Here is a 49863-nt window from a genome sequence, read left to right as displayed (position 1 = left end):
GCCGATGAATACGCCGATCTTCTACGAGCTATTCCGCAACCACCCGCTGCATGCCCCGTCCGCCCGGACCCTGGCGAGCATGCTGGCCCTCGGCCTGGCGCTGGCCGGGGTATGGGCCCTGCTGCTGGGCTGGGGCATCGGCCTGGGCATCGACAACTTCGCCATGTACTTCGGCTGGACCGCCCTGCTCATGACCATCCTCCTGGTCGCGCTGTTCCTCGGCGCCACGCTGTTGCGCATGGAGGCCATCTGGCTGGCTTTCCTGCTAGCCCTGCCCCTGCTGACCAGCCTGACCGGCTGCCTGGCCCTGGTCGGCGCCGGCCCCGAGTGACCGCGTTTCAGACCATGGTCGAAGACCGATTGCAGTAATTCCCCTTCCCGCAGGGTCTATCCTTGGGTAAGAGGAGGACGAACCATGACTCCCGAATCCTTCGTCACATTGCTGATCGTCGCCTGGCTGGGCCTCGCCGGCGTCACCCTGTGGGCCTTCCTGCGCGTGCCACGTCGGCGCGCACGCCTGCAACGCAAGGCACGGCAAGCCGAAAACCGGCATCCCGCGCGACCGCCACAGCCTCTTCCACAACGCAGCTGAAGCCGCCACGCCGACCGGTCACGGCAGGAAGGCGTGCTGGGAAACCCCCAGCAACAGATAGGCTGCCAGCACGGTGAACGCGAGAAAACCCACGACGTAACGCAGCATCCCGACTCCTGTCAGTCATTTCATCCCTGATGCTGACCCGAACGACCTTGCATCGTTCTGCGCCAGCCCGCCGAAGCGCCGAACGGGCAGGCCAGCCCTGGCCTTCCCTTCCGACACGAGCGGGGGCCGGTCGATCCTCGCCCAGCCCCCTCGAAGCTTCACTCTAGCACTCTCGCCCGCCCTGCCGGAGGCCTCCGCCAGGATTCCGGACGAACCGTTCAGCCCGCCATGTAGCTCGGCAGGCCGCGCTCCTGCAAACGACGCAGGGTGCCGACTACATCCACCGGCAGGCTCCCCGCCTCCAGGGCCAGGTCGCGGCGCACGGCGTTGATGAACCAGTACATGCGCTTCTCGTCGGCCAACTGAGCGGCGGACACCACGCGACGGGTCACGATCTCTTCGCCGTTGCGCAGGGTCAGCAGGGCGCCGCCGTCCGGACGCATCTGGGTGGATACGGCAAAGGTGGCCTGGAAGGCATCGAACAGCATCTTGATGGACTTTTCCATGATCGTTTATCCCCTCTTGCATGAAAACCGACCGCGAACTTCAGCGCAGCCGCAACACGGGGAAAGGTGGCAGCTTTCATGCCAGCCACATGGAAAATTAAAAGCATTTAAAATCAATAAGTTGTGAAAATACTCAGCGAAGCGGCCCGTGCAAACTGCAAGATCGTGCGAAATGCACCATGCGATTTGCCAGCAGGCTCAGTCGGAAAACAGCGGCCGGCCCCGCGCATCGAAGCCGCGCACCCGGTACAGCGCCGCTTCCGCCAGCGACAGCGCGGCCGCCGCACTCTCGCATGGCGGCTGGCCCGGCAGCACCAGCCATTCGGTGCGTCCGTCGTCGATGCTGGTTATCTCGATCTCGGCCAGATAGCCGCTGTCCTCGCGCAACCAGGTGGCGCGCAGTTCGAACTCGCCAAAACGCCTGCCGGACACCCGCCAGCCTCCCTTCGGAAAAGTCGTCGCAGTGTAACCAGGCCGGGCGTCGATCAGCCAGCCAGGTCGGCCAGCGCCTCGCGCTCCTCGTCGCGCAGGGTCAGGACCCGGCAACCCCGCTCGGTGACCAGCACGGTGTGCTCGTACTGGGCCGACAGACGGCGGTCGCGGGTGGTCACGGTCCAGCCGTCCTTGTGCAGCTTCACCGCGTGGCCGCCCTGGTTGATCATCGGTTCGATGGTGAAGGTCATCCCGGCCTTCAGCCGCGCACCCGCGCCAGCGCGACCGAAGTGCAGGACCTGCGGCGCCTCGTGCATCTTGCGGCCGATGCCATGCCCGCAGTATTCGCGGACCACCGAATAACCGTTGGCTTCGGCGTGACTCTGGATGGCATGCCCGATATCGCCGAGGGTGGCGTCCGGGCGCACCACGCGGATCGCCCGGTACAGGCATTCGCGGGTGACGTCGAGCAGCTTCTGCGCCTTGCGGTCGATGGCGCCGACCCGGTACATCTTGCTGCTGTCGCCGAAATAGCCGTCCTTGATCACCGTGACGTCGACGTTGACGATATCGCCGTCGCGGAGGAACTGCTGTGCTGACGGCCAGCCATGACAGACCACCTCGTTGACCGAGGTGTTCACCGTGAACGGATAGCCGTACTGCCCCTTGCTGCCGGGAATCGCCGCGAGGGTGTCGACGATGTAGCGCTCGCAGAAGCGGTCGATCTCTGCCGTGCTGATGCCTGGCCGCACCACCTCGTCGAGGGCTTCGAGGACTTTCGCGGTGAGCGCGCCGGCCACGCTCATGCGCTGGATTTCCTCCGCGCTCTTGATCATCCCGAGATCCTCGCCGCGCCCTGCTCGCGGCGGTCGCTTTCGCGCGCTTCGTCCATCAATTGGCGTAGCACCTGCGCATAGGTCAGGCCGGGATTGGCTTCGATCAGCATGCCGATGCGCATCCAGTGCTCGGCCTGGGCATTGATCGAGCGCGACATGGCCTTGCAGGCGATGCGCGCCTCTTCGTGCAATTGCTCGGAAATCTTCACCAGGCCCACACTACACCTCGACTACAAAACATATACGGAACGCATACTAACCATCGCATGGACGCGGCGCAAACGGGAAGGTCCGCCCCTCGCCTGGCCATGGACTGGCCACGATTGGCATCTCCTGCAAAATCAGTAACATGCGGATTTTTTTGGAAGTTGCCGCATGCTTTCCCGTTTGTTTGTAGGCCTTTTCGCCCTCCTCCTCGCCAGCGCCGGCCAGGCCAACGCCCCGCGCACGTTCTCCGAAGCGAAGAAAATCGGCTGGAAGCTCTACGCCCGGCAATCCGTGGAGTTCTACTGCGGCTGTCGCTACTCGGGAAATCGTGTCGACCTCGCCAGTTGCGGCTACAAGCCGAGGAAGAACGCCAACCGCGCGCGGCGCATCGAGTGGGAACACATCGTTCCGGCCTGGGTGATCGGTCACCAGCGACGCTGCTGGCAGAACGGCGGGCGGAGCAACTGCGCGAGGCACGACAGCACCTACCAGCGCGCCGAGGCCGACCTGCACAACCTGGTGCCGAGCATCGGCGAGGTCAACGGCGACCGCAGCAACTTCGGCTTCGGCTGGCTGCCGCAGAAACCCCAGCAATACGGCGCCTGCCCGATGGTGGTGGACTTCAAGGCGCGCAAGGCGATGCCACGCCCGCAGATTCGCGGGATGATCGCCCGCACCTACTTCTACATGAGCGACCGCTACGGCCTGCGCCTGTCGAAGCAGGATCGCCAGCTCTACAACGCCTGGCACAAGCAGTACCCGCCACAGACCTGGGAGCGCCAGCGCAACCACATGGTCGGCTGCGTGATGGGCTGGGGCAATCCCTATGTCGGCCCGGTGGACCTGGCAACCTGCAGCAACCTATCCTCGCGTCGACGCTGACCTCCGCCGGAGTAGCCCATGATCTTCCGCACCCTCGCCCTGCTGCCGCTCTGCGCCGCCCTGGCGTTCGCCGCCGACGCCGGGGAGCGCCGCTTCGACTGCACGGTGGTGGCGATACACGACGACGCCAGCCTGGGCTGCCGCCTGCCCGGCGCGAACAAGGCACTGCGCATCCAGCTCAACGCCGTCGAGCTACCGGCCGCCGAGCCCTGGCGTCGGCGCGCCCGGGAAGCCCTGAAAGACATGCTGCTCGGCAAATCGGCGACCATCCGCGAGCAAGGCCGCGACGCGCGCTTCCGCATCCTCGGCGCGGCCTGGGTCACCCCGGCCGACTGCCCCACCTGCGGACATACCCTGGATGCCGGGCTGGCCCTGCTGACCATTGGCCTGGCCAGTTGGCGCGACGCGCCGGACAGCGGCCAGACGGCCGAGGCGCGCGGCCAGTACCGGTTCGCCGAGGAAGAAGCGCGGGCGCGCAAGGCTGGCCAGTGGGGTCCGCGCGACGCCGCTCCTACAGATGGATCTCCGCGAACTTGATGCCCAGCCCGCGCAGCTCCTTGACCGCGTCGTCGAGCCGGCGGAACGACATCACCTCGTCGCTCTCGTCGACCAGGAAATAACTGCGCCCGCCGTCCTTCTTGAAGAACACGATCCATTCCCTGGCCAGGGTGGGATTGGCGATGATGTGGGTCGCCGAGATCTTCCCTGCCGCCTGCCTGTCCCGAACCTTCTCGCGCTTCATTGCCTTCCCGTCAGCTGTGTGGAAAGGCGGAATTATCGCATCATCGGTTCCCGCGGCGAAAAAACTCAGCGTGCCGCCATCGCCATTTCCATGCCCGGCACGGCCAGTTCCCGGCGGATGCTGCGGATCAGCCATTCGGTCTCCGGCGGCGCGCTGAGCTGCGGCGAGGGTATGGTGCGAGCCACGTAGCGGCCGTCGGCGGCCTGCAACTGCAACAACAGCGCGCCGTCGTGGCGGCTCTTGCTGGACAACTGGAACTCGGGAAAGGCAGCGGCGATTTTCTTCAGGTCGACAGACATGGTGCGCTCCATTTCTGAGAAGTTGGACGGAGGCCCGCCGCGCGGCGGGCAGGCGCAGTCTGGCTAACGGATGCGACCGAATGATGACGCCGGCGACGAACCAATTCGCCCGCCGTGGCGTCCCAGAAAGGACGCGACGAATTTCACCCAACGGAAAATGCCTGGCGGCAAGCGGCCATCGGTGGTCGATCGTCATCGGCACGCACACAGCAAGGAGATGGAATGTTCCGTACGGCTTATCGGGAAATAGGCCTGTTCGGCCTGGTCAAGCGCACAGTGAATGAGTTCCTCGAGGACGACATGCCGACCTACGCCTCGGCCCTCGCCTATCAGATGCTGTTCTCGCTGTTTCCGTTCCTGCTGGTGCTGATCACCCTCGTAGGCTACCTGCACCTACCGGAGTTCTTCGCCTGGCTGCGCGAGCAGGCGGCGTTGCTGCTGCCGCCCGAGGCGATGGATCAGGTCAACCCGGTGATCGACCAGTTGCAGCAGCAGAAAGGCGGCCTGCTGTCGATCGGTATCGCGGTGGCGCTGTGGACCTCCTCGGCGGGCATCCGCTCGATGATGATCGCGCTCAACGCCGCCTACGACGTGAAGGAGAGCCGCCCGGTATGGAAGCGCTTCTCCCTGTCGATCCTCTACACCCTCGGCATCGCCCTGTTGTTGCTGGTGGCGGCCGGCCTGATGGTCACCGGGCCGCAGGTGATCGCCTGGATCGCCGGCCTGGTCGGTCTGGAACAGTACCTGGTGACGCTCTGGACCTGGCTGCGCTGGCCTCTTGCGGTGTTCCTGCTGATGCTCGCGGTGGCGCTGTTCTACTACCTGGTGCCGGATGTCGAGCAGCGTTTCCGCTTCATCACTCCCGGCTCGGTGCTCTCGGTGATCGCCTGGATCGCCGCGTCCCTCGCCTACGGCTTCTACGTGAAGAACTTCGCCAACTACAACGCCATGTACGGCAGCATCGGGGCGATCATCATCCTCCTGCTGTACTTCTACCTGTCGGCGGCAGTGGTGCTGTTCGGCGCCGAGCTGAACGCGGTGATCGAGCACCATTCGGAAGACGGCAAGGATCCTGGCGAGCGCGAACTTCCGGACAACGACGACCCCGAACTCAAGGCTTGAGCAGGGCGTCGGCCTCGCTGACGCTGGCCTTGCCGGTGGCGCGCCGGTACAGACACAGCTCGCGGCCCTGGCGGCCCTGCATGTGCGGCTGCGGATCGCGGCCCTGCAGGAGCAGCGCCGAATAGCCCACCTCATCGTCGAAGGGCAGTACCTGCCCCACCGCGCGTACCTGGCGCAAGCCGCTGGCTTTCAGGCAGGCGGCACGCACCATGGCGTCGTGCGCCTGCCACGCCTCGGCCGTGGAAGCCCAGGCCGGCGCCGAACCGAGCAGCAGGCAGACCAGCGATCCCGCAACCACCCTCGTCATTGCGCACCTCGCGTCGCCGGAAACAGGCAAAAGAGAAGCCCCCGGGACCACAGCGGCAACTAAAGGCCCCGGGGGCGATGAGGCGGCAGTTACACCTCGCAGCAATGGACATTGCCCCGCGAAAAATAGTTCTACGCTCGCCGACGAAGCGCTCAGCCGGCCCAGCCCAGCACCAGCGCAGCCAGGGCCAGGTAGCGGAGCGTCTTGGCCAGGCCGACGATCAGCAGGAAACTCCAGCAGGGCTCACGCATGATGCCGGCCACCAGCGTCAGCGGATCGCCGATGACCGGCACCCAACTGAGCAGCAGGGTCCAGCGGCCGTAGCGGCGATAGTGTCGCTGCGCCCTGAGCAACTGCGCCTCGCCCACGGGAAACCAGCGGCGACCGCGGAAATGCTCGAGGTAGCGACCCAGCCACCAGTTGACCCAGGAACCCAGTACATTGCCGACGATGGCCAACGCCAGCAGCCACGCGACCGACTGGCCGCCGCGCAGCAGCAAGGCGGCCAGCACGGTTTCCGACTGCAACGGCAGCAGGGTCGCCGAACCGAACGCCGAGAGGAACAGCCCGGCGTACGCGGCCCAGTCAGTCAACACCCGAACGCTCCCAGCGCCATTCGCATCCCCACTCCAATCCGGAAAAAACTGACCTGGGACAGCCGTCCCGAGGCCGGCGAAGCATACCCTGGCAGGCAAGGGCATTTCCCCGGTTATCCGAAAAGGAGGCAGGCCATGTTCATTCCCGGCCATCTGCATCTCGCCTCGGCCAGCGAAGTCGACCGCCAGGCATTCGATATCCACCTGCGCTACCGGGTCCTGGAGGCCGAGGCCCGCCCGGTGGCCGTACACTTCGACATGGAGGGCCGGATCGACGGCCAGCCTTTCAGCGAAAGCTTCGAACTGCCGCGCGACGCCGCCGTGCATTTCGCCAGCCGTGCCAGTCGCCTGGCCCGGCGCCACGGCCTGCGCTTGCGGCAGGGACCGATCGTGCGCCAGCGCCGCGAGTACGACGCTATGTTCGACGACCTGCGCCGACGCCTGAAACTCAAGAGCGGCGAAGCGATCGACCTCGACCGCTACCTGCGCGGCGAGGCCGGGGCATCCTGAAACGGCTCTCCCGCATGCTACGGAAGCCCCCGACGCAGGCCATGCCGTGCAACTTTCAGCGAAGCGGGCGACTCCATACCTAGGTAACCATCCTCGTCAAGGAGACCGACATGACTCTGAAAACCCGCTCCGCTCGCGCCAAGCAGGCTATCCAGGACCAGGCCATGGCCGAACTGCAGGACCTGATCGCCGAGGTGGACCAGTTGATGAGCGGCACCGGCAGCCTGGCCGGCAAGGAGGGCGCGAACCTGCGTGAACAGATCAATTCCGTGCTGCATCGTGGTCGCGACGCCATCGAGCGCACCCGCCGCGGCGTGGTGCAACGCAGCCAGGCGGCCGCCGAAGCGACCGAGGAATACGTCGAGGACCACCCCTGGCAGACCATCGCCGTCTCGGCCGGCGCCGGCTTCCTCCTCGGCTTGCTGGTGGGCCGCCGCTAGGGCGTTTCCGCAGGCAACAGAAAGCCCACGCTCGGCGGGCTTTTCGGCAAGGCAAGGGCCTTGGCTCAGGCGGAGATCGCCGCCTCCAGCGGCCAACTCAGTTCCCAGGTTCCCTTCAAGGCTTCCGCCTCGTCACGGCTGGTGAAGGGGCCGGCCCACATGGCGCCGTCCACCATCAGGATCCAACAGGCCAGCAATCCCTTGCTGCGCAGCGATTCGGGAACGGACGTCCCCACCAGCACGGCGACTTCGATTCTGGACATAGGCTGACTCCGGTTATCATTAGCTTGCTAATAATAAGCGCCCGCCCCTTCGCCATGAAGCACGCCGCGCACAACAGTCTTTTTCATCTGCGACAAAATTACCCACCCCCGGCTCCCACGGCGGCCCTGCCGTCCCGCCGGCTATAGTGGAAAAACAGCGAATCCAGGAGGAACCGTCATGGACACCAGCCCGCACACCTTTTCCAACCTGTTCCGCCAGTTGGGGCTCCCCGCTGGGCGGGACGACATCGTCGCCTTTCTCGCCCGGCACCACCTCGAGGAGGGCACGGCGCTGCCCGATGCGCCATTCTGGAACCCTGCCCAGGCCAGCTTCCTGCGCGAGGCCCTGGCCGAGGACTCCGACTGGGCCGAACAGGTCGATGAACTGGCCTTGCAACTGACTCGCTGAAAAAAACGCAAACTGATGCGCTGACGGCTCTATCGTGCGGAACTTGCTATGAGTTGGCGGGGAATTTCAAGTCACCGGCATCGATAGCCACTATCAGCCCAAAGCATTTTTCCCCAGCGGAGCGGCGTGAGATCGTAGCGGCGTCGGGAGAACCCCAAGTCCCCGACGCTCCTTTGAAGACCATCGCCCTCCCCCCGCAGATGGTCTTTTTTTTTGCCCGCGATTCGGCCGTGCCCCGACCGGCTGGCCCAGGACATGGAACATTCCGTTACGTCCCCACTGAACTTTTCACCCGTGCCTCGGTGTCTTACCCTGCTCGCGTTACCACGTAAGGAGAACCTCAAGGACATGAAAGCACTACTGATCGCCGCCGGCGTTGCCGCTCTTTCCAGCACCGCCATGGCCGCCAAACTGGATGAAAAGGTTCCCTACCCGAAGGCAGATGCCGGCTTCACCCGCCAGGTCATCCACCTGCCGAAACAGGACGCGGAAGACGCATTCAAGGTCGAGATCATCGCCGGCAAGACCCTCGAGGCCGACTGCAACCAGCAGCGCCTGGGCGGCGAGCTGGAAGAACACACCCTGGAAGGCTGGGGCTACTCCTACTACCGCCTGGACAAGGTCAGCGGGCCGATGAGCACGATGATGGCCTGCCCCGGCCAGAAGAAGGAGCAGCGCTTCATCCCGGTGGTCGGCGAAGGCTTCCTGCTGCGCTACAACAGCAAGCTGCCGATCGTGGTCTATGCGCCGAAGGACGTGGAGGTCCGCTATCGGATCTGGTCAGCGTCCGAAAAGGTCGAGAAAGCGGTCAGCGAATAAACGCCGCGCATGAAAAAGCCGCCCACGGGCGGCTTTTTCGTTGCGCCGGCGTCAGCCCGGCACCAGGCCGATGTTCAGGCCGGAGTCCACGGTAATCCGGTAATGCGTGGTCTGCCCGTTCTGCACATGCACCACCTGCTTGGGCGCCTCGCCGCGGCAGATCCCATCGCCCTGCACGGATACCACCCGCAGCCCCGCCGGAAGACGGAAACGCGCGCTCTCGCCGGCCTGGATCTCAGCGGCCAGGCGGCTATCGATGATCAAGCGGGTATTGCAGACGCTGCCGAGGAACTCGCGGTCCCGGGAAACCACCAGGAAGGCGTCGCCGTCGTCACGGAACTGGTAGTTGTACAAACGCTCCTTCGGTACCTGGTCCGTCTCGTCGAGCGAGGGCGTCGATGTCGAACAACCCGCCAGCAAGACGGCCCCCAGTAGCATCCCCAAAATCCGCATAGTGACCCCAATCCGTTCATCGAAATGCCGCACCCCATCCTCGCCGGGGCAGACCTTCATGGCTTGCGGTCGTACTTCCTCCCTGAACCGGCACCACAGCGCACGTCCGTCTAAGGTAGGCGATTTGCCCCGGCCAAGGCGAGCGCGAATGGCGCTGAAGAAAAAAAATCCTCAGACGGAGGCCGCCTCGCCGGCCGGCAACGCGGAAGTCGGGAGGCCGAACAGGCGATCGAAGGCCCAGTTGAAGAGGAAGGTGTAGCACGGGATCAGGACGATCAGCGCCAGGTCCAGCCAGAACGCCTCCAGCAGGGAAATCCCCATCCACCAGGCGATCAGCGGGATCAGGTAGACCACCAGGGTCAGCTGGAAGCCGATGGCGTGCGCCACCCGCCGCGCAATGCTGCGTCCGCGCACGGCCTGGCGCCGCTCCCAGAACTCGAACAGGCAGTTGTAGATGAAGTTCCAGGTCACCGCGACGGTGGTGATCACCACCGCCAGGGGGCCGGTGGTAGTGGGCGTGGAACCGGCGAGCAGGGCCAGCCCCAGGGTCGAGATACTCATCCCGATCAATTCGTAGGCGGTCACGTAGACCAATTTGCGCTTGATGCCTTGCACGTGGACCTCTCGGGCGTGATAGCGGAAAGGCGGGCAAGGTTGGATCAATTTTCTTGACAGAAAAAGTCAGCAGCTTTCAGATCTGCTGATAGGAGAATTGCCATGAACTTTTCCAGCGATACCATCGAGCTGTTCCTCGCCGTCCTCGACCGCGGCTCCTTTTCCGGCGCCGCCCGTGCCTTGGGTCGAGTGCCTTCGGCGGTGAGCATGGGCATCGCCAACCTGGAGGCGGAGCTGGGTTTCGCCCTTTTCGAGCGAACCCACCGCGAAGCCCGTCCTACGGCGCTGGCCAGGGCCCTGGCACCGCAAGCGCGGATGATCGCCGAGCAGCTCGCCCAGTTGCAGGTGCATGCGCTGGAACTCTCCCAGGGATTGGAAAGCCGCCTGTCGCTCGGCGTGGTTGCGGACATCGACAGCGGGCGGCTGTTCGGCGCCCTCCGCACCCTTTCCGAGCGCTACCCGCTGCTCAATGTCGAGGTGCTCAGCGCGGCGCAGGACGATGCCCTCGCCCTGCTCCATGGCGGCCGCATCAGCCTGTGCTTCGGATTCGCCGGCATCAGCGTGAACCCGCAGGAGCGCTTCCAGTATGTCGGCGCGGAATCGCTGGTCGCGACCATCTCGCAGCGCCATCCCGCCCTGCAGAAGCCGGGGCAGGCGCTGTACCTGGAAGAGCTGGTGAACGTGCGGCAGATCCTGGTCGCCAGTTGCGACCTACCGTTGGCCGACACCCGTCCGCTGATTGCCGGCGCCTGCTGGCGCACCGACAGCCTGGGCACGGCGCTGGAAATGGTCGAGGCGGGGATCGGCTGGGGCAATTTCCCGTTGTCCCGGGTCGCGCCGCTGCTGGCAACGGGAAGGCTGGTACGCCTGGACTTCAGGAATACCAAGAACGAGCTGAAACTGCCTGTCCACGCTATCTGGCTGAAAAACCAGCCATTGCGCAAGGCCGCCCAGGAACTGGTTGGCATGCTGGCCACCCGTCCCGATTGAAGCGTTATGCAATGCACTTCACAGAAAAAACGAGACCCGTCACGCGAATCGCCGCACACGCCGGCTCCCCGGCCTCCAGTACTTGATCTCGATCAAGCGCAGCGCCGGCCATAGGCAGATGATCGTTCTGCGGCCATCCTCCGTTTGCGGCCGTAGAGCTCCGGACACTTCATGCTAGGGGGGCCGGAGCTCTTCCCTCTTCCTCGCGGCTCAGGAACAGGTCCTGGCCGCATCGATGAAGGCCCCGCGGGTGACCCAGGGCTGCTGGTCATGGATTCGCACCAGGCTGCCACCCCTCGCCGGCTGCACCTCCAGCCACTGCCCAGCGTCCGCCAGGCGATAGCCGCGGCCTTCCTCCACCAGCGCCACGCCCGGCGCCTGGCGTTGCCACTTGGGCAAGACGCACATCGCGTAATCGTAGGGAGCCTTGCTGGTGCTGGCGGCCAGCGCCGGGGCGTTCGAAGCGGGAGGCGAGGCACAGGCGGACAGGGCCAGGGCGGCGAATACAGCGATAAGAATCTTCATGTCACGTCCCTCGTTGTCGATCCGTTCACGATTCGACGGTATCACCGCCCAAAGCGAGAACTGCAGCGACTTCGCGGCATGGTACTTATCGATAAGGTTGATATTGCAGGCGCATGACGAAGCGATCCGGCAACGCCCGATTCAGAGCCGATGGAAGGGGCTTTCCTTGCACTTTGGTTATTAGCAAATGACTCGAAGCTTTCTTGGATCGAACAATGTTCTGGTATTGTTGCGCCGCCAACGGGAGAAACAAGAAACCAGAACCGCCACGCACGGTAAATGGGACAAATGACTCCCGTGCACTTCGAACCTTGCGCTTCCTTCAATTTCAGCGCACATCAAGCCAACAACCAGGAACAATAAGATGTTGAAGAAAAGGATTTGCCTGCTGGCACTGGGCATCGCGACTGCAAGCCAGGCGATGGCCAATGACCAAGAAGCAGCAAAGGGGTTTGTCGAGGACAGCCACCTCGATCTGTTCTTCCGCAATGGCTACATCAGCCGTGACTACAAACATGGCCGGCAGGACAAGGCCGAATGGGGCCAGGCCGCCACTGCCACCTTCACCTCCGGCTTCACCCAGGGGACGGTGGGCGTCGGTGTCGACGCGTTCGGCCTGTACGCGGTACGCCTGGACGGCGGCAAGGGTCGTAGCGGCGCCGCCGGTATCGACTTCTTCAAGCAGGGCGACAGCGGCTCCGCGGCGGACGATCTGTCCAAGGGCGGCGCGGCGGTGAAGTTCCGCATCTCCAACACCGTGCTCAAGTACGGCGACCAGATGCCCAGCCTGCCGGTGCTCAGCTACGACAACTCGCGCCTGCTCCCGGAAAGCTACAGCGGCACCCTGATCACCTCCAAGGAGATCGAGGGCCTGGAGCTGAACGCCGGTCGCTTCACCGCGGAATCCCGCAAGAGCGCCGAAGGGCGCGACAGCGGCGGCCTGAAGAGCATCAACGTGTTCGGCGGCAAGTACGCCTTCACCGATCACTTCAACGCCTCGCTGTACGCTTCCGACGTCGAGGACGTACTGAAGAAGCAGTACATCAACCTGAACTACACCATCCCGCTGCAGGCCGACCAGTCGCTGAACTTCGACTTCAACGGCTATCGCACCAAGCTGGACAGCGACTTCGCCGACCAGAACTTCAACGGTAACCGCGACAACAAGATCTGGAGCCTGGCGGCGTCCTACACCATCGACGCCCACACCTTCATGATCGCCCACCAGCGCAACACCGGCGACACCGGCTACAACTACGGCTGGTACCAGAACGCCGGCGGCATCGGCGACGGCGGCACCACCATCTGGCTGGCCAACTCCTACTGGTCGGACTTCAACGCCGAGGACGAGCGTTCCTGGCAGGTCAGCTACGCCCTGGACTTCGCCAAGTACGGCGTGCCCGGCCTGACCTACCGCGTAGCCTACGTGCGCGGCGACAACATCAAGACCGCCGAGACCAGCAACGGCAAGGAGCGCGAGATCTTCAACCAGGTCCAGTACGTGGTGCAGAGCGGTCCGGCCAAGGACCTCACCCTGCGTCTGCGCAGCTCGTTCCTGCGTGTCTCCAACGACGCCCGCTCGTACAACGACGACGGCAACGAAATCCGTGCCTTCGTCGAGTACCCGTTCAGCGTGTTCTGATCGAACCTGCGAGCGCGACGAGAACCCCGGGCCAGTCCCGGGGTTTTCTTTTTTGCGTTTCGTGCGCCAGTTCAACCTTATCGGGTAGAGCCGTACAGCTTCGGAAGGCCAGTGATAGCATTCGCTCTCGCTTGCCATTGCTTATCGATATCGACAATGCCGTTCCGGAAACACCTTCTGCTCCCCCTCCTCGGTCTTGCCCTGCTGCTCGGCGGTTGCGGCCCCAGTGTCAGTTACTCCTACATTCCGCCGACCAGCGATGCCGGCCTTCACTGCGTGAGCCAGTGCAATGCCGAGAAGCGCCAGTGCAAGACCCTCGCCAAGCTGCAGCAGCGCCAGGACGAGGCGCTCTACCAGGCGCAGAACACGGCCTACAACTACTGCATGCAGAACAGCGACAAGAAGAAGCGCAAGTCCTGCCCCTACCCGCAGCGCAACTTCGATTTCGGCGACGACTGCCAGGACGAGTACCGCAGTTGCTACCAGTCCTGCGGCGGCACCATCCGCCGCATCGTCCACCAGGACTGAGGCGCGACGCCCGGCAGGCATCCCGGACGTGCGGCAATACCGTCAGGCGAAGACGAAGTACTTGCGCACCGTCTCCACTACCTCCCAGGTACCACGCAGGCCCGGCTCGATGACGAACACGTCGCCCGCCCTCAGGTGCACCGGTTGCTCGCCTTCCGGGGTGATGATGCAGTAGCCGTCGAGGAAGTGGCAGAACTCCCAGCGTTCGTAGTTCACCTCCCACTTGCCCGGCGTGCAGATCCAGGTGCCCATCAGCTTGCTGCCGTCCGCCGAGGCGTATGCGTTGAGGTTGACGGTATGCGGATCGCCGTCGATCCGCTTCCACTTGGTGGCGTCCAGCACGGGTACGGGACAGGTATCGCGCAGTACGGTGATGAAATCTGACATGGTCGCTCCAGGAAGGCAGTGGATGAATGCCTCACCATAGGGCCACGCGCGGGGCGCCGGTTGTCTGGGTTCGACATCGGCCTAGCTGAAAGCGCTAGGCAGCCCGGGCGCTCAGCGACGCCTGCCATTCAGCGCTGCCAGCAGGTCGCAGACCATGATCAGCAGCAGCATGGGTACGGCGAACGGAAAGAACGCCAGCGCCGCGTATTCGTAGGCCTGGCCCGTCCACCACAGGCAAAGGCTGGCGACCGCCACGAGCAGGAAGCTGGCGGCGACGATGAACTTGCACAAGCGCGAGGCGAACCTGAGCGTATCGTCCACGACGAATCTCCTTCGGCGACTCCCCCGCAGTCTGCCGAAACCGCTCTGTCCCGGCGGTGACGCAAGAATGACGATTCGGACAGAATTGTTACGTCTGCCGCAAAACTTCATTCCACTTTGTTAGCTGGCTAATCAAATTCCCCCTTGATATCGTCTTTTTCGCCAGATCCCCAAGGCCTGGCAAATGTCCCTTGTACAGGCCATTACCAACCCTCCCCCCGCTTGGTAATGGCCTTTTTTTCCCTTCTGCCGTAGTCCATGGAGATCGCATGCCACGCATTGCCCTGGTCCTGGGTGTGCTGCTGGTCAGCGCCTGCGCACAGCCTGTCACGCCGGACTCGATAGTCGAGGAATCGTTTTCCCGCAGCGCCAGCGAACGCCAGCTGGAAGAGCTGAACCGCCAGGGCCTTCCCTACGAGCAGTATCGGATGCGCCGCCAGCGCATTCTCGGCCGCTGATCCCGGCGCCGCGCCTAGCGCTTCTTCGGCACCACCGCCCGCACCGCCTCGCAGACGACCAGCCCGACCATCAGCGGGATCAGCAGCGGCAGGATCGACATCGAGAGGTTTTCCGCTCCCGAGCTGAGGAGAAACGGAAACTGGCTGAGGAAGGCGACCATCGCCAGGCTGAGCAGGATCAGCAGGCCGTAGAGGCATGACGCCAATTTCAGAGCTTTTTCCATGACCGGGTAGAAAGTGAAGGATTCGGAAGAAAATCTACCCGCCCCGCTCCCCCGGTATGGCGAGAAGCAAGATTTTTTCAGATTCGGGTGCCCCGAAAAGACGCGAACCCGACCGATCGATCACCCCTCCATGCCCGTCGCGACAACCCGATCGGTCGGGTCCGGACTTGCAACATACCGCCGTGCCGATATCACGTCGCCTACCGGAACAAGGAGTTGTTCTTTTCGACGAACGTCCTCACCTCCCGCTATCGCCCGCCCATCGCGACCTCGTATGCTCGCCGGGCGATGCCTCATGCCAGCAACCCTCACCCACAAGGGAGCAACACGATGAGCAACCTGCCTGCGATCATCCTGGTCCACGGCTTCTGGGGCGGCGCCGCCCACTGGAGCAAGGTCATTCTCGAACTGAAACGCCTCGGCCACGACAACCTGCATGCCGTCGAACTACCGTTGACCTCGCTGGCGGACGATGCCGAGCGGACGCGCAAGATGATCGCGCAGCAACAGGGGCCGGTCCTGCTGGTCGGACACTCCTATGGCGGCGCGGTGATCACCGAGGCCGGCAACCAGCCGAATGTGGTCGGGCTGGTCTATATCGCCGCCTTCGCCCCCGACAGCGGCGAAAGTCCCGGTGGCATCACCCAGGAGCACTTGCCCCTGGCCGCAGCGAACCTGGCGCCGGACAGCGATGGCTACCTCTGGGTGAAGGCGGACAGGTTCCACGAAAGCTTCTGCCAGGATCTCGCTGCGGACGAAGGGCTGGTCATGGGCATCACCCAGAAGGCTCCGCTGGCCAGCACTTTCGGCGATGCCATCGGCAGCCCGGCCTGGAAGAGCAAGCCCTCCTGGTACCAGATTTCCAGCGCCGATCGCATGATTGCGCCGGAGAACCAGGAGCGGATGGCCGCGCGGATCGCACCGAGGAAGATCGTCACCCTCGATGCCAGCCACGCGTCACTGGCCTCGCGAGCGAAGGAAGTAGCGGCGCTGATCGACGAGGCCGCCGTGGCCACCGCCCACTAGCGCCGCGCAGGACGCGGCAGCAGGCCTGGCCTGCTGCCGCGGCGGGCTCAGAGGCCGAGGGCGGACAGGTCGAGGCGGCCGTCGGCCATGGGCGGACACCAGAAGTAGCTGCCGCTGATCGGCCGGGTGAAACGGAACAGGCCATCGAGCACCCCGTCTTCCACGCCGATCATCCGTAGCCACTGGACCTCGAAGGCCTCGAACGAGCGGCCGAAGGCGGCGAACAACAGCCCCGCGCGGTGCTCGTCGGACCAGGGCGCGCCGCGCCGCAGGAGGAACGCGGCGGGCTCGAAGCTTTCCTGCTCGGTACGCTTGACGTGGGCGTAGGCCGGCGCGTCTTCCAGTTCTTCATCGTCGGACTTGCGGCGGCCGATGATGTTGTCCATCTCCTCGCCGGGGATCGCCTGCATCCGGTCGAAGTCATGCAGCCACTGCTGGACAGCAACGAAACTGCCGCCATCCAGGCCCGCACCGCGCCCGGAGACCAGCGCGGCTTCGAGCGCCGCATCGCCCTTGGGATTCTCGGTGCCGTCCTTGTAGCCGGACAGGTCGCGGTCCTCGCCGTAGAGGAACGCATCCACCGCGCCGGTCCGCTGGAAGGCCGGCGCCAGCGACCGTTCCAGCGCGTGCGAGCGCAGCGTCACCTCGCCGCGATCCTCGCCGCGCAGCCAGCACCACAGCGCGGAGGGCGTGGACGGCAGGTCGATGCCGGGCGCGGCGAGCACCGGATAGTCCTTCATGCCCTCGACGGTCTTGCCGAGGCTGAGCATCAGCGAATGGCCGATACCCACCACCAGTTGGTAACCATCGGTGGCCGCGGCCAGGCTGGCCAAGGTCGCGGCCACCTGCTCGGGTTGGGAAATACTGAAAAACAGGTAGCGACCCACCACCGGAATCGGGGTGAGAATGCCTGGCTGAGCCGCGCTCATGTTGCCTCCATCTATCATCAGGCCGTGCGCCGCTCGTGGCGATGCACCTTCGATCTCGTTCTGGTTCGAGCAATGCTCGGTCTCGGAGCGCAGCGGCGGGCGACGCCAAGCGAAGCGGCTCCGAAATACCCGCGCATCCTAAACCGGTGCAACGCCAGAGACCACTCGAAGACGAGGGAAAAGCGCGAAGTCGGACCTGCGTCGCTCAGAACTCCATCGGCATGAGACCGACCACCAGGCCGGCGACGGCAAGGGCAAACACCAGCAGGGCCTTGGCGAGTTCGAGATGATGGGCGTTCATGGGCTTACCTGTCGGAGGGAAAGCCTGACGCTAGACGCCGAACATTGCAGTTGTGCAATCAGTCCCGGTCCGCTTGCGGCGAAACCGCTCCGCTCGCCGAAAGCAGGCCCAGCGCATGCTCCAGCGCCGCATCCAGGACCTTGTCGCGCGCCACCTCGCTCGCCTGGGCACGCGCGAGAAGCACCGCGCCGACCGACAGGCAGGTGAGCACCCAGGCCCGGTTCTCGTCGCCCATCAGTTCGGCCAGCCGCCGTTGCCGTTGTTCCAGGGCGCGTTCGAAGGTTTCCCGCACCTCGGGCCCTGCCCGGCCCACCTCGGCGGCCAGCGCCGGAATCGGGCAGCCCATGTCGGCATGCTGCGCATGACCGCGACTGAGGTAGAGACGGGTGGCGCCGGCCAGTTGCTCCAGGCTGTCCAGCGGAAAGGCATCGTGCTGGGCGCTCAGCTCGCGCTGCAGGATCGCTTCGAGCAACTCCGCCTTGCTGGAGAATTGCGAGTAGAACGCCCCGGTGGTAAGACCAGCCGCCTTCATCAAGGTGTCCAGGCCGGTGCTGGCGAAGCCCTGGCGCTTCACCAGCGGAGCGGCCTTGCTCAACAACAGGGCGCGGGTGGCCTGTTTCTGTTCCGGTTTGTAGCGCATGCAGACTATCCGTTGGTTGGGGAGACGATGGCGCGACATTGGATAATGATCGTTATATAACAATCGTTATCCAATGAGGAAGCCGCAATGACTCTAGCACCGCGACACCTGCGCATAGAACAACGAGGACGCGTCCTGCAGGTCCTGCTCGACAATCCCCCGGCGAACTTCCTCACCACGGCGGTGATGCAGGAACTGGCCGACCTGCTGGACGACCTGGAGCAGCGCCAGGACATCGGTGCCGTCATCCTTTCCGGAGCGGCGGATGGGGTCTTCCTGACCCACTTCGACGTCGACGAGATCGAGCGCGCCGTCGCCCCCATCACCTTCTCCATGCCGGCCTGGCTGACACGCCTGCTGCTGGAAAGCGAAAGCCTCCTGCGCCACCTGCCTGGAGCGAGGAAGCTGCTGCGTCACACCCTGCTGGCCGGCGTCGCCGACATGAACCTGTTCCATGAGGTCACCGCGCACATGCGCCGCATGGACAAGGTGTTCATCGCCGCGATCAACGGCCTGGCCCTGGGCGGCGGCTGCGAGCTGGCGCTGGCCTGCGACCTGCGCCTGATGGCCGAGGACGACCAGGTGGAACGCTTCCTCGGCCAACCGGAAGTACTCATCGGCCTGATACCGGGAGGCGGCGGCACCCAGATGCTGGCGCGCAGCCTGGGCGTGGCCAAAGCCCTGGAGTTGTGCCTGGAAGGACAACTGCTGGAGCCGCGCCAGGCTCTTGCGCTGGGCCTGGTCAACGGGCTGGCGCCAGCGGAGGAGCTACTGGAAGCCGCCGACGCGCTGGCGCAACGCCTGTCCCGGCGCTCGCCGCAGGCGGTGCACCTGATCAAGCGTTCGATCTACCAGGCGGCTTCCCGCGACTGGACGGAGGGCATGGCCAGCGAAAAGGCCGGCTTCCTCTCCGCCGCCTCCCAGGGCAATACCCGCCGCGCCATGCGCGAATACATCGAACGGGTGCGCACCATCACCCGTGAAGAGCGTCCTTTCCGCCGTGCGGATTTCGACGACCTGACCGAAGGCAACGCCATCGACATGGCCTACAGGTGATCTGCATGAATGCCTCCTCTTCCCCGGTTTCCGCCACGCCCTGGCTGACCCTGAGCATTCGCCTGATGGCCGGCGGCTTCCTGCTGTTCTTCGGCCTGGCCCTGGCCACGCTGCTCCTGCGGCTCGACCAGTCGTTGCTCGACTCCGACGCCGGGCGCCTGCTGCTCCGCCTGGTTCGCTGGGGCGACCAGCAAGGCGGCGGACAGCACTATGAGCTGATGATCTCGACGATCTACCTGGTCTGGGGCGCATTCCTCTGGCGCGCCGCCAGCCAGCCCTTCCGCCACCGGCTGTTCATCGACTTCACCGTGGCGGCCAATGCCGCGCACTTCGGCCTGATGTTCCTGCAGGGACTGTTGATGCCTGGCGAACACATCCACCTGGCCGGCGATGTCCTGCTGGGCTGGGCCTCGCTGCTGCCGCTGATGCTGTTCTGGATACCGCAACGCAAGCGGGCAGCCCCTTCGCTCGCCGTCGAGCGGAGATGACGACGGTGCAACGGCCTCAAAGGGGCCTAGCAGTTCGAACAGGCTCCTCTTGATGCCGTTGCGGACTGGCCTATGCTCACGGTGTGTGCGAACCCCAAGGGTATTTCCCGACCAGCTCCCCCGCGGTCGGGATTTTTTTTGCCTGTCGCTCAGCGCACCGGATCGAAGGGCGAATAGCCCCGCCGGCGCAGGCTCGCCAGGGGCGCGAACAGCGGCTCCGGCAGATCGGCCCAATCGAACCAGGCCCAGCCGTCGCACTTGCCCGGCTCCATGAGGCGCGCCTCGGCATCCTCCGCGCAACCGGCCAGGATGAACGCGGTGAGGTAGTGGCGCCCCTCGAAGACGTCACTGCTGAACGGGCCGTGGCGCAGTTCGCTCAGCGCCAGGCCGGTCTCTTCCAGGGCTTCGCGCAGGGCGCAGTCCTCCACCGCCTCGCCGAACTCGAGATGGCCGCCGGGCGCCGACCAGCAGCCAGCGCCGTGGCTGCCCTTGCGGCGCCCCAGCAACACCTTGCCGTCCCGCAAGATCAGGACGCCCACGCCTACCTGCGGTGCCGGCATCGTCGCACTCCTGCTTCGGGATCAGAGATGGAGCGTACCGCTCATGTACAACGCCGCCTTGCCGGAGATGACCACCCGCTCGCCGCGCACGTCGCATTCCAGGCGCCCCTTGCGCGCCCCGCCCTGCTCGGCGCTCAGCCGGGTCTTGCCCAGGCGCTGCGCCCAGTACGGCGCCAGGGAGGTATGCGCGGAACCGGTCACCGGGTCTTCGTTGACGCCGACGTTGGGCCCGAACCAGCGCGAGACGAAATCGAAGCGCTGGCTGCGCGCGGTCACCGCCACCCCGCGGCACGGCAAGCCCTTCAGCCGGGCGAAGTCAGGCGCCAGGGCAGCGATCGTCTTTTCGTCGTCGACCACCACGAGGTAATCGTCGGTCTTCAGCACTTCCGCCTCGGCAATACCCAGCGCCTCCAGCAGTCCGTCCGGTGTCGCGCAAGGCTCCGGACGCTTGGCCGGGAAGTCCATCGCCAGCGAGTCACCCTCGCGCCGTACGCTCAGCTCGCCGCTGTGGGTGGCGAAACGCAGTACCGGGGAAGCGTCGTCGAGCTTGTGGATCAGCACCCAGGCCGTCGCCAGGGTCGCATGGCCGCACAGGTCCACCTCGACCTGCGGCGTGAACCAGCGCAATCGATAGTCGCCGTCGCGGCCGACGACAAAGGCGGTTTCCGAAAGATTGTTCTCTTCCGCGATAGCCTGCAGGCGCTCGTCGTCCAGCCAGGCATCGAGGGGGCAGACCGCCGCCGGATTGCCCTGGAAGGGACTGTCGGCGAATGCGTCGACCTGGAAGATCGTCAGTTCCATGTACCGGACTCCTGTGTCGATGGGCTGCGCACCTTAGCAGCCGGACCGAGACCAGGACAATGCCGCGCCCCGCGCAGGCGCCTCGCTCAGATCTGACGGATATCCAGCAGCGCCCAGACCTGGTAACCCTGGCGCTTGGCTTCCTTCTCCGCTTCCAGTTGCGCGGTGACCTTGCTGATGGAGCGCGAGCGATGTTCGAAACGCAGCGGCAATCCCGCCCCGTCCTTGCGCACGCTCAGTTCGACGATGGTGTAGCGGACCGGCTGGCTAGCCTCGGTCCGGGCCTTTTTCGGTCGTGTTTCGGCAAGGCCCAGCGCCTTGCGCATCTGTTCTTCAGAGTAGATTTCCTGCACGCATTCACCCAGATTGAATAAAACCCGCAAATCCTATTGGTTCGCGACCCCACTTGCCAGGATAGTCGGCGAAGCGGGTCACACATCGACGCGAAAATCGCGCCTACCAGATCCGGCAGCTTCATCGAAACCGCCGCCGACATAAGCTGTGGGCGCTGTACATCCCTGGATCCTTTCCCGGCCTGCTCCACGCGGCCGGGATTTTTTTGCCCGCCGCAGCCGTTTCCCGGACAACGCGTCAATCGGTTACGTCATTGCGCCATCGCGATTGTGGTACCGCACGCCTTGAAGTATGAAAACACACCGCCATTCCCGCGCGGACATACTGCCCAGGACCCATCCATGCCACGAACCAGAACAACAATAATCGCCGCCACCCTGCTGCTGGCCAGCTCCCTGCTCCACGCCCAGGAGCAGATGCCCGCCGCAACGCCAGCCTCGAACCTGCTCACCGCCGCAGTCGCCTGGCGGCAGACCGCCGCCGAATACCGCGCCCTCTACTACCAGGGCTTCAACGTTGCCCGCGATCGACTGGACCGGGCGCTGGCCGCGCGCCAGCCCGGGGCGAGGAAACCGGCGATCGTCAGCGACCTCGACGATACACTGCTCGGCAGCAACAGCTACTGGAGCTTCCTGCTCAGCCAGGACAAGGAGTTCTTCGACGACGCCGTCTGGGACCGTTGGGTCGCAGCCAACGGCCCGAGCCTGACCCCCGGCGCCCTGGAGTTCCTCGAATACGCCAGGTCCCGAGGCGTGGAGATTTTCTACGTGTCCAGCCGCGACCAGGGCGAAAAGACCCTGGAGTATGCCCTGGGCAACATGCGCGCCCTGCGCATGCCGTTCGCCGACGCAGAGCATGTGACCATCCTGCGCGACAGCTCGAATAAAGAGCCGGCGCAGAAGGCCATCGCCGCGCAGTACGACGTGTTGCTGATGCTCGGCGACAACCTGAACGACTTCCAGCGCCGCTACTACGTCGACGACGTGATGCAGCGCAACCGGCTGCTCGACGAGGACCGCAAGGCATTCGGCGAGAAGTACGTGATCTTCCCCAATCCCACCGACGGCCATTGGATGAAAGCCATCTTCGGTGAGTCGGAACCCGCCGACACGCCGGCCAACCGCGCCCGCTTCCGCGCCGCGGCGAGCCAGGGCGCCTGGATGGGCGGCGACTGAAACCCTACACGGCGCACCAGGGAAGGTCCGTCGTCAGTCGAGCGCCGCGCACTCCGCGCAAACGTAGTGCCCGTCCGCGTCCCTCGCTACCAGCACGTCCTCGCAGCAAGCGCAGGGTTGCCAGGCCGGCCCGGCTTCGCTCTCCTCACCGCCATCGGCGTAGTCTTCGGCGGACGCCGCGTCGAACTCGTCCTCCAGGTATTCGTTGTCCAGCAGGTGGTCGTGCTCGGGCTCGTAGATGTCGTCTTCGTCGCGCATGTTCGACCGTCGTCTCGCTGGAGGTGGCGGACTTATAAATGCGCCCGCCCGTCACGTCAACGTCCGTTCGCAGCGGGCCGGCAAAAGGACGCACCCACTCCGGGCGCTCGTCGAATTGCACTAGAATCGCCCCTGCCTCCTGCCACCGACCCAAAGCATCATGAGCAAACTCCAGCACATCGGCCTGTTCTTCTTCGTCCTCCTTTCCGCCGGTCTGGCCCTCGGCTACCAGCTCGACTGTGCGGACGGCAGTCACATCGAGACCTATCTGTTGCGCGGCCTGGGCGCCCGCCTGCTGGGCATCGACCTGTGCCTGCCGCCCAGCCACTGAGACCGGCAGCGCGGCGCCGCTAGCCGGCCAGTTGCAGCCAAAGCGAAAACACGCCCAGCGCACACCAGAAGCCGGCGAACAGAAACGGCACGCGTCGCGAGAACAGCAAGGTTTTCTCGAAGCTGCCGCGGTTGACCTCGCGTTCGCTGAACAATGGCGAATCATCGTAGGCCAGGCCGATTTCCGGATCGCTGTGCAGCAGGCAGGACTGCTTGAACTGCCAGTGGCAGATGATCTCCGAGGATGCCTGGATGCCCGGCCAGGCATGCAGGGAATTGACGATCCCGAGCAGTGCCAGGAGCGCCGGCACCACCAGGGTGAACAGCTCGCCCCAGGCCGGGTTCAGGTTGGCCATCGACGAGGCGTAGGCGATGACCAGGAACGACTGTGCCGTCAGGTAGGCGTTGGTCCGACTGGATAGCTGGCCCGTCTCGTAGTGGATTTCCCGCCGGTAGAAGTCCAGCCGCTCCTTGGCTGAACAGAAGATCCGGACATCGGATTCTTGCGACAACGGCCCTCCGGGCATGATCAACCTGGACACAAGCACGACACCTCGAACGAGTGGATGGACTTGTTTGGAAAGAACCGATCCACGCCGGTTCGGAATCTCCGACGACCGTTCCCCGCGCCGGTAACGATTTCCGCCACCGACCCGCTGGCCATGGAACTCAACGGAGCCCTGACCGCCGCACGCCTGCGCAAGGTAAAAAGGGCGATCCTCCCGGATCGCCCTCCTGCATCAGAACAACGCCCCCAGGTAAGCCGCCGCGCCGCCGCCGAACTGTGCACCGACGTTGACCCCGGCCATCAACAGGGCGCCACGGGACGATTGCAGTAATTGCCGCGACATGCTGGCGCCCAGCGCGGCGGTCAATGGCGAGGCGCTCGCCAGCGCCACCGCCGCCAGCAGCTTGGGATCGAGGCCGAAGAGGATCGCCGTGCCCGAACCGCCGGCGATGACTCCCGCGCCGAGTTCGACGTACATGCAGGGCCCGGTGAAGTCGCCGCGGGACAGGTCGCGCCCCACCAGGCCGTCCGCGACCAAGACGGTTCCGGTGCTCGGCAACGCCTCCAGCGCACCGGCCCCGCCAACGCTCTTGCCCTTGACATTGAGGTTGACCTTGCCGAAGCGCGGCAGGCGCATGCCCAGTCCGATCCCGCCGCCCACCCCGCCATAGCGGAAGGACACGTTCTCACCCTCCGGCGAGAGCAACGTGATGGAGCCGCCGCTACCCGCCAGGAAGGCCACGGTCATGCCTCCGCCACTGGCCGTCACGTAGCGCCAGCGACTCTCGTTGAGGGGCAAGGGAATGGGAAGTTGCGACATGACTTCAATGTCCTTTTGAGGTCGGTTGGGAAGAACGCAGGCCCAGCAATCCCCTGAACCCGACAATACCGAAGAGTGCGCCGAAGCCGCAGAGGAAAGCGCTGGTTCCCCAGAGCGCGCCGGCATCGTCGACTATCGCGCTGGCCGCCGGCCGCCCAGCCTCGTAGAGGACGCGAACCGGCTCGCCCACCTGGTAGCCGAAGATGAAGCCGCCCTGGGGATAGGAAATCCGCTCGCCGGAAACGCTGGTGAAATCGATCTGCGGATGCGAACCACCGGCATTCAAGGCGCTGACCGTCCCCTGGGCTTCCTGCGCAGTACGCAGGAAATGGTACTGCTCGACGGTCTTGAAACCGCCGGCGAGCAGGAGGCCGAGTCCGAGCAGGGAAAAAAGGGAAGCGTGAAGAAGTCCGCCGATACGCGAACCGGAAGAGGTCGTCATGAGCCTTGTCGCCTGAATCATCCGTGAGGCGCTAGGGTCGGAAAAGACCGCCCCCGCTGTCAATAGCGGCTATGCGATGAAGCGCGAGCCCAGGCGAGCACGGGCCGAGCGGCCTTTTTCGGGGCGCAAACGAAAAAAGGCGACCCTTTCGGATCGCCTTTCTTGTCCCGCCAGCAGTGCGGGATTTGTTTGGTAGGCACGATTGGATTCGAACCAACGACCCCCACCATGTCAAGGTGGTGCTCTAACCAACTGAGCTACGTGCCTGCTGATGGCGCGCATTCTACAGACCCCAAAAACACCGTCAAGCTTTTTTTTCGCTAACTCTCTGAAAAAGTGGAATTTTTATTTTCATGGGGTCCGTTGAAAATTTTGCACGGAGGCTAGCCGGCCGATTTCGACTCGGGTAGCATCCGGGCATCCGTAAAAAATAAAAAACAGAGGTGCAAGATGCCGCACACCCCCTACCCCTCCTCCTATTACGCCGCGTCGGCCAATCCCGCGCCGCCCCGCCCGGAACTCCAGGGCGAGGTCGAAACCGACGTCTGCGTGATCGGTGCCGGCTATACCGGCCTCTCCACCGCCCTGTTCCTGCTGGAGAATGGTTTCAAGGTCTCCGTACTGGAAGCCGCCAAGGTCGGCTTCGGCGCTTCCGGGCGCAACGGCGGCCAGATCGTCAACAGCTACAGCCGCGACATCGACGTGATCGAGCGCACCGTCGGCAAGCGCGAAGCGCAGTTGCTCGGCGAGATGGCCTTCGAAGGCGGGCGCATCATCCGCGAGCGTGTGGCCCGCTACGGTATCCAGTGCGACCTGAAGGACGGCGGGGTGTTCGCCGCCTTCACCGAGAAGCAGATGGATCACCTGCGCGCACAGAAACAGTTGTGGGAACGCTACGGCCACAACCAGTTGGAGATCATGGACGCCAAGCGCATCCGCGAGGTGGTGGCGACCGACAACTATATAGGCGGCATGCTCGACATGAGCGGCGGCCACATCCATCCGCTGAACCTCGCCCTCGGCGAAGCGGCGGCAGTGGAGTCGCTCGGCGGCAGAATCTACGAGCAGAGCCCGGCGACCCGCATCGAGCGCGGCGCCAGCCCGGTGGTGCATACCCCGCAAGGCAAAGTGAAGGCGAAGTTCATCGTGGTCGCCGGTAACGCCTACCTCAACGGTCTGGTCCCGGAACTGGCGGCCAAGTCGATGCCCTGCGGCACCCAGGTGATCACCACCGAGCCGCTGAACGAGGAACTGGCCCACAGCCTGCTGCCGCAGGACTACTGCGTGGAAGACTGCAATTACCTGCTCGACTACTATCGCCTCTCCGGCGACAAGCGCCTGATCTACGGTGGCGGCGTGATCTATGGCGCTCGCGATCCGGCGGACATCGAGGCGATCATCCGGCCGAAGATGCTCAAGACCTTCCCGCAACTGAAGGACGTGAAGATCGACTTCGCCTGGACCGGCAACTTCCTGCTGACCCTCTCGCGCCTGCCCCAGGTCGGCCGCATCGGCGACAACATCTACTATTCCCAGGGTTGCAGCGGCCACGGCGTGACCTACACCCACGTCGCCGGCAAGGTCCTGGCCGAAGCCCTGCGCGGCCAGGCCGAGCGCTTCGACGCATTCGCCGGCCTGCCGCACTACCCCTTCCCCGGCGGCAAGCTGTTCCGCGTACCGTTCACCGCCATCGGCGCCTGGTACTACAGCCTGCGCGACAAGCTCGGGGTCTAGTCCGCGTCGACAGAACGGCACCCCGGGGTGCCGTTTTTTCTATCCGCGCCTCAACCTTCGCTACGGATCTGCGCATGACTGATCAGGGCGAAGATCAGGCTACCGCCGACTATGTTGCCGCCCAGGGTAGGCAGGGCGAACTTCAGCAGGAACTCGGACCAGTCGATTTCCCCGGCGAACGCCAGGTAGCCTACCTCCGCCGAGCCCACCACGATGTGGGTGAAGCTGCCCAGCGCCATCAGGTAGGTGACCATCGCGATGATCCAGATCTTCGCGCCCTCCGCCGCCGGGATCAGCCAGACCATGGTGGCGATCATCCAGCCGGAAACGATGCCCTTGGCGAACATCTGCGCCAGGTCGTTGTGCATCACCTCGCGGCCGATCTCGAGGAACGCCGCGTCGGCCGCTTCATTGAAGATCGGCAGATGCAGCACCGCCCAGGCGAACAGCAGCGTACCGACGATATTGCCGAACAGCACCACGCTCCAGAGACGCAACAGTTGCCAGGCCTTTTCCAGGGTCGGCTCGGTCATCACCGGCAACACGGCGGTCAGGGTGTTTTCGGTGAACAGTTGCTGGCGGGCGAGGATCACTGCCAGGAAGCCCATGGGATAGCCGAAGCTGCTGACGATGATCGCCCACTCCTGCTCGGGCAAGGCAGCGCGGAACAGGCCCATGCCCATCAACGAGAGGCCGATGGTCAGCCCCGCGGCTACCGCCGACCACCAGAGTGCCGCCAGCGTGCGCTGCAACTCGTGTTCGCCCTGGACGCGAATCACCTCGTGCAGGACAGCGGCGCGCGGTGGCTGCTTGTCGTCGATCTCCCGCCGCTCGTTGGCGGTCAGCGCCGTGGCCGAACGTCCGTCGGCCGGTTTCTCTTTCCGCTCCTCGCCGCGCGCACGCGGCTTGCGCGCGCCCTCCGCTGCACGCCCCTGGCGCTTGCCCGCCGCGCCGCCCTTGGCCGGTTGTCGGGGGCCGGGAGTCGAAGTCTGCTTGTCGTTGGCCATGCTCTGCACCTGAGTGGGGTCCACCCAGGTATAGAGCCGTCTCGCTGGAACGGGGTTCCGACAACCTTCGGCTGGGCCGCCTCAGCGGGGCGGTGCGCCAACGGGACAGGCCGGCAGCTCGGCGCACCGAGCCGCGGGTGCGACGGCCTGCGGCAAGGCCGCAGCGAAGCGGGCTTCCCCAGGCTGCAATGCCCGCGCGCAGGCCTGCGCCTGGCGCGCCGGCGCCGCACAACCGCGTTCCGCCAGCAACTGGGACAGGTTGAACCAACCCGCGGCGAAATCCGCGCGACGCTCGACGCTGGTGAGCATGGCCTGTTCGGCAGCGGCGGAATCGCCTGCGGCGTAGCGACTGTTGCCCAGGGCGAACCAGGCGAAGGCGTCCTCAGGCCAGCGTCGCACGGCTTCTTCGTAGGCGCGCCGGGCAACCTTGGGGTGGCCGGTTTCCTCGCTGTCACTGGCGGCCTTGAGCCACGGGACCGCCGCTGCCGTGGCCGGCAGGCGGTCACCCGGCAGGGTCAGCACCGCCCAGCGCCCCGAACGCTTCCAGGTCGATTCGAAGCTGGTGAAGTCGGTGACCCAGCGCCGGGTGATGCCCGAGCGCAGCACCAGTTCGCGGCGCTCCCGATCGAAGCCGACCACCACCGCGAAGTGCCAGCGCGGCCACCAGGAGAAAGCCTGGTTCTGTAGCACCAGCACCGGGTTGCCCGCCGCGACCTCCTCGAGCACGCTCTCCAGTCCGCCTTGCAGCGGATAGACCAGCATGCCGTGGCGGCGCGCCGCGGCGACCATCTCCAACTGCAAGCTGCCCTCGCGACCGGGAATGAACACCTCGTCCTTCAATTGTCCCGGCGTCAACGCCAGGCCGCGCTGGCCGAGCATCGTGGCCAGCGCGGCGGGACCGCACTGGTAGGCTTCCTGAGGGAAGAACGGCACGTCGCGCAGCTCCACCCGTGCGGGCAGCGCCGCGCTTTCCGGCGGCAGCCTCGGCGGCTGCGCGCAGCCGCCGAGCAATGCGGCGAGCAGCAGCGCCCCTGCCAGCCGCCTCACCGATTGATGCATTTGATGAAGCTGAAGATGTCCGTGGCGCAAAGCATGTCGGTGATGATGAAGATCACCAGGAACAGCACGATGATGCCGATGATGCCGCCCGCCGGTGCCTGGTCCAGTTGCTGGTTGAACTGTGCCAGCTCGGCGTTGGTCAGGCTGTTGATGCGGCTCGCCACCTGGTCGCGGGGCACGCCCATGGCCTCCAGTTTCTTCTGTACACCCTGGTCGTCGAGCATCTTCAGCAGTTGCTGGCGATCGAGGTTGTGCTGCTGTTGCTGCATGACCTCGGCGGTGCCGATCATCGCCGCCTGGGCGAGCGGAACCTCGGCGAAGGTGAGCAGGTGCAGCGCTGCCAGGACGGCAGCGACACGGCGAATGCTTGTTGTTGTTCTCATGGGAATGACCTCTGCGTGAAACCCGACTATCAGCCCTGGGAGGCGAAGCTTGGTTCCGCGTCGCCGACCTCCCCTGAGTATCGTCCCGATCGCCGTTTTCCGCCGCCTCGGCGCCGATGCCCGCCCCAGGCGGCACGACGACCCGCCGCGCCCAGGCGACGAAGCGGCATTCGTTTTTATGCAATTCGCATATACTCCGGCTCGCCGCGAGAAAACCGGAGCATGCGCGATCTCGGCGACATCGACGCATATCCCCGCCGCAGCCTCGTACACGGCGTCGAAACCGCGCGCCGCCCCGGACGACAGAGCCTCCGGCACGGCGAAAACTAAGGATTCCTGAGCTTCCATCTTGTCCAGATTTGCCCAACCTTGAGCGAGCGGGCCAACGGGACGGGAGTTGTATGGATGCTAGGTACCCGGCTAAAAGCCGCAAGAATCAGAGCGGGATACTCGCAGAAACAGTTGGGCATGCTGGTGGGAATGGACGAGTTTTCCGCCAGCGCACGGATGAACCAATACGAACGCGAACGGCACTCCCCCAACATGCGGACTTCCGAACAGCTGGCCATGGTCCTCCAGGTCCCCATGGCCTACCTCTATTGCCCCGAGGACGAGCTGGCCGAGCTCATCCTCAAGGTGTCCAGCCTGACACCCGAGTTCAAGAAAGAGCTGACGCGTTTCATCGAACAGTTGCTCGCGGCCCAGGGATCCACCAGCCGCCAGCCTGTACGCACAAGGAGTGAACTGTGAACAAAAGCTTGGATTCAGACTCGATAACCACCGCCATAATGGCCCTGCGTCGCCTGCGCGACACGCACCCGGAGCAGTACCGGGAGCTGCTGCCGTTGTGCGCCTCGGGGCTGGTGGAGACCCTGGTCGGACAGAGCGACGGGGACGACCGCAGGAAGGCCGAGACGCAGAGCGAGACCATCGCCCGCTGGACCTGGCTGCAGTTGCTCGGCTGGGCCCAGAACAACAGCCTCAGCCAGCAGCAGATCGAAAGCCTCTACAGCATCGTCGAAGGCATCCGCAGTTGCCGGCCGCTGATGCAGGAGCGCGCCCGTCTCCTGCAACTGGCGCGAGGCTGAGGCCCCAGCGCGGCTAGAGGCCGTACCGGGTTGCCTGGAAATGAGCGAACATGCCAGCGTCGGCCGGGATGTCGACACCCCATAGCCAGCGCGAGGCGTCAGCGAAGCCAGTTGGACGAACCAGGGCTTTGAGGTGGCATCGGCGAACTTCTTGAACTGCCAGGCCGGTCCGCCCATATAGGTGGGGCTGCCGAAGACGATGGCATCGGCTTCGACGAGCCGAGCAACTTCGTCCAGTTCTTCAAGCGCGAGGTCGGCCAGGTGCGCCGAAGCCTTCCGCCGCGAACAGCGTGGCGGCCGAACGCCAGCCTTGCCGCAGCGCACAGAGCGCACGTGACCTGGCGCCCGCAGCGCTCCGGCCTGATTCGCAGTTTCGTCACGCCGGCGCGCGGCCTGGCGCAAATGTGAACGGTTGCCGCCACGCCGGGAGAGGCTTCTTCCTAGACTCCGCGCCACGTTCACTCAGAGGAGAAACAACGTGGCCAAGACATGGATCTACGCAGCCTCGGCCGCCGCCATCGGCGGTGCGCTGATCGGCGGCTGGCTGCTCGACCCGGCTCCGCCCGAGGCACCGCCGCAGGCCCGCCAGTCCCCCGCCGCCCAGGCAGTCTCTGCCCCGGCAGCGGCGCTCGCGGCGCCGACGGCGGACACTACCCACATGCTCGCCCCGGCCCCCGTCGCAGCGCCCGCGCCACGCGAGCGGGTGACGCTCTGGCAAGGCGAACTGCGCAGCCGCGAAGGCGCCCAGGGCATTCCCGAATACCTGGCGCAGATCGAACCCGCCCTGCTCGACACGCTGGCGCTCGGCCAGGTGCTGGAAATGAGCCTGCCGGGTCGCGAGCGGCCCTTGCAGGCACGCCTCGCCAGCACCCATAACAGCGCCGGCCTGCCGGTCTGGCGCGGCGGCCTGGTGGACGGCGACGAGGCGGAAAGCCTGACCGTGGTGCGCGGCAGCCTGGAAACCCACATCAATGTCGCCACCCTCGACGGCAGCTACTCGATCATCGTCGACAACCGCAGCGGCAAGACCCGGGTGATCGACGAGAACGACATCGCCGCGCGTAGCGACCCGCATGGCGATCATGTCGACGCGCCGCTCGCCGAGCTGCCACCGATGCCGCCGCCCGCCCAGGGCTGAGCCCACCTTCCCAGCATGTTTCCCCAGCGGTGCCCTCGGGGCGCCATGGCTTCCTATTGTCCGAACACAGGCAACCCATGAAGAAATCCCTGCTCTGCTCCACCCTCGCCCTGGCGGTAGCCTCTGCCGCCCAGGCCGCGCCGAAGACCGTCGACATCATGGTGCTCTACACCCCCGCGGCGACCCAGACCGGAAACGGACGCGACATCGATGCGCGGATCGCCAGCTACATCGAGTTCGCCAACACCGCCTACGAGAAGAGCGGCGTCGACCTGCGCCTGCGCCTGGTGCACAAGCAGCGCCTGGACTGGGCCGACTACCCGACGGTGACCGGCACCAACCTCGATCGCTTCATGCGCGACCCGCAGGTGCAGCGCCTGCGCGAGCAGTACGGCGCCGACCTGGTCAGCCTGGTCAACCGCTCGCAGAACAGCGGCAACGGCTACATCACCTGCGGCATCGGCTACATGGGCTCGGGCGATAAGAACAGCGGGCGCTTCCACGGCAACGCCAAGGACATTGCCTACAACCTCACCGGGGTCGACTGCGGGCTCAACACCTTCGCCCATGAAGCCGGCCACAACATGGGCCTGCGCCACTCCTACGAGCAGGACCTGGAGTCCAGCTACTACGATCCGCGCTACGCCCACAGCGGCACCTACGAATGGAGCCGCGGCTACGGCGTGCAGGGGCGCTTCGCCACCGTGATGGCCTACCCGCATGCCTTCGGCACCAACAAGCAGGCACCGTTCTTCGCCAACCCGCGCCTGGTCAACGCCGAATGCGCCAACCAGCCCTGCGGTCGCGAAGAACACGCCGACGCCGTACGCGCGCTGAACAGCATGGCCACGCAGATCGCCGACTTTCGCCCGACCAAGGTACCCGGCACGGTCAACCCGGGCTCCGGCGGCGACACGCCGACCCCGCCGGACCTGCCATGGTGCACGAAAGCCAAGCTCGGCGGCCTGCTCGGCGATGGCGAGTTCGCCAGCATGGAAGGCTGGCGCGCATGGTCCGGCAACGCCCAGCTGAGCCTGGTGAACGTCGCCAAGGGCTGCCGCGACAATGCCTTGCTGGTCGACGTGCGTGGCTTCGATCTGCTGGTCCGCCCCATTGCCCCCCTGCGCGCCGGCAGCGGCTACCGGCTGAGCGGCAAGGTCATGCTCAAGGCCGCCAATACCCGTGAAACCGTGCGCATGGCGCTGCTCAGCGAACGCGCCGATGGCGCCCTGGCCTACAACCCGGCGCAGAGCGTCGAACTGTCGGTCAGCGGCAACGAGTTCAGTCGCCTGGAGAAGACCTTCGACTACCGTCCCGCCGCCGACCAGCGCAACCTCTACGTGGCGGTCTGGAGCGACAGCGGCGCCAGCCTGCTGGTCGACGAGATGAACCTGCAGGAAGCGCAGGCCGCGCCGCCGAGCGTACCGCCGGCGCCGAAACGCATCGCCTACGACTTCGAGAGCGGCATCGGCGGCTGGAGCGGCGTGCATGCCAGCACCCGCGCCACGCGCGTCGCCAGCGCCGGGCGGCTGGCCCTGGAAGCCTACCAGCGGCGCTACGCCGGCACCGGCGCGAGCACCAGCCTGCTGGGCAACCTGGAAGCAGGCCGGACCTACGCGTTCAGCGCGGACGTACGGGTCGGCGACGGTCGCGGCTCGCAGGCCATGACCTATGCCTACCTCTACCTGGAAAGCCAGGGTCGGCCCGGCGAATACCTGCCCCTGGGCTACAAGGTGGTCGAGAATGGCCGCTGGGCCAGCCTGCGCGGCCAGGTGCAATTGCCGAAGGGGCCGATCAAGCGTGCTGAACTGATGATCCTCAGCGGTAACCAGCAGGAGTCGATGTTCATCGACAACGTCCAGTTGCTGCAGAAGTAGGACGCTTCCCCTCCGTGCCCCCGGCAGGCACGGGGGGATTTTGCGGAGCGCTCCAGGCTGGATGCAGCGATCATGAAATTATCGTTTTACGATAATTTATTATTAAACTATGATCACTCCGGTTTCCCTCGTTTCCGAGGGGCCTGCCCACCTTCCCAGGAGTACCCCCGATGACAAGCGACCGCCTGGCCGGCTACAGCCGCCTGATGGCTACCCTGACCCTGCTGTTGATCGCCGGCATGCTGCTGCTCAACGCCGCGTGCTGGATCTTCCCCGACCTCGCCAGCGAGCACGGCCTCGGCTTCGCCCTCACCGCCACCGGTGTCGCCGGCGACCTCGGCGTTGTGGCGCGGGACATGCCGCTCTGGCAGGCCCTCGGCGGCATCCTCCTGTCGAGCCTGCCGCTGCTGGTCCTGGCCAGTGGACTGCAGGCGCTGCGAAGGCTGTTCCAGCACTACGGGCGCGGCGAGTATTTCTGCGAAGACGCCGCGGCGCTGCTCGGCAAGGTCGGCCTGTGCCTGGCTTGCTGGGTGCTGGCGAACTTCCTGCTGGAACCGCTGCTGACGGTCTGGGTCACCTTCCTCCAACCCCAGGGGCAACGCATCGTCAGTCTCAGCTTCGGTTCGGCGGAACTGGTCAGCCTGTTCGCCGCCGCCTCGGTGATGGTGATCGCGCGCATCCAGCGCAAGGCCGCCCTGCTCGCCGAGGAAAACCGCCAGTTCGTCTGAGGTCCGCCATGCCCATCGAAATCAGGCTGGACGTCATGCTCGCCCTGCGCAAGGCCAGGTCCAAGGACCTGGCCCAGGCCATCGGCATCACCGAACAGAACCTGTCGCTGCTCAAGCAGGGCAAGGTAAAGGGCATTCGCCTCGCTACCCTGGAGGCCATCTGCGCCTACCTGGCGTGCCAGCCGGGAGACCTGCTGGAGTACCTGCCCGGCCCGACCGAGGGGTGACAGCCGGGCGCTTATGCGCTCGAGCGAGGGGGAGCGCAACAAAGGGTATTTAGGCCAAGCCCCCTTTCGCCGCTACAGTCGCGGTTCATCCACCAGACATGGGCGAGGTCGGGCATGGCGAAATCCTCCGAACGATTCGAATCCCTGCGCCGGGATATCGACGCACTGGCCCGCCGGCTCGACGTGCCGTCGGTGCTGATCATGCGTTCCCTGCCCCGGCACATGCGCGTCGAGGCCTCCGCCGGACGCCTGGAGGACACCTACCCGATCGGCGCCGAAGGCCGCAAGAGCGTCCATGAAGACGGCGCCCAACCCCTCTACTGCGAACGCGTGGTCGACCGCGACGCCCCGTTGCACGTGCGCGACTCGCGCCAGGAGACGGAATGGGCCGGCAACGAGGATGAAGTCGAGTTCGGCCTGAGCAACTACCTTGGCTATCCGGTTCATACGCCCGACGGCACCCCGTACGGCACCGTCTGCGTACTCGACAGCCGACCGCGCGACTATTCGGCCGAGGAACGGGCCCTGCTGGAAGAATTGCGGCGCAAGGTCGAGGCGCTGCTGGCGGAAACCGTCTCATGACCTAAGGTCAATCGGATACCGCGGCGCACAACCGCGCCGCCTCCGCCCACCAGACGAGGACCTTCCGTGCACGCCCGCCGCCTGCCCCACCTCTTGCCGCTCGCCCTCGCCTTCCTGCTTTCGCCCGCCGCCTTCGCTGCCGACACGCCAGCCACCGAGCTGCTGCGCCAGGCCGAAGCCGAACGCCCGGCCTACCTCGACACGCTCCGGCAACTGGTCGCGGTGGACAGCGGTACCGGCCAGGCCGAAGGCCTCGGCCAGTTGTCCGCGCTGCTCGCCGAACGCCTGCAGGCGCTCGGCGCGCAAGTCCGCAGCGCACCGGCGACGCCCTCGGCCGGCGACAACCTGGTGGCCACCCTCGATGGCACCGGCAGCAAGCGCTTCCTGCTGATGATTCACTACGACACCGTGTTCGCCGCCGGCAGCGCGGCGAAGCGTCCGTTCCGCGAGGACGCGGAGCGCGCCTACGGACCCGGCGTGGCCGACGCCAAGGGCGGCGTGGCGATGGTGCTGCATGCCCTGGCGCTGCTCAGGCAGCAAGGCTTCAGGGACTACGGACGGATCACCGTGCTGTTCAATCCCGACGAAGAAACCGGCTCCGCCGGCTCGAAGCAACTGATCGCCGAGCTGGCCCGGCAGCAGGACTACGTCTTCTCCTACGAGCCGCCGGACCGGGACGCAGTAACGGTAGCCACCAATGGCATCGACGGCCTGCTGCTCGAGGTGAAGGGTCGCTCGTCCCATGCCGGCTCGGCACCCGAGCAAGGCCGCAACGCCATTCTCGAACTGTCGCACCAGTTGCTGCGTCTCAAGGACCTCGGCGATCCGGCGAAAGGCACCACGCTGAACTGGACCCTCGCCAGGGGCGGCGAGAAGCGCAACATCATTCCCGCCGAGGCTTCGGCGGAAGCCGACATGCGCTACTCGGACCCGGCCGAGAGCGAGCGGGTACTGGCCGACGCCCGGAAGCTGACCGGCGAACGCCTGATCGCCGATACCGAAGTCAGTCTGCGTCTCGACAAGGGTCGTCCACCCCTGGTGAAGAACCCCGCCTCGCAGCGCCTGGCGGAAACCGCGCAGACGCTCTACGGTCGAATCGGCAAGCGCATCGAGCCGATCGCCATGCGCTTCGGCACGGACGCCGGCTACGCCTACGTGCCCGGCAGCGACAAGCCGGCGGTGCTGGAAACCCTCGGCGTGGTCGGCGCCGGCCTGCACAGCGAGGCGGAATACCTCGAACTGTCCAGCATCGCCCCGCGCCTGTACCTGACGGTGGCGCTGATCCGCGAGCTGTCCGCCGACTAGCGCCGACGCCCGCAGCCAGCCTCAGGTGCGGAAGCGACCGAGCACCACGCGCAAGCCAGCCATGTGCTCCTTGACCCTCTGGTTGGCCGAAAGCACTGCGGCGGTCCCTTCGTGGGCCTGCTCGGAGAGTCCGGAGACGTTGGTGATGTTGCGGTCGATGTCCTGGGCCACCTGGCTCTGTTCCTCGGCGGCGGTCGCGATCTGCTGGTTGAGGCCGTCCAGCTCTTCCACCGTGGCGACGATGCGTCCCAGCGCCTGGGCCGCGCTGTCGGCCTCGGCGAGGTTGCTCTGGGCATGGCTGGCGCTACCGCGCATGGCGGCTACCGCATCGTTGGCGCCGTCCTGCAACTGCTCGATCAGCCCCTGGATCTCCTGGGTCGACTGCTGGGTACGGTTGGCCAGCGAACGCACCTCATCCGCCACCACGGCGAAGCCGCGCCCGGCCTCCCCGGCCCGCGCCGCCTCGATGGCGGCATTGAGCGCCAGCAGGTTGGTCTGCTCGGCGATGCTGCTGATCACCGTAAGCACCTGGCCGACGCTGCCGGCGTGCTGGTGCAGGGTGTTCAGCGCCAGGGCGGTCTGTTCCAGTTCCTCCGCCAAGGCACCGGTCTGGCTGCTGGCGTGCTCCACCAGACGGCGTCCCTCGTGGGCCAGGGCCGCGGCGTCGCGGGTGGAATGCGCCGCATGGTTGGCGTGGCGGGCGACCTCGGCCACGGTGGCGCTCATCTCGTTCATCGCGGTGGCCACCTGGTCCAGGTCCTGGTGCTGGCGCGCCACCTGGTCGCCGGCGCCGAGCGCCTGCTCCAGGGCCTCGGCCACGTCCTTGTCGGTCTCTGCCGCGCTGCGCTTGACGTTCGCCAGCAGACCGCTGACGTCCTGGCGCATCCGCTCATAGCCGGCGACGATGCGGCCGATCTCGTTGTCCGCATGGCCCGCCGCCAGGGCATGGGTGAAGTTAGCCGCACCGACCTCGGTCAGCGCCACCTCCAACCCGCGCAACTGCCGCATCAGCGGCGCCAGGCCGAACTGCCGGCCGAGCACCACCAGCACCAGGATCGCCAACAGGCAACCGAAGGCGATCCACATCTGGGTGTGCTGGACACTGTCGGCGCGCGCGCTCATCAGCGAGACCAGTTTGTTCAGCTCGCCCAACAGCTCGGTGGAATACTGCGAGAAGCCGCGCAGGTCGACCTGGCTGGCAGGCTGTGCCACCTGGTCGAGCATGGCCCGATAGCGGCCCCAGATCTGCGCCACCTTCTGCCGCTGGGCGGCGATCTCCGGCGCGCCCATCCGGCTCACGTTGCGCTCGGCATTGCCCGCATCCAGGTCGGCGGCCGAGCGCTCGTACTGGGCGATGGTCGCGGCCAGGGCCTTTGGGTCGCCGGCGCCGAGCCGCAATTGCAGCGCCTCGCGGGCCATCTTCTGGCTGAGCATGCGCTGCGCACCGGCCACGTTGATGGTTTCCGGCGAGATCGACATGCTCAGGTACAACGCCACCGAGGCGCAGGCGGCCAGGCCGAACATCAGTGCATAGGACAGTAGGAACTGGGCGTTCAGGGTCTTCAACCCGAGCCCCCGCAGAATCCGATCGAACACCCTGGCGACGCTTTCGTTCATTGGCTTTTCCCCACTGGACTGCAGAAACCGATAACCACCCCATCGGCCCGTCGCGCCTGGGCTTGAATCGTCACTTCGCCGATTCCGTCCCCGAGCGCCTCCCTCTCCAGAGCGTGGCCCCCGGCGGGCAAGGCCTGAAGACAGTTTGCCGCTGCGGCATCGGGACGCGCCCTGTAAACTCTGGCAGGTACCCGGCACGCCGCGCCGGAGACGTCATGGAACCCAGCCCGCAAGGACGCCCGCGTGATCCCCGTCGCCCCTCTTCCCCTGATCGTCCCGCTCATCTACCTGTCGTCGTTCGTCGCCGGCATCTGGCTGCTGGTCTGGCTATCGCTCCTGGCCTTCAGCCCGCGCGCGCGCCAGCGCTTGCGCCGCCGCTGGCCGAGCCGCGGCCTGCTGATGCTGCTCCTGCTGATCCCGTTGGGACTGCGCGCCTGGCTGGAGATCGGTCTCTGGCAGTACGAGCGCGAACGCGCGCGCGAGGAAGCCGCGCACAGCGCCGTGCTCGAGCGCCCCTCGCGCCTCGGAGGCATCGAGATGCCTGCCGGCACCCGGCTGAAGCTGGAACTCAAGCACCAGCCAGAAAGCTTCCGCGAAGCCGAATTCCCCACCCCGGTGACGATCCGCGGCGTCGCCACCCGCCACCTGCAACGCTGGCTGCAGAGCGAGCAGGACGACCCGCAGGACCCATGGAAAACCACCGGCGTCCATCCCACTTCGCTGCGCCTGCGTGGCGAGGGCGTCGCCGAGATCGAAGGTTGGCGTTGCGACGCCAGCCAGGAAATCGCCTTCGCCAGCGAGCGCGACGGGCGTCCCGCCGCCTTCGAAGGCTGTAGCCTGGCGACCGGCAACCGCGCCGACGAGATCGACTTCCCCGCCGGTGCGCGATTGTTCGCCAGCGACGGCATGGTCTACACCGACGGCTACCGCGACGCCGAGCGCTGGCGGGTAATGCCGGAAACCGGGCAACGGGTGTCGGTGCGCGGCATCGCGCTGAGCGGCGGCGCCCTGGCCTTCGACCGCGACCGCCGCCTGTACGGCCTCGGCGGCACGGTCCTCGCCGAGGCCTTGCAACTGGGCGCCTGGCACTACCCGGCGGGCACCGAGGTCAGCCTTTCGCCCCGCGCCGCCTGGCGCGCGCAACATCCGCACGCCTGGCTGTTCAGTCCTACCCGCGAAGCCGCTTCGCATGCCTCCGGCGAGCGCCTGGAACACGGCACCTCGCTGTTGCAGACGCTGGACGGCCAGGAACTCGAGCGCCTCGACAACCGCGCGGCAGGAGTCATCGACTTCATCGAACTGGAGATCGGCGACGACCGCTGAACCCGCGCCTCGCGGTTATCTGAGGCTCAGCCGGCAGCGCGGCGGGAAGGGCAATCAGGAAATGGACGAGGCGCATGGACCCTCCGTGGCCATCACTGCGGTATGGCTAGGCATTTTCCCGATCCCGCGGGAAAAGCGATGCCGCTTCGCTTGCCGCACAGCGAAACAGGGCTAGTCTTATCAAGGTGACTTTCTCCTATGGTGGTCACCAAAGCCCCGGGGGCCGCTCATCCCCCCGGGGCTTTCCCTCTCACCTGCTGCCTCTCCCCTCCTTGATACAGCAGCCCATCGCAGTTCAACGAGGAAACCCGATGAAACTCAGCATTGTCGCCCTGGGCCTCTTGTCCATGGCAGGGGTGCTCATCTGCACCTATCTGATCCTGAAATCGCTCAGTGCCATCTGATATCGCTCATCTACGAAGCTGTGGATGCCCATGGGCAGATCGAGCAGTCCGCGCGTAGGATGGGCAGGCACGCTTCCTGCCCATTTTCCGCCAGGAAAAGAAAGGAATTCCTTTCCGAGATTTCCACAGAGGTCATGGATGAAAAAAAGCCCCCTGCTGATACTGAGCGTACTCCTCGCCGCCTGCGGCCCCGACAAGCTGATTTCCGACCTGCCGTCGCCGAACGGGCAATACCACGTCGAGGTTCGGAAATGCCCGGAGAAAGGTTCGATCACCTGGGGCGAAGAAATACAGGTCTCCCTCCTCGAAACCGGGAAATCGGAAAAGTGCCATGCAGTCGTGCAGTCGCTGGCGCAATTCGACCTGCGCGCATCCGCGGACCAATTGCAACTGGAGTGGCTGTCCGATACGGAACTCAGGGCCTGGCACCCTAGCTTCGAGCCCGGAAACCAAGCGGACGGCTCGCGCCTGAAGCACGATGCGCCGGTGAAGATGGTCTTTGCGCCGAAGCGCTGAGCGATTCAAAGGACGCACCTGTATTCCGCCGCTAGCAAGGGAGATGTCAAAGCAGTCCGCTTACTCGAGTTCCACACTCGCGGGAGCCGCGAGTGCCTGATTAAAGACTGGAAAATATGAAACAAAGCGGCGCCATCCACAGCGCCAGGTTGATCATCCATTGCAGCGCTCTTTCGCGAGCGCTCCCCAGCTTTCGCTGCTGGAGCACGAATGCCAACGCAGTGGAATGCAGCAACAGGGCGCAGGCAGGAAAGACCAGCAGGTAGGCGAACAGCCCAGGCGCATTCATATTGGGATAGCTATGGCTGTCGAGCGATCGCCAGTACGCCACCAGGAAAGCGCTCGCGACCGCGAGGCTGAGCCCCAGGCTGATGCGGCTATACCACTTCATCGATACCCTCCCGACGCGCCTTCCGGACCTACGCCGATCGTCCCGGAAAACGGCCCGAACCGCCTCGCCTCACCCTGCTTCAGTCAGAGCGGCTCAGGGCTTCCGGGGCTCGTTGCCGAGCAGACGATCGAGTTCGCCCATGACGCGATCGCTCTTGGCCTCTTCGAGCTTGCGCCGGGCCTCGGCGAGATTGGCCTGGGCGCGCTCCATCTCGACCATGCCGACGGCGGTGATCACCGCCTGCAATGGCACGCCCCTGCCGGTGGAGCGCATGCCGTTGCGTTCGCGTTGCTGCGGCGCGCAGATGAACTGGAGGACAGCCTCATGGCTTTCGTTGGGCAGCGGGGTCCAGCCCTTGGCGAAGGTGAACTGGAGGTTCGTGGGTTGCCCGTTGTTGGAGAAGGTCTTGGCGGTGACCACCTTCACCTCTCGCGTATCGCAGCGGTACTGGTGCGCGCTGAGCAGATGGAAGGAGTCGAACAGCATGGCGATCTGCACCTGCCAGGCGTTTTCGATACCCGGCACCGGTGCCAGCGAATCGGCATCGGCCAGGAACACGTCAAGCTCGGCAGGGTCGTCGCCCTTGTGTACCACCCACCAGTCTTCGGCCCAGGCATGGCCGGATGCGGCCAGCAGCGCGGAGCACAGCCAAGTCACGGCACTGCGGGAAACCTTGCGATAGACGTTCATGTCACCTTCCTTTGTGGGGAAACGCTTCCCTGCCGATCGTGGATAGGGGCGGCACCCGGCGCCCCTGAGCGAACACCCGCTATTTCAATGACAGCGGCACGCCCCAGACCGGGTCTTCCATGCCCTGCTTGCGCAGCGGTGTGATCTGCAGGGGCTGGAGCCTGGACAGCAGTTGCCGGTGCTTGTCGCTCAGAGCCCGCTGGGCGATCAGGGACTGGCTGAAGTCCATCGGCGCCGGCCAGGTGTAGACGGTCAGGTTTTCCAATGGGCATTCGATCTTCTTCGGATCGATCGCCCGGCACTTCGACTGCTGGTACTTGTAGCCGGGGGTCTTCAGGTGCATGCGCGGGGCCAGCAGCAATTGCCCGCCCTGCACGCTGAAGCTGGCCAGCGCCTTGTCGACCGGCAAGCGTGCCTGGATCTTGATCGAAGGTACGTCGCGGGAGTCGGTCTGCTGGTAATAGCCGGCCTGGGAGCCCTGGGTCGTCTGCGTGTATTGCTGCTCGCCCCAGCTCACGCAGGCGCCCGAGGCCACATGCACGGCGGTGCAGACCTTCTCGGTCTTGATCTCGCTGCCATAGGTGGCATCTTTCCAGACTTCTTCCCGGTAGTACTCGCGATACAGCTCGGGGGACAGGTACGCGGTGCCGTTGGCGCCATGGCCCGAACCGGGCGGACCGCCGCGGGCGCCGACCTGGTCGAGCAAGCCATGGATCTGGTAGTCGTCGCCGCCGGTCAGCAGGTACTTGCCGGGCGGCAGGATATGCACCTCGAAGGCCTTGAACAGATAGGTCTCGTCGGGCTTCCGCTGCAGCGCGTTGGTCTGGAACTTGCGGCCGAAGGTCACCTTCGGGTCCTTCTCGTACTCCCAGATCGCCGTTGGCGTCCACTGGGTCATGGTCAGCGCATCGCTCAGGGACTTGTGCGGCATCACGTCGGCCACCAGTACCACGGCCATGTTCCCTTTCAGCGCCTGGTCCACCAGGTCCAGCATCTGCGCGTTGCGCGGATCGTCCATGCTGCCATAGGCGCCCGAATCGAGTTCAGACACGCAACCGGAAAGGCAAAGCAGCAAGGCGGCGGAAAGGGCAAAACGCGGGCGGGGCAGTCTCATGCATCGATCCTTGATAGAGGCTGGTGCGGGTCGTCGGACGGCCCATCTTACTGGCCCCAGCCTGGATCGCAATATTTCAAATGAACTAGGTCGGCAGGGGCACACCGGCAGGGCCAGGAGCTGCCACGGCTCTCGTTGGTTCTACGCCTACGCAAACCTCCAGGCATTGGGAGCGGCGTTGTCTGGCAGGCCAGGCTCGGGAAACGTGCACATCCGGAAGAGTGGGTCCCGCGCGCATTGAGGCCACGCCAGTCTCTTCGGAGAGTTTCCAGATGTACCAAGTGTAAGCACTATATTACGGAGGTTTTGTCAGTGACTGAAAAACGGTCGCAGCCTATGTCAAGAAGGCTGATGGGGATGTCATCCGCATCGAGCGATTGGCTAACAGCATACGAGCCTCGCTGGAAGGTCTTGGGTTCTCGGACGCCCATGGTAGACAGTTGGAATTGCTCGCCACCGACGATATGGCACAGGCAACGATACTCGACCAGCTACGCATAATGGGAGTCGCGCTTTCAGCAGGCAGGGAATGGTGTCCAGCAGAGGTGTTGGAACTCCTATGTGACCAGGGACTGCTGCATCCTAAAGCACAAAAACTTCGCCACCACACTCCCATCCCTGCGGTGACGGCGCTTCATTTGTCAAGGCATGGTAGCCTTCAGGTTGAACCTAATGGGTACCAGTCGCCCTTCGATAATAAAGAATCCCTGACTCCTATACTTATAGATAGTATCCGTGACATACAAATCTGCTCGATCACCATGAATTTCACGCACAGCATTAGGACTCTTCGTTACCAGAAAGGGCTCTGCACCTCTCAGCTTCTTCAGAGCCTCAGCATCATCAGTCTGAAACTCCATCAAAAAATAGCGATAGACAAACGGAACTGTAGCCCCACCAGAGACATATAGGACCTCGTATATAGCCCCGCCATTTCCAACCACTTTAACAGAGACAATCCTTGCTGGAGAAGGCATACTTGGCGAAGTGAAATATATATAACCAAACAACCCCAGAGCCAAACACGAGAGCCCTATCAGAGCAAAATTAGTACCCTTTCGACTTCGCATAGTCTATTCCCGCCTTAATCCATATCTGATCAACGGGATTGTCGCCATACGGAGTACCCGCCCACCAAGCCCCAAAATCTTTATCAGAGGTTCCTGCTAGAGTCTGAGTAGCACCTGCCGCTCTCAATAAGATCTGCTCCGACAATCCTGCGGCAGCGCCCCTAGCACCATTTATCTCTCGCTGCCTTGCGCGCTTTGGCAGCAGCGGACCTCATCTTACTCTCTGTTTTCTTCTTGACCTCTGGGTATCCATCTTTTTCAATTCCACTACGAACAATTGACTCTTCCTGCATGACTTGTAGAAATGGATATTCGCTAGCCTCGACACCAGGAACACGCCTTCCCTTTCCAGTGCCACCTCCAGCAGGATCTCCAAGCCCATCTATAGAGGTGTTGTCGCCGTAGATCGTAGTAGAAACTAGATTTAGAGGTGCCTTACTCATTTCTCATTCCCCTACTTGCATCATATTTCACAACACGTTAAACACGAGTAATTATCAATTCAATTGAGAATTTTCCTAAAGACGAAGTAGCCTGTTCTCCCCTCTGAAAGCCGAGAGTTCTAAGGCGCACTGGTGGACGTCGGCTGCGAGATAGGCAAGATCCGTCGAAGGAGATGCTGGGTGAATGGCCCCATCATCCATGCCGACGACTCCTGCTGGCTGGCCGGCGGCAGAACAACTGGCCAGGAGATGTCGAGCCGCACCGCTGCCGCAGTAAGGAGCCGGTAGGTTCCATCTTGTGGGCCCATAAACGAGGAACAACCACTCCCAAGCCCCCCGCCAACCCCCATCCCTGATAAAATCCCTCGCCCTGCTCCGCTCTCCCTACCGAAGTCCCGATGCGCCCAGAACCGACCAACGCCCCCGCCGCCCTCTCACGCCGCTTCTCCGTTGCGCCGATGATGGATCGGTCAAACTAGAAAAAATTACCTAATAAAATCATATAGATACGAAATAAGCTCAATTTGCTGTAGCAAATCCGTAGCAAAGTCATCCTAGCCGCGGATCTCCTATAGGCCCTTTCACTAGCACCAGCGGCTAGCGGGGCGGATAGGTCAATACCGCCAACGCCAGTTGCAGATCACTGTAGCGCGCAAGCTCGGCGCGCTGGCGCAAGGTGTCCAGCACCGCTTGCAGCATCGCACCGCGGATCGCGCCGTTGCTAGCGATGAAAGCGGCCGCATCGTCATGCGCCAGCTTGAGCTTCCGGTCGTAGCTGCTGATTTCCTTGGATACGTCTCCAGAGAGTTCTGTACCTTCTCTTGGGTCGCTGGTGCCGATGGTCGTTGTCGCCAGCAATATCGAACTGTAGAAACTGCTGGCAATAACGGGGTGGTCCTGCCTATCCCGCGTTAGGTCAATCCCGGCGTGGACAGGCAGGCATACCAGTAGTTTGACCAGCAGCAAGAGCTTGGATGACATGAAAAGCCCCGATTGAATGCCATCCTTTCGTTGCCATCTTTGGCCAGGCATAGTGATATCGCAGCTTTCCGCCCTAGCGCTTGCTGCCGCCATCACTGCATCTCACTACGTGCCAATAGGCCGGTAGCAAAGGAGCTCAGTTCCAGCCTGGGTTCAGGAGTGTCGGCTTGATATTTCCTCCAGGCGCGCTCCAGTTGCACGCCGTAGATTGCTCCTTCTGAGGCTACAAATGCTGCCGCGTCCTCGCGGGCATAGGCATAGCTGTTGTGCCCGAAATGATCGCTTGTGTGGCCGGTTGCTGAAGTGCCCATTACAGTGAGAATGACGGTGCCACGGGCAAGCTCCTCCAATCCGTCCGAGACCTCGGCGGCGACGCATATCTGACAGGAAAATACGATGTGGAAGAGCCAGATGCGGCCCCGACGTTTTTTCGTTTCCATAACTTGAACATCCTCTGTTCGTCATCGGCTATACACCGCTTGTCCATTACCAGACGGCCAAGCCGGGGGCAGGGTCTTGGGCTGACGTAGTGTTTTTCAATACCATCACTTCGGCCGGCCTGCGCGCCATCATTCATCTGCTTTTGAGAACTTGTCCCGTCGAAAAAAAAGGTCAACCCCGAGGATGCCAAGGCAAATCCCCAAGATATCAAGACCAAAGCCTGCCAACTTAACCGAGGAGAATCGAAGAATAAGCACCCAAGCCGCAACAAACACAGCGATCCCAAGCCACTTACGGACCTCCCTGTTGCGCACTAGGTGACCGACCGCAACAATGACTACAGTCCAGATGGCGAACTGGATGACATCATTCATGCGGGCTCTCCCGCGCTTTGGACGATCTCCGACTTGACCGAATGCTGAGGCCCGATCCCGCCGGACACCTCCCCTTCAACGCTGATTACGACATCACCGGAGTGGTAAGTCGGCAGACTCTCTTGGGTCGCCCAACGAACTGCAAGGCCGCTGCCAACTCCAACAAAAGTGTTGATGCGTTTACCGGCTACACCCGCAAGCATACCGACCATGCCAGCAACGGTGACACGCTGCTGGTTCAGAGAGTCAGCCTGAGCTCGGGTCAGGGGCAGCGAGACAAAAACCCTCAGTATGCAAGGTCGGTCCTTTGCCTGCATCCGGTCGAAAACCTCAACCGCAAGATCAGCAGTCGCGTGACTGGCTTTCACTGACGGACAGTACTTCATGTGAAGCAGCCGGCTGCGCTCCGCCCATGCGAGGCGAATGATCGCCAAGCTGAAGTTGATGCCGTGCTGGCTGTGAATATGCGTCCGTTCGATATCCATGGCGTTCCTTCCGTGCTTCGAGCGCGCAGTTTCGGTAGCCAACAACACCGCAACCACTAGCAAAACAGCTAGCTCTCAACATCCACACCCAGACGGAGTTAGACTCAGCGCTCCGCCTCATAGGCAGCAACGCCCGTCCCTATGGCACGCCACTCATTCTGCGGCATGCGCGCGTCGCAGATGAATACCTCGACTTCGCCGCTTTCCTTCGGCTCCGCCGGCCGGATCGCTGCATGCCGGAGAATCGTCTGCATGTCTGGGACGTAGCTGCTCTCCGAGCCGTGGAATGACCAGATGCCGAACTTCCCTGCTCCACCCACCTGGTGGTCGAGTTTCACCGACCAGCCCTTGAATCGAATGACCAGCATCGCCCTGCTCCGTAGGAAAAGGCCGTAGTCTACTCCTAATTCTGACAGGCCTGGTTCGCAGCCAGGAGTTGCGCCTCGTAACCAATCCGCTGCCGCCGCTCGGCCAGCAGCGCACGGACCTTGGTCTGTAGGTCGTCGCTCTTCTTCAGCCCAGCCGCTGCCCAGGCCGGCACTTCTACCGCCGGCACTCGGCACGGCACCGCAACAGGCACTTCTACGCGCACCGTGCGCGGCTCAGGCTCGACCTGGCCGGCGCATCCCGCCAGCGCGCCCATCACCAGCATTAGCACCACCCTCATAGACCCAACTCCTGATCAATGACCGCCTCGGCGGCCGCACACTGCCCGCCGGCGGTTCGCTCACGTACCAGGCGCTGGGCTTCGGCATACTGCTCCGCGGCCTGGTGCCGTCCCCGATCCACAGCCTGCGCGGCATCCCGGGCGCGCTGCTCGCCAGCCTGACGCAGCGCGGCAACCTGCCGGACCTGCTCCGCCACTGCGTCCTCCAGGCCTCCCCTGGCGGCGCGGCAGGCGACCAGATCCGCCAGCGCAGCATCAAGCTGCGGCCGGTAGTGCCGCGCGCCGAGCCAGACACCGCCGGCGGCGCCGAGGCCGAGCAGTAGCAGGCAGGCCAGCGCGACCGATAAAGGACGGGCGGAGATCACGACAGCACCCTCTTCGCCCGCTCCCACAGCGCCAGGCGCTCCGCCTGGCCGTTCGTGCCGCCGTTGATGCGCCGAGTGATGGCGGCGAACTCGCCGCGGTCGGCCAGGTCGTTCAAGCCGTGACTGGCCCACCACCAGGCCGCCGACAGCGCAGCGAATTCCGGCTGCTCGAGCAGCTCTGGTTCCTGCTCCAGCGGCTGGCCCAGCCCGGCGCCGGCGGCGCGGTAGTTCGCCCGGCCGGTGATCTGTAGCAGCCCGCGCCCGCGGTACCGCCAGCCGTCGCCGGAGGCCTCGTCGCCATTGCCGTTGCGCGAGGCGTAGGCGTTGTTGGCGATGGCCCGAGGATTGCGCGCCAGGCGCTGCGCCAACGCGTTGGGCTGCCCGTCGGCGCCGAGGTAGCGAATCGGCCAGGTCGCAGCCAGGCCGCGCGCGCTGTAGTTGAGGTTCTCCACCAGGCGGGTCAACTGGCCGCTTTCATGGCCGATCTGGGCCAGAAACGCGGCGACTCGCACAGGCGACGTGATACCGAAGCGCGTCATCCCGCGGTTCAGCGCACCAACAAAAACGCCGGCGCGAGGGCCGGCGTTCGGGAGGATTTGCAGCAGTTGCTGCTCAGTGATAGGCATGCTGATCTCCAGGCACAAAAAAAAAGCCCGCAGAGTGCGGGCTGGTCATAGAGTCTCGGGCTGCATCTCGGGAGGTGCCGGCATCGACAATCGGACATCGATCCAACTATTGAGCGGGACATCCAGTGGGGCGCCCTTCCCGAGCACCATTTCGCCGTCGTCACTGAGTGTCCAGCGCTGTTTGAAGAGCCGGATGGTGACCGTCCCATCCTCAGCCTGTTCGCTGTCAGTGATACCGAGTGGGCGACCGCCGTCGGGAGACGCAGGGTCGATCACGCGCCAGCCCTCTTTCGCTAGCCCCAGGCTACCAGAGACCTTGTAGACGCCAACGGCGAGCCGTTGAACAGTAACGCCGCGGGCCTCTGCGTTGGCTACACCCCAAGCCCCCGCAGGCTCGAAGTCCAGTTCGTTGAGGTCCGGTCTCAAGCTCCCATCAACGTTGGCGATACGCACGACCGGCGATGCAGCACGAAGCGTCCCGTCGGTTGCTCTCGTCGTGTTTATAGTCGTGTAGAACTCGAAAATAGGGGCAGACGAGAATTTCCCGCACCGACCTTTGACCGTAGATGCCGGCACCTGGCCGAAAAACATCTGCGCTCCTCGCAAGTCGGATCCGTCGTAGCCGATCGTCAACACAGATCCGTTGCTAATGCCAGTTGCCACGGAGTCAACAGTTGTCGAATCGAATTCTCGACGCTTGTCGCATAACGATGAATCGATGGTGCTCGGTCAGGACGCTCAGAACCAATCCCGAATGCGCCGACCGGCATGGCGTTTCCAAGCATTGTACCGATATCGGCCTGGGCGGCGCTGCGCAACTCGAGCGAGTTCCTCGCCTGGGCCGGCGTCGGTGCCGTTGCCCACGGCTGAATGCCGGCCAGCGTCCCTCCCCACTGGTTCGCTATCAGGTTGAATCGATCGCTCAGCTCCTTGTCGTAACCCAGGATTGGCGCCACCGCATAGGGCTGGCCGCTAGCCGTGCTGCCCCGGTAGTTGGGCTTTATCGACATGACCGTCGAACTGGCGACGTTGCTCACTTCGTAGAGGCGCCCGTCAGGGGCAATAAAGGCGTCGCCTACCCGGACATTAGAAGAAAACTGAGTTCCGGTGCCGGTGACGGTCGGGCTATTTTCTGTCACCGCGACGGTGCCGGTTGAATACCATGCCATTTAAGCCTCCATCAAATTACGCGACAACAATGAGTGGCCAGTTGAACTTAAATCCGATCTCATCCGGAACTAACGAGGAGACGAAAATCATGGCCCGGGAATTGTACAAGAACCCTATACGAGGGGGTTCCAGAGTACAGATATGCTTTAGATTAAAATGACTCACCAGAAAATAGGTGGACAACCCATATGGATATGGAAGTGCCCATGTTTGCATGTGCATACCTCCGGGCCAATTAGGGTTATGTGCGTATAACTCCCACTCCTGCGCCCCTCCAACAAACCGTATAATCTCGCGATTACTGTCGAACATGACACGCGACTGAGCATCGAATACATGCATGCCCCACCCTCCTATACGGGGTAGCATGACTGCTGCGGCCTTCCACTTTCCTCCATATACCGGCGGGTCGGTATCTTGGAAACTAGACTGGTAAAACGCAAATCCAGACCAAGCCCCAGCCCCTCCCAGATGTCGAAATCTATAAATCTGGTGAGGCCCATTAGGACAGAAGTATACATATGGCTCGTAGGGCGAATTAATTGGCGCCGAGTAGTTTACAACAATTTCCACCGCTCCTTGAACGCCATACACCCCACCTTCAACAATATGCATGCAGGGGTTTGAGTCATCGATAATTGTTTGCCCATTGTTCCCTCGAACAAGGATACCGTAGCTCATGAGAACATTACCGCATGCAGGACATAGGTAACATTTGGAGATCCGTCTCGCAAAAACGTAATTACATTTCCAGATATTCTATAGGAAGGGACGTTTCCAAATGGGTAGCCGCTTGAGATTAAGAAAACTACACCACGAGCGGGATCAAAGCCGGGAATACTCACTGCCATTCCTCCTGTGATCGCTCCAATCGATTGTCGATATACAGTCCGCGCCGACTGGCCGGTGAGGTCCATCACGATCCCTCCGGCTGCGTTTCGAATTCGGATGCCATAGCTCATGCGTCGAGATTCCCGATCTGTACCCGTAACACCAGGTTCGCGTCGTAGACTTTAACGGCCTCCGCTGTCTGCCTCATGAAGCCTCCGGACGTTGCGCTGTTCATCGTCAAACTCCCTGCTTTATCAAGCTTCCACAGCGGCTCGCCGTTGGCACCGAGTGCGGTCGACTGAATCACGTTGCCGATCTTCGCGTTC

Annotated in this window: 72 protein-coding genes, 1 tRNA gene and 2 pseudogenes; 29 read left to right on the top strand and 46 right to left on the bottom strand. The window is 64.2% G+C overall.

Annotated elements, in window-relative coordinates; genetic code table 11:
• The first annotated feature begins 4 nt into the window (after positions 1–4).
• Positions 5–331: a hypothetical protein gene (locus tag HMPREF2924_RS05435; RefSeq protein WP_003090681.1), complete on the top strand. Its 327-nt coding sequence runs from the start codon at positions 5–7 to the stop codon at positions 329–331.
• Positions 332–415: 84 nt separating this feature from the next.
• Entirely contained in the window at positions 416–592 is a 177-nt protein-coding gene (locus HMPREF2924_RS05430; RefSeq protein WP_003099098.1) for a hypothetical protein, read from the top strand.
• Positions 593–918: 326 nt separating this feature from the next.
• On the opposite strand, the gene HMPREF2924_RS05425 is transcribed toward HMPREF2924_RS05430, so the two are convergent.
• From HMPREF2924_RS05425 to HMPREF2924_RS05410, 4 genes are all read right to left on the bottom strand, one after another.
• Positions 919–1206 carry a DUF3509 domain-containing protein gene (locus HMPREF2924_RS05425; protein ID WP_003090684.1) on the bottom strand — a complete coding sequence of 96 codons (288 nt, stop codon included), beginning with the start codon at positions 1204–1206 and terminating at the stop codon, positions 919–921.
• 198 nt (positions 1207–1404) lie between these two features.
• Positions 1405–1638 carry a hypothetical protein gene (locus HMPREF2924_RS05420; protein WP_023094654.1) on the bottom strand — a complete coding sequence of 78 codons (234 nt, stop codon included), beginning with the start codon at positions 1636–1638 and terminating at the stop codon, positions 1405–1407.
• Positions 1639–1691: 53 nt separating this feature from the next.
• The gene (gene map, locus HMPREF2924_RS05415; protein ID WP_003131007.1) at positions 1692–2474 is read right to left on the bottom strand and encodes a type I methionyl aminopeptidase; all 783 of its coding nucleotides are present in this window, start codon (positions 2472–2474) and stop codon (positions 1692–1694) included.
• Positions 2471–2692, bottom strand: coding sequence for a ParD-like family protein (locus tag HMPREF2924_RS05410; RefSeq protein ID WP_003114412.1), 222 nt, complete (start codon positions 2690–2692; stop codon positions 2471–2473). Before HMPREF2924_RS05410 ends, map begins: the two co-directional genes overlap by 4 nt.
• Positions 2693–2849: 157 nt before the next feature.
• Here HMPREF2924_RS05410 and HMPREF2924_RS05405 point away from each other — a divergent pair, with 157 nt between their 5' ends.
• Together HMPREF2924_RS05405 and HMPREF2924_RS05400 are read left to right on the top strand one after the other, a co-directional pair.
• Complete coding sequence (locus HMPREF2924_RS05405; RefSeq protein ID WP_003099106.1) at positions 2850–3563, top strand: endonuclease; 714 nt, start codon at positions 2850–2852, stop codon at positions 3561–3563.
• An 18-nt stretch (positions 3564–3581) separates the two neighbouring features.
• Complete coding sequence (locus HMPREF2924_RS05400) at positions 3582–4100, top strand: thermonuclease family protein (RefSeq protein WP_003090794.1); 519 nt, start codon at positions 3582–3584, stop codon at positions 4098–4100.
• Here the strand turns inward: HMPREF2924_RS05400 and HMPREF2924_RS05395 are convergent.
• A complete protein-coding gene (locus tag HMPREF2924_RS05395; RefSeq protein WP_003090795.1) occupies positions 4075–4305 on the bottom strand; it encodes a hypothetical protein in 231 nt (76 codons plus the stop codon). The genes HMPREF2924_RS05400 and HMPREF2924_RS05395 overlap by 26 nt on opposite strands.
• A gap of 65 nt (positions 4306–4370) precedes the next feature.
• Positions 4371–4604, bottom strand: a complete 234-nt coding sequence (locus tag HMPREF2924_RS05390) for a DUF3509 domain-containing protein (RefSeq protein ID WP_003090796.1) — start codon at positions 4602–4604, stop codon at positions 4371–4373.
• A 222-nt stretch (positions 4605–4826) separates the two neighbouring features.
• Between HMPREF2924_RS05390 and HMPREF2924_RS05385 the strand changes: the two genes are divergently transcribed.
• Positions 4827–5726 carry a YihY/virulence factor BrkB family protein gene (locus HMPREF2924_RS05385; RefSeq protein WP_003090797.1) on the top strand — a complete coding sequence of 300 codons (900 nt, stop codon included), beginning with the start codon at positions 4827–4829 and terminating at the stop codon, positions 5724–5726.
• Here HMPREF2924_RS05385 and HMPREF2924_RS05380 read toward each other — a convergent pair.
• Entirely contained in the window at positions 5716–6033 is a 318-nt protein-coding gene (locus HMPREF2924_RS05380; RefSeq protein WP_023094653.1) for a hypothetical protein, read from the bottom strand. The genes HMPREF2924_RS05385 and HMPREF2924_RS05380 overlap by 11 nt on opposite strands.
• A gap of 152 nt (positions 6034–6185) precedes the next feature.
• On the bottom strand, positions 6186–6629 hold the full coding sequence (locus HMPREF2924_RS05375) for a YqaA family protein (protein ID WP_003131004.1): 444 nt from the start codon (positions 6627–6629) through the stop codon (positions 6186–6188).
• 135 nt (positions 6630–6764) lie between these two features.
• Between HMPREF2924_RS05375 and HMPREF2924_RS05370 the strand changes: the two genes are divergently transcribed.
• Together HMPREF2924_RS05370 and HMPREF2924_RS05365 are read left to right on the top strand one after the other, a co-directional pair.
• Complete coding sequence (locus HMPREF2924_RS05370; protein WP_003090800.1) at positions 6765–7139, top strand: DUF5064 family protein; 375 nt, start codon at positions 6765–6767, stop codon at positions 7137–7139.
• 110 nt (positions 7140–7249) lie between these two features.
• On the top strand, positions 7250–7579 hold the full coding sequence (locus tag HMPREF2924_RS05365) for an ElaB/YgaM/YqjD family protein (RefSeq protein WP_003090802.1): 330 nt from the start codon (positions 7250–7252) through the stop codon (positions 7577–7579).
• A gap of 65 nt (positions 7580–7644) precedes the next feature.
• Here HMPREF2924_RS05365 and HMPREF2924_RS05360 read toward each other — a convergent pair whose 3' ends face one another.
• Positions 7645–7842, bottom strand: coding sequence for a hypothetical protein (locus HMPREF2924_RS05360; protein WP_003090804.1), 198 nt, complete (start codon positions 7840–7842; stop codon positions 7645–7647).
• A gap of 178 nt (positions 7843–8020) precedes the next feature.
• Here HMPREF2924_RS05360 and HMPREF2924_RS05355 point away from each other — a divergent pair, with 178 nt between their 5' ends.
• The gene (locus HMPREF2924_RS05355) at positions 8021–8251 is read left to right on the top strand and encodes a DUF2789 domain-containing protein (protein WP_003090806.1); all 231 of its coding nucleotides are present in this window, start codon (positions 8021–8023) and stop codon (positions 8249–8251) included.
• A gap of 348 nt (positions 8252–8599) precedes the next feature.
• Entirely contained in the window at positions 8600–9070 is a 471-nt protein-coding gene (gene eco / locus HMPREF2924_RS05350; protein ID WP_003090808.1) for a serine protease inhibitor ecotin, read from the top strand.
• Between the two features lie 51 nt (positions 9071–9121).
• Here the strand turns inward: eco and HMPREF2924_RS05345 are convergent, their stop codons facing one another.
• Complete coding sequence (locus tag HMPREF2924_RS05345) at positions 9122–9508, bottom strand: hypothetical protein (protein ID WP_003160516.1); 387 nt, start codon at positions 9506–9508, stop codon at positions 9122–9124.
• A 186-nt stretch (positions 9509–9694) separates the two neighbouring features.
• Positions 9695–10138, bottom strand: coding sequence for a PACE efflux transporter (locus tag HMPREF2924_RS05340; RefSeq protein ID WP_003090812.1), 444 nt, complete (start codon positions 10136–10138; stop codon positions 9695–9697).
• A 102-nt stretch (positions 10139–10240) separates the two neighbouring features.
• Between HMPREF2924_RS05340 and HMPREF2924_RS05335 the strand changes: the two genes are divergently transcribed.
• Entirely contained in the window at positions 10241–11128 is an 888-nt protein-coding gene (locus HMPREF2924_RS05335) for a LysR family transcriptional regulator (protein WP_003131002.1), read from the top strand.
• Positions 11129–11338: 210 nt separating this feature from the next.
• Here HMPREF2924_RS05335 and HMPREF2924_RS05330 read toward each other — a convergent pair whose 3' ends face one another.
• Positions 11339–11653, bottom strand: a complete 315-nt coding sequence (locus HMPREF2924_RS05330) for a hypothetical protein (RefSeq protein ID WP_003090814.1) — start codon at positions 11651–11653, stop codon at positions 11339–11341.
• A 364-nt stretch (positions 11654–12017) separates the two neighbouring features.
• On the opposite strand from HMPREF2924_RS05330, the gene HMPREF2924_RS05325 reads away from it, so the two are divergent.
• Both HMPREF2924_RS05325 and HMPREF2924_RS05320 read left to right on the top strand, forming a co-directional pair.
• Positions 12018–13295 carry an OprD family porin gene (locus HMPREF2924_RS05325; RefSeq protein WP_003099122.1) on the top strand — a complete coding sequence of 426 codons (1278 nt, stop codon included), beginning with the start codon at positions 12018–12020 and terminating at the stop codon, positions 13293–13295.
• Positions 13296–13451: 156 nt separating this feature from the next.
• Positions 13452–13823: a hypothetical protein gene (locus HMPREF2924_RS05320; protein WP_009313944.1), complete on the top strand. Its 372-nt coding sequence runs from the start codon at positions 13452–13454 to the stop codon at positions 13821–13823.
• 42 nt (positions 13824–13865) lie between these two features.
• On the opposite strand, the gene HMPREF2924_RS05315 is transcribed toward HMPREF2924_RS05320, so the two are convergent.
• Positions 13866–14210, bottom strand: coding sequence for a cupin domain-containing protein (locus HMPREF2924_RS05315; protein ID WP_003090818.1), 345 nt, complete (start codon positions 14208–14210; stop codon positions 13866–13868).
• A gap of 111 nt (positions 14211–14321) precedes the next feature.
• On the bottom strand, positions 14322–14531 hold the full coding sequence (locus HMPREF2924_RS05310; protein WP_003090820.1) for a hypothetical protein: 210 nt from the start codon (positions 14529–14531) through the stop codon (positions 14322–14324).
• Positions 14532–14800: 269 nt separating this feature from the next.
• On the opposite strand from HMPREF2924_RS05310, the gene HMPREF2924_RS05305 reads away from it, so the two are divergent.
• Complete coding sequence (locus HMPREF2924_RS05305) at positions 14801–14989, top strand: hypothetical protein (RefSeq protein ID WP_009313943.1); 189 nt, start codon at positions 14801–14803, stop codon at positions 14987–14989.
• A gap of 14 nt (positions 14990–15003) precedes the next feature.
• Here HMPREF2924_RS05305 and HMPREF2924_RS05300 read toward each other — a convergent pair whose 3' ends face one another.
• The gene (locus HMPREF2924_RS05300; RefSeq protein ID WP_003099127.1) at positions 15004–15195 is read right to left on the bottom strand and encodes a hypothetical protein; all 192 of its coding nucleotides are present in this window, start codon (positions 15193–15195) and stop codon (positions 15004–15006) included.
• A 348-nt stretch (positions 15196–15543) separates the two neighbouring features.
• Here HMPREF2924_RS05300 and HMPREF2924_RS05295 point away from each other — a divergent pair, with 348 nt between their 5' ends.
• Positions 15544–16239, top strand: coding sequence for an alpha/beta hydrolase (locus tag HMPREF2924_RS05295; protein WP_003090823.1), 696 nt, complete (start codon positions 15544–15546; stop codon positions 16237–16239).
• Positions 16240–16286: 47 nt separating this feature from the next.
• On the opposite strand, the gene HMPREF2924_RS05290 is transcribed toward HMPREF2924_RS05295, so the two are convergent.
• Both HMPREF2924_RS05290 and HMPREF2924_RS05285 read right to left on the bottom strand, forming a co-directional pair.
• Positions 16287–17186, bottom strand: coding sequence for a Dyp-type peroxidase (locus HMPREF2924_RS05290; protein WP_003119903.1), 900 nt, complete (start codon positions 17184–17186; stop codon positions 16287–16289).
• Between the two features lie 341 nt (positions 17187–17527).
• Complete coding sequence (locus tag HMPREF2924_RS05285; protein ID WP_003090825.1) at positions 17528–18109, bottom strand: TetR/AcrR family transcriptional regulator; 582 nt, start codon at positions 18107–18109, stop codon at positions 17528–17530.
• 87 nt (positions 18110–18196) lie between these two features.
• On the opposite strand from HMPREF2924_RS05285, the gene HMPREF2924_RS05280 reads away from it, so the two are divergent.
• A complete protein-coding gene (locus tag HMPREF2924_RS05280) occupies positions 18197–19165 on the top strand; it encodes an enoyl-CoA hydratase/isomerase family protein (protein ID WP_003108887.1) in 969 nt (322 codons plus the stop codon).
• Positions 19166–19170: 5 nt separating this feature from the next.
• Entirely contained in the window at positions 19171–19653 is a 483-nt protein-coding gene (locus HMPREF2924_RS05275; protein ID WP_003131000.1) for a DUF6632 domain-containing protein, read from the top strand.
• A 149-nt stretch (positions 19654–19802) separates the two neighbouring features.
• Here the strand turns inward: HMPREF2924_RS05275 and HMPREF2924_RS05270 are convergent, their stop codons facing one another.
• The 3 genes from HMPREF2924_RS05270 to HMPREF2924_RS05260 form a co-directional block, all read right to left on the bottom strand.
• Complete coding sequence (locus HMPREF2924_RS05270) at positions 19803–20213, bottom strand: nucleotide triphosphate diphosphatase NUDT15 (protein ID WP_003108891.1); 411 nt, start codon at positions 20211–20213, stop codon at positions 19803–19805.
• Between the two features lie 21 nt (positions 20214–20234).
• Positions 20235–21014: a PhzF family phenazine biosynthesis protein gene (locus HMPREF2924_RS05265; RefSeq protein WP_003124478.1), complete on the bottom strand. Its 780-nt coding sequence runs from the start codon at positions 21012–21014 to the stop codon at positions 20235–20237.
• 86 nt (positions 21015–21100) lie between these two features.
• Positions 21101–21340, bottom strand: a complete 240-nt coding sequence (locus tag HMPREF2924_RS05260; RefSeq protein WP_003099145.1) for a hypothetical protein — start codon at positions 21338–21340, stop codon at positions 21101–21103.
• A gap of 369 nt (positions 21341–21709) precedes the next feature.
• On the opposite strand from HMPREF2924_RS05260, the gene HMPREF2924_RS05255 reads away from it, so the two are divergent.
• Positions 21710–22543 (top strand): 5'-nucleotidase, lipoprotein e(P4) family, encoded by an 834-nt coding sequence (locus HMPREF2924_RS05255; protein ID WP_023094652.1) that lies wholly within the window; start codon positions 21710–21712, stop codon positions 22541–22543.
• Between the two features lie 33 nt (positions 22544–22576).
• Here HMPREF2924_RS05255 and HMPREF2924_RS05250 read toward each other — a convergent pair whose 3' ends face one another.
• The gene (locus HMPREF2924_RS05250; protein WP_003126372.1) at positions 22577–22801 is read right to left on the bottom strand and encodes a hypothetical protein; all 225 of its coding nucleotides are present in this window, start codon (positions 22799–22801) and stop codon (positions 22577–22579) included.
• A gap of 160 nt (positions 22802–22961) precedes the next feature.
• Between HMPREF2924_RS05250 and HMPREF2924_RS05245 the strand changes: the two genes are divergently transcribed.
• Positions 22962–23132 carry a hypothetical protein gene (locus HMPREF2924_RS05245; protein WP_003090834.1) on the top strand — a complete coding sequence of 57 codons (171 nt, stop codon included), beginning with the start codon at positions 22962–22964 and terminating at the stop codon, positions 23130–23132.
• Positions 23133–23151: 19 nt separating this feature from the next.
• Here HMPREF2924_RS05245 and HMPREF2924_RS05240 read toward each other — a convergent pair whose 3' ends face one another.
• The 4 genes from HMPREF2924_RS05240 to HMPREF2924_RS05225 all read right to left on the bottom strand — a co-directional run bounded on the left by HMPREF2924_RS05240 (position 23152) and on the right by HMPREF2924_RS05225 (position 25168).
• Positions 23152–23673, bottom strand: coding sequence for a hypothetical protein (locus tag HMPREF2924_RS05240; protein ID WP_003119901.1), 522 nt, complete (start codon positions 23671–23673; stop codon positions 23152–23154).
• A 198-nt stretch (positions 23674–23871) separates the two neighbouring features.
• Positions 23872–24459 carry a type IV secretion system toxin Tse4 gene (gene tse4 / locus HMPREF2924_RS05235; RefSeq protein WP_003099160.1) on the bottom strand — a complete coding sequence of 196 codons (588 nt, stop codon included), beginning with the start codon at positions 24457–24459 and terminating at the stop codon, positions 23872–23874.
• 4 nt (positions 24460–24463) lie between these two features.
• Positions 24464–24901, bottom strand: a complete 438-nt coding sequence (gene tsi4, locus HMPREF2924_RS05230; protein WP_003090838.1) for a type VI secretion system immunity protein Tsi4 — start codon at positions 24899–24901, stop codon at positions 24464–24466.
• Between the two features lie 190 nt (positions 24902–25091).
• Positions 25092–25168, bottom strand: a tRNA-Val gene (locus tag HMPREF2924_RS05225).
• 183 nt (positions 25169–25351) lie between these two features.
• Here HMPREF2924_RS05225 and HMPREF2924_RS05220 point away from each other — a divergent pair.
• Positions 25352–26635 carry an NAD(P)/FAD-dependent oxidoreductase gene (locus HMPREF2924_RS05220; RefSeq protein ID WP_003090841.1) on the top strand — a complete coding sequence of 428 codons (1284 nt, stop codon included), beginning with the start codon at positions 25352–25354 and terminating at the stop codon, positions 26633–26635.
• Positions 26636–26685: 50 nt separating this feature from the next.
• On the opposite strand, the gene HMPREF2924_RS05215 is transcribed toward HMPREF2924_RS05220, so the two are convergent.
• The 3 genes from HMPREF2924_RS05215 to HMPREF2924_RS05205 all read right to left on the bottom strand — a co-directional run bounded on the left by HMPREF2924_RS05215 (position 26686) and on the right by HMPREF2924_RS05205 (position 29084).
• Positions 26686–27642, bottom strand: coding sequence for a formate/nitrite transporter family protein (locus HMPREF2924_RS05215; RefSeq protein WP_003090842.1), 957 nt, complete (start codon positions 27640–27642; stop codon positions 26686–26688).
• 81 nt (positions 27643–27723) lie between these two features.
• Positions 27724–28701 (bottom strand): PA2778 family cysteine peptidase, encoded by a 978-nt coding sequence (locus HMPREF2924_RS05210; RefSeq protein WP_009313934.1) that lies wholly within the window; start codon positions 28699–28701, stop codon positions 27724–27726.
• Entirely contained in the window at positions 28686–29084 is a 399-nt protein-coding gene (locus HMPREF2924_RS05205; RefSeq protein WP_003090843.1) for a PA2779 family protein, read from the bottom strand. Before HMPREF2924_RS05205 ends, HMPREF2924_RS05210 begins: the two co-directional genes overlap by 16 nt.
• A 405-nt stretch (positions 29085–29489) precedes the next feature.
• Between HMPREF2924_RS05205 and HMPREF2924_RS05200 the strand changes: the two genes are divergently transcribed.
• Positions 29490–29834, top strand: a complete 345-nt coding sequence (locus tag HMPREF2924_RS05200) for a helix-turn-helix domain-containing protein (protein ID WP_003115217.1) — start codon at positions 29490–29492, stop codon at positions 29832–29834.
• A gap of 14 nt (positions 29835–29848) precedes the next feature.
• Here HMPREF2924_RS05200 and HMPREF2924_RS35410 read toward each other — a convergent pair whose 3' ends face one another.
• Positions 29849–30496 carry a flavodoxin family protein gene (locus HMPREF2924_RS35410; protein WP_071534319.1) on the bottom strand — a complete coding sequence of 216 codons (648 nt, stop codon included), beginning with the start codon at positions 30494–30496 and terminating at the stop codon, positions 29849–29851.
• 154 nt (positions 30497–30650) lie between these two features.
• On the opposite strand from HMPREF2924_RS35410, the gene bamI reads away from it, so the two are divergent.
• The 6 genes from bamI to HMPREF2924_RS05165 all read left to right on the top strand — a co-directional run bounded on the left by bamI (position 30651) and on the right by HMPREF2924_RS05165 (position 36029).
• The gene (bamI, locus tag HMPREF2924_RS05190; protein WP_003130923.1) at positions 30651–31310 is read left to right on the top strand and encodes a biofilm-associated metzincin protease inhibitor BamI; all 660 of its coding nucleotides are present in this window, start codon (positions 30651–30653) and stop codon (positions 31308–31310) included.
• 77 nt (positions 31311–31387) lie between these two features.
• A complete protein-coding gene (gene mep72 / locus HMPREF2924_RS05185; protein ID WP_003130921.1) occupies positions 31388–33187 on the top strand; it encodes a metalloendopeptidase Mep72 in 1800 nt (599 codons plus the stop codon).
• Between the two features lie 170 nt (positions 33188–33357).
• The gene (locus HMPREF2924_RS05180; protein WP_003090849.1) at positions 33358–33915 is read left to right on the top strand and encodes a DUF2975 domain-containing protein; all 558 of its coding nucleotides are present in this window, start codon (positions 33358–33360) and stop codon (positions 33913–33915) included.
• Positions 33916–33923: 8 nt separating this feature from the next.
• Complete coding sequence (locus tag HMPREF2924_RS05175) at positions 33924–34142, top strand: helix-turn-helix domain-containing protein (RefSeq protein ID WP_003090850.1); 219 nt, start codon at positions 33924–33926, stop codon at positions 34140–34142.
• A 114-nt stretch (positions 34143–34256) separates the two neighbouring features.
• On the top strand, positions 34257–34724 hold the full coding sequence (locus HMPREF2924_RS05170; protein WP_003130919.1) for a GAF domain-containing protein: 468 nt from the start codon (positions 34257–34259) through the stop codon (positions 34722–34724).
• Between the two features lie 66 nt (positions 34725–34790).
• Positions 34791–36029, top strand: coding sequence for a M20/M25/M40 family metallo-hydrolase (locus tag HMPREF2924_RS05165; protein ID WP_003090852.1), 1239 nt, complete (start codon positions 34791–34793; stop codon positions 36027–36029).
• A gap of 21 nt (positions 36030–36050) precedes the next feature.
• On the opposite strand, the gene mcpN is transcribed toward HMPREF2924_RS05165, so the two are convergent.
• Positions 36051–37646 (bottom strand): nitrate chemoreceptor McpN, encoded by a 1596-nt coding sequence (gene mcpN / locus HMPREF2924_RS05160; RefSeq protein WP_003090853.1) that lies wholly within the window; start codon positions 37644–37646, stop codon positions 36051–36053.
• A 243-nt stretch (positions 37647–37889) separates the two neighbouring features.
• Here mcpN and HMPREF2924_RS05155 point away from each other — a divergent pair, with 243 nt between their 5' ends.
• Both HMPREF2924_RS05155 and HMPREF2924_RS05150 read left to right on the top strand, forming a co-directional pair.
• On the top strand, positions 37890–38969 hold the full coding sequence (locus HMPREF2924_RS05155) for a hypothetical protein (protein ID WP_003130917.1): 1080 nt from the start codon (positions 37890–37892) through the stop codon (positions 38967–38969).
• 434 nt (positions 38970–39403) lie between these two features.
• On the top strand, positions 39404–39889 hold the full coding sequence (locus HMPREF2924_RS05150; RefSeq protein WP_003130914.1) for a hypothetical protein: 486 nt from the start codon (positions 39404–39406) through the stop codon (positions 39887–39889).
• Between the two features lie 100 nt (positions 39890–39989).
• On the opposite strand, the gene HMPREF2924_RS05145 is transcribed toward HMPREF2924_RS05150, so the two are convergent.
• From HMPREF2924_RS05145 to HMPREF2924_RS35405, 5 genes are all read right to left on the bottom strand, one after another.
• Entirely contained in the window at positions 39990–40280 is a 291-nt protein-coding gene (locus HMPREF2924_RS05145; protein ID WP_003130912.1) for a hypothetical protein, read from the bottom strand.
• A gap of 93 nt (positions 40281–40373) precedes the next feature.
• Positions 40374–40970: a hypothetical protein gene (locus tag HMPREF2924_RS05140; RefSeq protein ID WP_003130911.1), complete on the bottom strand. Its 597-nt coding sequence runs from the start codon at positions 40968–40970 to the stop codon at positions 40374–40376.
• A gap of 79 nt (positions 40971–41049) precedes the next feature.
• Positions 41050–42084 (bottom strand): hypothetical protein, encoded by a 1035-nt coding sequence (locus HMPREF2924_RS05135; RefSeq protein WP_003130910.1) that lies wholly within the window; start codon positions 42082–42084, stop codon positions 41050–41052.
• A gap of 1047 nt (positions 42085–43131) precedes the next feature.
• Positions 43132–43281 carry a hypothetical protein gene (locus HMPREF2924_RS33930; protein ID WP_228846173.1) on the bottom strand — a complete coding sequence of 50 codons (150 nt, stop codon included), beginning with the start codon at positions 43279–43281 and terminating at the stop codon, positions 43132–43134.
• Between the two features lie 34 nt (positions 43282–43315).
• A complete protein-coding gene (locus HMPREF2924_RS35405; protein WP_123809176.1) occupies positions 43316–43597 on the bottom strand; it encodes a hypothetical protein in 282 nt (93 codons plus the stop codon).
• Positions 43598–43995: 398 nt separating this feature from the next.
• Between HMPREF2924_RS35405 and HMPREF2924_RS36325 the strand changes: the two are divergent.
• Positions 43996–44064: pseudogene (locus HMPREF2924_RS36325) on the top strand (hypothetical protein); the annotation flags it as partial.
• A 130-nt stretch (positions 44065–44194) separates the two neighbouring features.
• On the opposite strand, the gene HMPREF2924_RS35400 reads toward HMPREF2924_RS36325, so the two are convergent.
• From HMPREF2924_RS35400 to HMPREF2924_RS35795, 11 genes and pseudogenes are all read right to left on the bottom strand, one after another.
• On the bottom strand, positions 44195–44578 hold the full coding sequence (locus HMPREF2924_RS35400; protein ID WP_023094651.1) for a DUF2388 domain-containing protein: 384 nt from the start codon (positions 44576–44578) through the stop codon (positions 44195–44197).
• A gap of 92 nt (positions 44579–44670) precedes the next feature.
• Positions 44671–45018 (bottom strand): DUF2388 domain-containing protein, encoded by a 348-nt coding sequence (locus tag HMPREF2924_RS05125; protein ID WP_021263882.1) that lies wholly within the window; start codon positions 45016–45018, stop codon positions 44671–44673.
• A 129-nt stretch (positions 45019–45147) separates the two neighbouring features.
• Positions 45148–45393, bottom strand: a complete 246-nt coding sequence (locus HMPREF2924_RS05120; RefSeq protein WP_004354886.1) for a hypothetical protein — start codon at positions 45391–45393, stop codon at positions 45148–45150.
• Positions 45390–45878, bottom strand: a complete 489-nt coding sequence (locus HMPREF2924_RS35805; protein WP_021263881.1) for a hypothetical protein — start codon at positions 45876–45878, stop codon at positions 45390–45392. The genes HMPREF2924_RS05120 and HMPREF2924_RS35805 overlap by 4 nt, the downstream gene beginning before the upstream one ends.
• A 104-nt stretch (positions 45879–45982) precedes the next feature.
• On the bottom strand, positions 45983–46246 hold the full coding sequence (locus HMPREF2924_RS05110; protein ID WP_003160542.1) for a hypothetical protein: 264 nt from the start codon (positions 46244–46246) through the stop codon (positions 45983–45985).
• A gap of 35 nt (positions 46247–46281) precedes the next feature.
• Positions 46282–46545: a hypothetical protein gene (locus HMPREF2924_RS05105; RefSeq protein ID WP_003130908.1), complete on the bottom strand. Its 264-nt coding sequence runs from the start codon at positions 46543–46545 to the stop codon at positions 46282–46284.
• On the bottom strand, positions 46542–46910 hold the full coding sequence (locus tag HMPREF2924_RS36320) for a hypothetical protein (protein ID WP_023094650.1): 369 nt from the start codon (positions 46908–46910) through the stop codon (positions 46542–46544). Before HMPREF2924_RS36320 ends, HMPREF2924_RS05105 begins: the two co-directional genes overlap by 4 nt.
• A complete protein-coding gene (locus HMPREF2924_RS05095; RefSeq protein WP_021264313.1) occupies positions 46907–47536 on the bottom strand; it encodes a glycoside hydrolase family 19 protein in 630 nt (209 codons plus the stop codon). Before HMPREF2924_RS05095 ends, HMPREF2924_RS36320 begins: the two co-directional genes overlap by 4 nt.
• Positions 47537–47581: 45 nt before the next feature.
• A complete protein-coding gene (locus tag HMPREF2924_RS05090; RefSeq protein ID WP_071543053.1) occupies positions 47582–48127 on the bottom strand; it encodes a phage tail fiber protein in 546 nt (181 codons plus the stop codon).
• A gap of 212 nt (positions 48128–48339) precedes the next feature.
• A pseudogene (locus HMPREF2924_RS05085) lies at positions 48340–48705 on the bottom strand (hypothetical protein); the annotation flags it as partial.
• A 959-nt stretch (positions 48706–49664) separates the two neighbouring features.
• The coding region (locus tag HMPREF2924_RS35795; protein WP_168172951.1) for a phage tail tip fiber protein at positions 49665–49863 on the bottom strand (199 nt) is incomplete at its 5' end.

This window comes from Pseudomonas sp. HMSC063H08, from assembly GCF_001813645.1.
In the GTDB taxonomy this organism is placed as follows: domain Bacteria; phylum Pseudomonadota; class Gammaproteobacteria; order Pseudomonadales; family Pseudomonadaceae; genus Pseudomonas; species Pseudomonas aeruginosa.
The sequence above is the reverse complement of the archived record's forward strand: the minus strand, read 5'-3'. Positions and strand labels throughout refer to the sequence as shown.

Excerpts from the sequence above, each read along its gene's own strand:
- HMPREF2924_RS05435 (WP_003090681.1), top strand. The coding sequence starts at position 5 with ATGAATACGCCGATCTTCTACGAGCTATTCCGCAACCACCCGCTGCAT.
- HMPREF2924_RS05430 (WP_003099098.1), top strand. The coding sequence starts at position 416 with ATGACTCCCGAATCCTTCGTCACATTGCTGATCGTCGCCTGGCTGGGC.
- HMPREF2924_RS05425 (WP_003090684.1), bottom strand. The coding sequence starts at position 1,206 with ATGGAAAAGTCCATCAAGATGCTGTTCGATGCCTTCCAGGCCACCTTT.
- map (WP_003131007.1), bottom strand. The coding sequence starts at position 2,474 with ATGATCAAGAGCGCGGAGGAAATCCAGCGCATGAGCGTGGCCGGCGCG.
- HMPREF2924_RS05405 (WP_003099106.1), top strand. The coding sequence starts at position 2,850 with ATGCTTTCCCGTTTGTTTGTAGGCCTTTTCGCCCTCCTCCTCGCCAGC.
- HMPREF2924_RS05400 (WP_003090794.1), top strand. The coding sequence starts at position 3,582 with ATGATCTTCCGCACCCTCGCCCTGCTGCCGCTCTGCGCCGCCCTGGCG.
- HMPREF2924_RS05395 (WP_003090795.1), bottom strand. The coding sequence starts at position 4,305 with ATGAAGCGCGAGAAGGTTCGGGACAGGCAGGCGGCAGGGAAGATCTCG.
- HMPREF2924_RS05390 (WP_003090796.1), bottom strand. The coding sequence starts at position 4,604 with ATGTCTGTCGACCTGAAGAAAATCGCCGCTGCCTTTCCCGAGTTCCAG.
- HMPREF2924_RS05385 (WP_003090797.1), top strand. The coding sequence starts at position 4,827 with ATGTTCCGTACGGCTTATCGGGAAATAGGCCTGTTCGGCCTGGTCAAG.
- HMPREF2924_RS05380 (WP_023094653.1), bottom strand. The coding sequence starts at position 6,033 with ATGACGAGGGTGGTTGCGGGATCGCTGGTCTGCCTGCTGCTCGGTTCG.
- HMPREF2924_RS05370 (WP_003090800.1), top strand. The coding sequence starts at position 6,765 with ATGTTCATTCCCGGCCATCTGCATCTCGCCTCGGCCAGCGAAGTCGAC.
- HMPREF2924_RS05365 (WP_003090802.1), top strand. The coding sequence starts at position 7,250 with ATGACTCTGAAAACCCGCTCCGCTCGCGCCAAGCAGGCTATCCAGGAC.
- HMPREF2924_RS05360 (WP_003090804.1), bottom strand. The coding sequence starts at position 7,842 with ATGTCCAGAATCGAAGTCGCCGTGCTGGTGGGGACGTCCGTTCCCGAA.
- HMPREF2924_RS05355 (WP_003090806.1), top strand. The coding sequence starts at position 8,021 with ATGGACACCAGCCCGCACACCTTTTCCAACCTGTTCCGCCAGTTGGGG.
- eco (WP_003090808.1), top strand. The coding sequence starts at position 8,600 with ATGAAAGCACTACTGATCGCCGCCGGCGTTGCCGCTCTTTCCAGCACC.
- HMPREF2924_RS05345 (WP_003160516.1), bottom strand. The coding sequence starts at position 9,508 with ATGCTACTGGGGGCCGTCTTGCTGGCGGGTTGTTCGACATCGACGCCC.
- HMPREF2924_RS05335 (WP_003131002.1), top strand. The coding sequence starts at position 10,241 with ATGAACTTTTCCAGCGATACCATCGAGCTGTTCCTCGCCGTCCTCGAC.
- HMPREF2924_RS05330 (WP_003090814.1), bottom strand. The coding sequence starts at position 11,653 with ATGAAGATTCTTATCGCTGTATTCGCCGCCCTGGCCCTGTCCGCCTGT.
- HMPREF2924_RS05325 (WP_003099122.1), top strand. The coding sequence starts at position 12,018 with ATGTTGAAGAAAAGGATTTGCCTGCTGGCACTGGGCATCGCGACTGCA.
- HMPREF2924_RS05320 (WP_009313944.1), top strand. The coding sequence starts at position 13,452 with ATGCCGTTCCGGAAACACCTTCTGCTCCCCCTCCTCGGTCTTGCCCTG.
- HMPREF2924_RS05315 (WP_003090818.1), bottom strand. The coding sequence starts at position 14,210 with ATGTCAGATTTCATCACCGTACTGCGCGATACCTGTCCCGTACCCGTG.
- HMPREF2924_RS05305 (WP_009313943.1), top strand. The coding sequence starts at position 14,801 with ATGCCACGCATTGCCCTGGTCCTGGGTGTGCTGCTGGTCAGCGCCTGC.
- HMPREF2924_RS05295 (WP_003090823.1), top strand. The coding sequence starts at position 15,544 with ATGAGCAACCTGCCTGCGATCATCCTGGTCCACGGCTTCTGGGGCGGC.
- HMPREF2924_RS05290 (WP_003119903.1), bottom strand. The coding sequence starts at position 17,186 with ATGATAGATGGAGGCAACATGAGCGCGGCTCAGCCAGGCATTCTCACC.
- HMPREF2924_RS05285 (WP_003090825.1), bottom strand. The coding sequence starts at position 18,109 with ATGCGCTACAAACCGGAACAGAAACAGGCCACCCGCGCCCTGTTGTTG.
- HMPREF2924_RS05280 (WP_003108887.1), top strand. The coding sequence starts at position 18,197 with ATGACTCTAGCACCGCGACACCTGCGCATAGAACAACGAGGACGCGTC.
- HMPREF2924_RS05275 (WP_003131000.1), top strand. The coding sequence starts at position 19,171 with ATGAATGCCTCCTCTTCCCCGGTTTCCGCCACGCCCTGGCTGACCCTG.
- HMPREF2924_RS05270 (WP_003108891.1), bottom strand. The coding sequence starts at position 20,213 with ATGCCGGCACCGCAGGTAGGCGTGGGCGTCCTGATCTTGCGGGACGGC.
- HMPREF2924_RS05265 (WP_003124478.1), bottom strand. The coding sequence starts at position 21,014 with ATGGAACTGACGATCTTCCAGGTCGACGCATTCGCCGACAGTCCCTTC.
- HMPREF2924_RS05260 (WP_003099145.1), bottom strand. The coding sequence starts at position 21,340 with ATGCGCAAGGCGCTGGGCCTTGCCGAAACACGACCGAAAAAGGCCCGG.
- HMPREF2924_RS05255 (WP_023094652.1), top strand. The coding sequence starts at position 21,710 with ATGCCACGAACCAGAACAACAATAATCGCCGCCACCCTGCTGCTGGCC.
- HMPREF2924_RS05250 (WP_003126372.1), bottom strand. The coding sequence starts at position 22,801 with ATGCGCGACGAAGACGACATCTACGAGCCCGAGCACGACCACCTGCTG.
- HMPREF2924_RS05245 (WP_003090834.1), top strand. The coding sequence starts at position 22,962 with ATGAGCAAACTCCAGCACATCGGCCTGTTCTTCTTCGTCCTCCTTTCC.
- tse4 (WP_003099160.1), bottom strand. The coding sequence starts at position 24,459 with ATGTCGCAACTTCCCATTCCCTTGCCCCTCAACGAGAGTCGCTGGCGC.
- tsi4 (WP_003090838.1), bottom strand. The coding sequence starts at position 24,901 with ATGACGACCTCTTCCGGTTCGCGTATCGGCGGACTTCTTCACGCTTCC.
- HMPREF2924_RS05220 (WP_003090841.1), top strand. The coding sequence starts at position 25,352 with ATGCCGCACACCCCCTACCCCTCCTCCTATTACGCCGCGTCGGCCAAT.
- HMPREF2924_RS05215 (WP_003090842.1), bottom strand. The coding sequence starts at position 27,642 with ATGGCCAACGACAAGCAGACTTCGACTCCCGGCCCCCGACAACCGGCC.
- HMPREF2924_RS05210 (WP_009313934.1), bottom strand. The coding sequence starts at position 28,701 with ATGCATCAATCGGTGAGGCGGCTGGCAGGGGCGCTGCTGCTCGCCGCA.
- HMPREF2924_RS05205 (WP_003090843.1), bottom strand. The coding sequence starts at position 29,084 with ATGAGAACAACAACAAGCATTCGCCGTGTCGCTGCCGTCCTGGCAGCG.
- HMPREF2924_RS05200 (WP_003115217.1), top strand. The coding sequence starts at position 29,490 with ATGCTAGGTACCCGGCTAAAAGCCGCAAGAATCAGAGCGGGATACTCG.
- mep72 (WP_003130921.1), top strand. The coding sequence starts at position 31,388 with ATGAAGAAATCCCTGCTCTGCTCCACCCTCGCCCTGGCGGTAGCCTCT.
- HMPREF2924_RS05180 (WP_003090849.1), top strand. The coding sequence starts at position 33,358 with ATGACAAGCGACCGCCTGGCCGGCTACAGCCGCCTGATGGCTACCCTG.
- HMPREF2924_RS05175 (WP_003090850.1), top strand. The coding sequence starts at position 33,924 with ATGCCCATCGAAATCAGGCTGGACGTCATGCTCGCCCTGCGCAAGGCC.
- HMPREF2924_RS05170 (WP_003130919.1), top strand. The coding sequence starts at position 34,257 with ATGGCGAAATCCTCCGAACGATTCGAATCCCTGCGCCGGGATATCGAC.
- mcpN (WP_003090853.1), bottom strand. The coding sequence starts at position 37,646 with ATGAACGAAAGCGTCGCCAGGGTGTTCGATCGGATTCTGCGGGGGCTC.
- HMPREF2924_RS05150 (WP_003130914.1), top strand. The coding sequence starts at position 39,404 with ATGGGCAGATCGAGCAGTCCGCGCGTAGGATGGGCAGGCACGCTTCCT.
- HMPREF2924_RS05145 (WP_003130912.1), bottom strand. The coding sequence starts at position 40,280 with ATGAAGTGGTATAGCCGCATCAGCCTGGGGCTCAGCCTCGCGGTCGCG.
- HMPREF2924_RS05140 (WP_003130911.1), bottom strand. The coding sequence starts at position 40,970 with ATGAACGTCTATCGCAAGGTTTCCCGCAGTGCCGTGACTTGGCTGTGC.
- HMPREF2924_RS05135 (WP_003130910.1), bottom strand. The coding sequence starts at position 42,084 with ATGAGACTGCCCCGCCCGCGTTTTGCCCTTTCCGCCGCCTTGCTGCTT.
- HMPREF2924_RS35405 (WP_123809176.1), bottom strand. The coding sequence starts at position 43,597 with ATGAGTAAGGCACCTCTAAATCTAGTTTCTACTACGATCTACGGCGAC.
- HMPREF2924_RS35400 (WP_023094651.1), bottom strand. The coding sequence starts at position 44,578 with ATGTCATCCAAGCTCTTGCTGCTGGTCAAACTACTGGTATGCCTGCCT.
- HMPREF2924_RS05125 (WP_021263882.1), bottom strand. The coding sequence starts at position 45,018 with ATGGAAACGAAAAAACGTCGGGGCCGCATCTGGCTCTTCCACATCGTA.
- HMPREF2924_RS05120 (WP_004354886.1), bottom strand. The coding sequence starts at position 45,393 with ATGAATGATGTCATCCAGTTCGCCATCTGGACTGTAGTCATTGTTGCG.
- HMPREF2924_RS35805 (WP_021263881.1), bottom strand. The coding sequence starts at position 45,878 with ATGGATATCGAACGGACGCATATTCACAGCCAGCACGGCATCAACTTC.
- HMPREF2924_RS05110 (WP_003160542.1), bottom strand. The coding sequence starts at position 46,246 with ATGCTGGTCATTCGATTCAAGGGCTGGTCGGTGAAACTCGACCACCAG.
- HMPREF2924_RS05105 (WP_003130908.1), bottom strand. The coding sequence starts at position 46,545 with ATGAGGGTGGTGCTAATGCTGGTGATGGGCGCGCTGGCGGGATGCGCC.
- HMPREF2924_RS05095 (WP_021264313.1), bottom strand. The coding sequence starts at position 47,536 with ATGCCTATCACTGAGCAGCAACTGCTGCAAATCCTCCCGAACGCCGGC.
- HMPREF2924_RS05090 (WP_071543053.1), bottom strand. The coding sequence starts at position 48,127 with ATGTTTTTCGGCCAGGTGCCGGCATCTACGGTCAAAGGTCGGTGCGGG.